This is a genomic window from Mesorhizobium sp. M7D.F.Ca.US.005.01.1.1, from assembly GCF_003952545.1.
GTDB lineage: Bacteria > Pseudomonadota > Alphaproteobacteria > Rhizobiales > Rhizobiaceae > Mesorhizobium > Mesorhizobium loti.
Window position 1 is genome coordinate 2,269,282 of sequence record NZ_CP034453.1, and the last position, 55,573, is coordinate 2,324,854.

The window sequence follows — 55,573 nt, forward strand, 5'->3', positions numbered from 1 at the left end:
ATGTCTATGCGGCGGCCGAGACCGAGTAGCTTGATGCGATCATCGAATAGTCTGCGGGCAGGTCCCTCGCTCGCGTCAACCCAGCGTAACCAGGAGTTCATGAACGCGGGCGTCGTCGATCAACTCGACCCGGAGGGGACGCTGAACGAGCAATATCCCATCTAACTGAGCCGAAGCCACCCCCCGGGAAAAGCCGTTTGGGTTGTCTACCTTTATTCGCATGCGGGCAGAACGGCGACGGAGAGTGACCTCGAACCGCCTTGTAATGTCGGAGTTCGGCCCGCGTGCGGACATGGTTGATCGGGTTGAGTAGCGCGAACAAGGCCGTCGCCTTGCCGCCTTCGCCGAGGAGGGCAAAGGCGATGACCGACCACGCTGCGGCATGGGTATACTGGCCGCCATTCTCACGAATGCCGGGTGGATAGCCCTTGATGTATCCCGGATCGTGCGACATATGGTCGAAGGGCGGCGTGAACAACAGCGCTTGAACAACAGCGCCAGACCGTTGTCTTCGTCGATCAGTTCGCGTTCGACGGCAATCATGGCTTGGGCTGCGCGCTGAGGCTCGGCTGCGCGAAGATTACTGCCCAGGATTGCGCAATAGAGTCGATTGTCGTTCGTCGCCGAGCCAATCACGGCGCCGTCATCGAACCAGGCGCGCCGATACCAGTCGCCGTCCATGTTGGGTGTTCGAGCGACTCCCCCAGCGCCGAGGCATGCGCGCGCCAAGCCTCAACTCGTACCGGATCATGACGTGTATCAGGCACCCCAGCAAGGGCGGTCAGGGTCGTATGCAGGAGCCAAGCCAGCCAGACGCTCTCGCCCTGGCCGCCTTCACCCACGCGTTCATCCCGTCGTTCCAGTCGCCACCGCCCATCAGTGGAATACCGTGGCTGCCTACCGCGAGGCTCGCATCAAGGGCGAGGGCACAATGCTCGTAAAGGCTAGCAGTTTGGAGCGAAATAGCTGGTGAGAAAAAGCTGTCGTGCTCGTCAGCGGCCAGATTTGGCCCCGCCAGGAAAGGGACGAGTTCGTCCAGGAGCGCGGCGTCGCCTGAGACCTCGATGAACGAGTTGAAGAAGGAATGCCTTGGAGAGCGAACCCTGATCGAGGTCAGCTATGACGGACTTCGGAGGCTCGGCCGCATGGCCGCCCACCGCCAGAAGCCTGTCGGCAAGATCGTCCCCTCTGCGGCGCTCCTCGCGGCTATAGACGATGCGCGCTGCGATCCGTCTGAGGTTCTCTATAAGAATAACCCTGAGCGTAATCGCCGATGCCCAGAGTTCGCCGATCATGAGTGGCTGTATGGTCTGATAGGCGTGGACGTAGTCTCACCACGCGTCGACATCGAACCGGCTGTCCGTGTGGGCGACGAACGCCTAGGCCATCTCGAAGACACGCGGGTAATCCGCGAACGGGCCGTTGGCAAGTGTGGGGAGTTGTCGATAGTAGCCAGGCGGTAGATCCTACCTGACTTGTCGGATCTGCCGTTCCACCTGGTGAAAATTATCGATCAACCAATCCGCAGCAGGGGTGATAGCAGCGCCGTCACTGACCGCCTCACAAATGGAGCGATAAGCAGTGATCAGGCTTGCTTCATTGTCGGTGAGCCGGTTCAGCAGTGAATGCCCGTTCGGTTTGTCCTGCTTGATGTGCTGGGCGGCCGCCAAACTGCGGGCATGCTCTTGCAGTCGTTCGACGCTGAACAACATTTCGCGAACAGCGTTCGTATCGTTCCAGGGCGAAGGTGCCGACGCCAAACCGAAGGCCCGACGAAGCAGGGTGGCCATCAACATGTCTCCATCGCACCTCCAGCGCAGATGCGTTCCAAAGCGTCATGGCCGTTGGTCCTCTTACGCTGACCCACGGCGTACCTGACGAGGTCTACATGACCAGACGTCGCCCTCCAGCGGTTACCGGAAGGGGCGCAAACCGTTATTCGCCGTCCGTGGCGATCAACATCCAATTCCGCTTCGTTGACTGGGTTTCACAGGCGAACGTCCACGTATCGATCACCTCAACGATTTGCTCGGGATCGCCGGCGCCGATCGCATCGTTCGCCAAGCGTGTAACGCTGACCACGTCGGAAACGAACCGAACAACAACCTCAGCGGTGCCGTCTTGCTCGAGAGTATCGACGACCTTTGCTTCACTCGTGGCGATGAAGGTGAGATGCAGCGTCTCCTCGCGATCCCGGCGTCCGGCAATGGCTCGCTCAAATGTATCAAGCACTTCCGGCCCGACAAGGCGCTTCAACGTCTGGATTTCACTGTCCGCATAGGCCCGCAGGATAGTTTCGTAGGCTGTCTTGGCGCCAGCCAGAAACGCGGCGATGTCGAAATCCGGGTCGATCTTTCGAATCCCATCCAAGGGGGTGTCGGCGGAGGGCGTACGCTTGTCACTGCCGGTCCGTTGGTCCGTCGGCGCATCGTCCCGCTTGGCCTTGTCGTTGCCTGGGCGCGGCTGAGTTTGGCCCCAACTGCCCAGCAATGCCCAATAAAACGCGATGATTGCCACGAGCAGGATGTGGTTGTTTGGATCTGTGGTTTCGTTCATGACGTTCTCCCGACAAGATGTCGAAGCGACAGCAGGCGCCGATTTGGAACAGGAGGCGAAGCTAGAGGATGCGCGGCAGCTTCTCCCACTGATGGAAGGGCGGCGGCGATGGCAGTTGCCATTCGAGCGTGGTCGCCCCTTCGCCCCATGGATTGGCGCCAGCCCGGCGTCTGCGGCTGAAAGCTTCCGCCACCGTGATGAAGAAGACGACAAGCCCGGCCGTTGAAATGTAGGACCCGATCGACGAGATGAAATTCCAGCCGGCGAAAGCGTCGGGGTAGTCGGCATAGCGCCGCGGCATGCCCGCCATGCCCAGAAAATGCTGTGGGAAGAAGACGAGATTGACGCCGATGAACATCAGCCAGAAATGCAGCTTGCCCAGCGTTTCGCTGTACATGTAGCCGGTCATCTTCGGGAACCAGTAATAGAAGCCGGCGAAGATGGCAAAGACTGCACCCAAAGACAGCACATAGTGGAAGTGGGCGATCACAAAATAGGTGTCGTGCAACGAGCGGTCGATGCCGGGGCTGGCGACCATGATCCCGGTGACGCCGCCGATGGTGAAGAGCAGGACGAAGCCGAGAGCCCACAGCATCGGCGTCTTGAACTCGATCGATCCTCCCCACATGGTCGCCAGCCACGAAAACACCTTCACCCCGGTTGGAACGGCGATGACCATTGAGGCGAAGGCGAAGTAGCGCTGGCTGTCCACGGACAGACCCGTGGTATACATATGATGCGCCCAGACGACGAAACCGATCGCGCCGATCGCCACCATCGCATAGGCCATGCCGATATAGCCGAAGATCGGTTTTTTGGCGAAGGTCGAGATGACGTGGCTGATGATGCCGAAGCCGGGGAGGATCATGATGTAGACTTCGGGATGGCCGAAGAACCAGAATAGGTGCTGGTAGAGGATCGGATCGCCGCCGCCGTCCGGCACGAAGAAGGTCGTGCCAAAGTTGCGGTCCGTGAGCAGCATCGTGATCGCGCCCGCGAGCACCGGCAGCGACATGAGAAGCATGAAGGCGGTGACCAGCATCGACCAGGCAAACAGAGGCATCTTGTGCATCGTCATGCCGGGTGCGCGCATGTTGAAGATGGTGGTGATGAAGTTGATCGCGCCGAGAATCGATGACGCTCCCGCAAGGTGGATCGAAAGGATGACGAGGTCGACCGCAGGGCCCGGTTGGCCGGTAGTCGAAAGTGGCGGATAGAGCGTCCAGCCGCCGCCATGACCGAGCGTGCCGGGCGCTCCAGGAACGAACATCGAGGTGATGAAGAGGATAAACGACATCACCAACAGCCAGAAGGAAATGTTGTTCATGCGTGGAAAGGCCATGTCGGGTGCGCCGATCATGATCGGCACCATCCAGTTGCCGAACCCCCCTATCAGCGCCGGCATGAGGACGAAGAAGATCATGACCAGCCCATGGGCACTGACGACGACATTGTAGACAGCCGGGTCGCCGAATATCTGCAGTCCCGGTTCCTGCAACTCCATGCGAATCAACACGGAAAGTGCCGTACCGAAGACCCCCGTCATGATCGAGAACAGCAGGTAAAGCGTCCCGATATCCTTGTGGTTCGTGGACCACAGCCACCTGACGAGAAAAGGGGGTTTGCGGTCATCCAAGACTATGGCTGGATTGGACATGATGTTCTTCCTGCTTTTCACTGCTGGCAGGCAAGACGGCCTCAACGATGGACGGCATCCGCGATCCGCCGTCACAAAGGGGATCAGGCCTTGCCTGCACTCATTCATTCATCCGTGACGATCACACCCATCGGAATGTCGTGTGGCTGCGGATAGATGGTCTGGATCCTGCTGCCGGCGTAACCGACGCCGACGACGAGCGGCCGTTTCGGCGCGGCGGCCAGGGTTCGGTCGAAGAAGCCGCCACCGTAACCCAAGCGGTAGTTTGCCTGGTCGAAACCGACGACGGGTGCGATGACCACATCCGGTTGGACAGCAGGTCCGTGAGAAGGGACAAGAATATTCCAGACGCCGCGTTCGAGCGGGTCTCCTGGCCCCCAGATACGAAACTCCAGCGGCCAGCCTTTCTTGATGACGACTGGAAGCGCAATCCGTCCGCCGCGCCCGATCACCGTTATCGCCCAGTTGCGGAGATCGGGCTCACCGCGGAATGGCCAATAGCCGCTGACGATCCGCCCGCTCACCCGACCGATAGCTAGGTCGAGAGCGGAAGCGATACGCAAAGACCTTGCATTGCGTTCCTCGGCGTCGATCGCGAGACGCTCATCGATCAGGCGCTTGCGTTCCGCCTTGCGCCATCGACAGACATCGGGCCATGCGTCCTGAACTGCCGGCTCAGTGCCGTACCCGGGGACAAGCTCACGCATGAAGCATCGCGGAGAGGCGTATTCTCTCGTCTCCGGGTAGACATCCTCCTGATCAGACATCGCACGCTCCATATCCGTTGCAACGGAGACCTCGCCTACGTGGACGTTGCGCTGCGTAAAACAGGAAGGCAAACGGAATTAAATGCTGTATTAGTGCAAGATTATTGCACTGAACTGGAAGCTGTGATGGACATCGACCGCGCGCGCACGTTTTTGGAAATCGTCCATTCCGGCAGCTTTCTGAAAGCTGCCGATCGACTCCACGTCACCCAGACAACTGTGAGCGCGCGCATACGCACGCTGGAGGAAGAGCTCGGACGTCAGCTCTTTATCCGCAACCGCAATGGCGCGCAGTTGACGCCGGCGGGTCGGGAGTTCGAACGGTTTGCCCAGTCATTCGTCCAGATATGGGAGCGCGCCCGCCACCAACTCGCCATCCCAACGGGACGAACAAGCGTCGTTGCCTTGGGCGGAGAGCTCAGCCTATGGAACCCGCTGCTGCTCGACTGGCTGGTCTGGATGAAGAAGGCACGGCCGGAGATCGCCATCCAAGCCCAAGTCGGCGTGCCGGACCAGCTCCTCGAGCAACTCAGGACCGGCGTTCTGGACATTGCGGTGCTCTATGCGCCGAAGCTGCTGCCGGGTTTCAGGGTCGAGCTTCTCGTCGAGGAGCAGCTCGTCCTGGTTCGCACCACCGACAGAGATGGGGAACCAGTCGGCTCCAAGGACTATGTCTATGTCGACTGGGGGCCGCTGTTTGCGGCCCAGCATGGTGCCAGTTCCTCTGCCTTCGGCGAGCCGGGATTGATGGTCGGCCTGGGCCCGCTTGGGCTGAGCTACATCCTGCGCGCCGGCGGAATGGGTTATTTCCGCAGGGGCGCAGCAGCTCCCCATATCGAGGCGGGGCAGCTGGAGGTGGTGGAAGGCGCGCCGGAATTCACCTATCCAGCCTATGCCGTCTATCCGGAAGCAAACGAGGCGCGAGCCGACGTGCAGGAGGCGCTACGTGGATTGAAGAAAGTTGTGAAATGATCGTCGCTCCCGGCGCGAAGCCACGGTTCGCGTTAGTGGAAGGATCGCAAAGATTGCAATGACAAGCTGGTCGGCTTCGTCGGTCATCTACATTTCGAGCAAAGCGTAGGCCAGGCCAAAGATTCCGGTCATTAGAACGGCGAAGAATGCCCAGCCTCTCAACGCGGCTCGCACATCTTCAGGCTTGGCACCTTTCTGGTTGTCGTAATCATCCATGATCAGATCCTAGTTTGTTGGCCTCACTTGGTACAGGCAAGGGCTGAGGGAACGCTTGTCTATCCGCCTTCACAGCCTTCGGGATAGTCGAGCTTTCAGGCGGCTGACGGACCCGGGTCGTCGAATCCGGTGTCGAAGGCCGCCATGACTTGCTTCGCCGCTTTGTCTTGCGCCTCATCGGAACGATGGACGACGCGCAGAACCGGTCCGTCCGGTCGCGACGGCCCCGGCGCAGCAACTCCCGCCAGCTTCAGCCTCTCGCGTCTTGCGGCTTCTGGCTGATAGACCACTTCATGCACGGTCAGCGTTTCAAGGCCGCCGTCCGTTGTCGGAATGGATATGGACTGACCTTCGGCCAGACCCAGCAGCGCCAGGCCGCGCGGATTGGTGATCGGCAAAAGCATGCCAACCAGACCGCGCATCTCGTCATGAGCGACGATGCGGGTTTCGGCAGGGCCGTCGTTCACCCGATAAGCCACGCGGGTGCTAAGTGTCACGACGGTGGCCGGGATGTCTTCCCGAAACACGACAACCGCGCTCGAAATCTTCCGTTGAAGGATAGCCGAGAAGGCATCGCCGCGGGCAGGTCGGCGCTCCTGCATCACTTCAAGAATTGTGTAGTCCTTGGTGGTCAGTTGGCAACTATCGATAGTGGACATGGCGCGTCTCCAGCCGGCCTGTGCAAGGGATCCGGCGTCAAGCAATTGATCGGGTGTGGAAAGCTACCCCTGTGCCGGGCCAGGATAGGCCGGCGCAGGGGTCAAACTCCCGCGATGAGGCTGCCCGCGTGATTGAGGAGACGGATGGAAACGCCCATGTCTAGACGCCCGCGGCTATTGTCGCGGCTATTGTCGAAGACGCTGGCGCGCGCCGATCGGCTACATCGCCTTCCGGAGCGGGCTGGCTCACGTCAAGCACCAACAATTCGTGCCGACGTCCGTCCCGGGCGGTCCACATGATCGACTGCCCAGCCGAGAGGCCGATCAGGGCCGTGCCAATCGGCGTGAGGATCGAAACCTTGCCTTCGGAGATGTCCGCATCGCCAGGGAAAACCAGCGTCACCGTTTTCCGATCGCCGGTGTCGGGCTTGAACGTCACCATCGAGCCCATCCGGACGGTGCCGGCGGAGACCCAGCCATCGGCGACGATGCGCGCGCGCTCGAGTTCGGCCAGCAGCTCATCTGCCGCCTCCGGATTTCGGGCGGCAACGGTGTTCGCGAGGGCCGACAGACGCGCGTGGTCCGACTTCGAGATGCGGATGTTCGGCTTGCGCCGGGTTTTCGTGTTGTCTTGCATTTGAATACTCATGTTCTGCCTCGCGTCCGGGACCCGCCGAGGGGTCGTCAACGGTTGTCAGTGCGACGGAAATTTGTTGCTGAATGCACCGTTGCTGCAGGGACTGATGCGACCCCGCGCCAATGTCACATGTCGATTTTACATGTTCACCCCTCGGCTCGGGGCGCGCATGGCAGCCGAGCCGGGGGTTACGATCCCGCTATGGGGCAAACCCGGAAAAGAAAATCGCGACGGATTTTGGCGACGGTGCTCATACATCTATAGTTGGGGAAGCAATTTGCGAAGTCAAGGCGCTCGGCGTCAGGCCCAGCGGCAAGAGAAGCCGATCAAGCATTTCCGGCGGCCCTTGCAGCACAGTGGAGCCGCCGCCTAGGATGCCACTTGGAGTAAGCGATAGCATCGTCAACTAGATCACTAGCCAAAGTCCGCTGAACGATAGGCGGTTATGATCTCAGGGACGAGGAACAAGGAGCTGCCATGAAAATCCTTGCGGCGACAGATTTTTCCACCCGTTCACAACGTGCACTTCGGCGGGCTGGTCTTGTGGCTCGGGACGTCAGCGCCGAACTCACGCTCGTCCATGTCGTCGACGACGACCAGCCCGCAGATATACTCGAGCTCGAAAGACGCGAGGCACAGAGATATCTTGAAGAACAAATGGCCTCGATCCCCGAACTGCAGGGGCTCCCCTGTAAGTCCACGGTTGTCGCCGGCGACCCGTTCGACGGCATTCTGAAGGCGGCCGCAGCGAGCTCGGCGGATCTCATTGTCATGGGCGCACACCGCAAGCAGTTGCTCCGCGATATTTTTGTCGGAACGACAGTCGAGCGCGTGATCCGAACCGGACCATGCCCGGTGCTCATGGTGAATGCAGAGGTAGAACATTCATACAACAAGGTGATGGCCGCCGTGGATATGTCCGAGCCGTCCGCGCGCGCAATCAGGACAGCGAGGGAAACGGGGTTGATAGGCGACGCCACTCTTTCGCTGGTCCATGGTTTCGATGCGTTCGCCAAGGGAAAAATGTCAAATGCTGGAATAGGCAAGGACGAAATAGCGCATTACGTCGCGACAGAGCGTTTGCAGGCGGGTAGGGAACTGGTCGCGTTTCTGGAGGCGAACGACTTTGGCGTCGACAACTGGTCGCTGCGTATCAAGGAAGCAGGTCCCGTCGAAGCGATCATGGAGGCGATCAAGGAGGTGGCGCCCGATCTTCTGGTGATCGGAACGCATGGCCGTTCGGGTCTCATCAAGGTACTTCTGGGAAGCGTGACAGAAAGCATTCTGCGATCGGTCGACGTGGATGTTTTCGCGGTGCCGCCGATCCGAAGTTGATCGAGGCCTACGCGCCAGATGATAGTGGTTGTTCGTCTTGGGATTCCGCGGCCATCTCGAATGGCGGGACGTCATCGTTGCCCTCGCTGCGGTCCCGGTAAAGCGCCGCGCGCGCCAGGAGCATAAGCGAGACTGGTGTGGTGACAGTCACGAACAATGCGATCAGTATCTCGTGCAGGACAGGTTTCGACTGAAGCACTGAATGAAAGATGATCGAGGCGATCAGAACACCGCCCGTGCCCCAGGTGGTCCCTAGCGTCGGCGCATGGATTCGTTCGTAAAAGCTTCTGAACCGCAGGAGCCCAACCGACCCGAGCAGGGTCAGCGCCGATCCCAGGATCAGGAAGAACCCCGTGAGCAGAGCCGCCCAGACCGGCAGGTCGGCGAAAGGGGTCATTCTATTACCTCGCCGCGCATAAGGAATTTCGCCAGCGCCACGGTCGAGACAAAGCCGAGGAGCGCGATCACCAGGGCAGCCTCGAAATAGACCGTGCTGCTGGCACGGATGCCGAAGGTCAGCAGCAGAAGCATGGCGCCGACATAGAGCGCATCGAAGCTCAGGATCCGGTCCTGCGCGCGCGGCCCCCGAACGAGGCGCAGCAGAGCGCATGCCATGGCGGCGACCAGAAGCAATTGAGCTATGGTGACGGACCATACGATTATGACGCCGCTCATTCGAAAATCTCCATCAACCGCCGTTCATAACGCTGCTTGATCAGGTCGATCCACGCCTGCTGGTCAATCAGGTCGAGAACATGGATGCGAAGCCTGCCGCTGCCGGCATGATATTCGACCCAGGCGGTGCCGGGCGTGCTGGTGATGATGCAGGCGAGTACGGCCAACCCAGTCCGGTCGCGCAGTTCGAGAGGGATCATCACGAAGCCGGACGTCCGCGTATGCCGCCCGCCTTGCAGGATGATGCCCGCCACGGCGACGTTGGAGCGAAGAATGTCCGCCAGGACGATCAGAACCAGTTGCGGGATCATGTCCCAGCGTCGTATTTTTGGTTTGGCGGGTTGAAGCGCTGCCATCGCCAAGGACGCTGCAAGAGCGATTACGCCGCCGAGAATCACCTGGCCGACGGACAGCCCATTGAGCAGCATCCACATGACGAGGAGCGAAGCTGTCAGCAGCGGATAAGGCAGAAGGGCGCTCATTTGTCCCTCGGCGCGTTGGGGCCTGGTATCGGCTGGGTGGACAGAACATCTCGCAAATAGTCCGCTGGCAAATGCAGGGACTGGGCGGTCGCCTCCATGTAGCGCATCATTTGTCCACCCTGGACCGTCATCAGCAGGCAGAGCGTCAGCAGGAAGGCTATTGGCGCGATCTCCAGGAGCAGCACGCGGGGTACGGTGCCTTCGATCGGCGCCCAAAAAATCTGGATGCCGGCGCGCATCGTGGCGATCAGGGCGCAGAGGCCGGACAGGATCAGCAACGCGATCAGGACCCATGTCGAGCCCGCGATTACACCGCCGTCCGCCACCGGATCGGGCCGTACCATCGCGGTCAGCAGCGCGAACTTTCCGATAAATCCCGAAAGCGGTGGCAAGCCCGCGAGCAACAGGCCGCATGCCGCGAAACAGATGCCAAGAACGGCCAGCGTGCCGGGAATGGCAACGCCGATTTCCTCCTGCTCTGCCACTTCCTCCTCCATGTCGTCGCCATAGGCTTCCATGGTCACCGATAGAACATTTGCGGCTGGGTCCTGCACCCGCTCGACAAGCTCGATCAGGAGAAAGAACGCGCCGATCGTCAGGGTCGAGCTGACCATGTAGAAGAGGGCTCCGGCAGTGACCCTTGCATCGGCCATGCCGATCGCGGCCAGCAATGTGCCGGATGAGACGAGGATGCTGAAGCCGGCAAGCCGGCCCACCGCCTGCGACGCCAGCACGCCGATAGAGCCGAAGGCGATGGTGGCCATGCCGCCGAACAGCAGCCACGAGTCGCCAAAGCCCGCTGTGGCGCCGGCGTCCACGCCAAACAGCAACAGGGAAAGCCTCAGCAGGATATAGATGCCGACCTTGGTCATGATCACGAAGATCGCGGCGACCGGAGCCGCTGCTGCTGAATAAGCGCCCGGCAGCCAGAAACTCAGCGGCCACATGCCGGCCTTGACCAGGAAGGCGATGCCGAGGACAGCGGCGCCGGCTTCGAGCAGCATTCGATCCTGCGCCGGCACCGCCGGGATTCGCTGCGCAAGATCTGCCATGTTCAGCGTTCCGGTCACGCCGTAGATCAGGCTGACCCCGATCAGAAACAGCGACGAAGCCGCGAGATTGACTGCAATGTAGTGCAGGCCCGCCTTGACTCGGAGCGGTCCCGAGCCATGCAGAACGAGACCATAGGACGCAGCCAGAAGCACCTCGAAGAAGACGAACAGGTTGAACAGGTCGCCAGTGAGGAACGCCCCGTTCAGCCCCATCAGCAGAAGCTGGAAGAGCGTATGGAAATGCGGACCTGCCTTGTGCCAGCGCGCCAGCGAGAAGGCCAGGGAAGCGAGCGCCAGTACGCTGGTCAGAACCAGCATCAGGGCAGACAGCCTGTCGAGCACGAGCACGATGCCGAACGGCGCCGGCCAATTGCCGAGCAGGTAAACGCCGGTGGTTGCTGCGCTGGCCGAGGCAGCGGCATTGTCGGCGGAGCGAAGCAGAGCGATGGCGATGACCATCAACGCAAGCGCCGAGACGAGGCTGATCACTGCCTTGGTGACATGGCGACGCTCGTCCAGCAGCAGCAGAAAGGCCCCTGCCGCGAGCGGCAGGACGATCGGCATGATCATGAGATGACCTGCCGTTTCCATCAGTTGGGCTCCCTGCCGTCGACATGGTCGCTGCCCGTCAGGCCTCGCGATACCAGCAGCACCACGAGGAACAGGGCAGTTGTCGCGAAGCCGATGACGATCGCGGTCAAGACAAGCGCCTGCGGGATGGGGTCGGCGTAGTCCGCAGGGTTGATCGCTGCGCCGGATTGGAGAACGGGCGGCGTATTCACCCTAAGTCTGCCCATTGAGAAGATGAACAGGTTGACGCCATAGCCGATGAGCGACAGGCCGATGATGACCTGAAAGGTCCGCGGCCGCAGCAACAGCCAAACGCCGGACCCCGTCAGCACGCCGATCCCGATGGCGAGGATAAGTTCCACTATGCGATTTCCTCGTTGCTTTGCGCGGCGATCCGGGATGCGCGCAGTCGGCGGATGGACTGGTGGGCTAGAGCGACCAGCATCAGCACTGTCGCGCCGAGAACGAGCGAGAAGACGCCGAGATCGAAAAGGGTCGCGGTAGCCGCCGGCACGGAACCGATCAGTGGCAGTTCGACATAGCGGGAATACGAGGTCAAGAAAGGGTATCCGAACACCCAGGAGCCGGCGCCGACGAGGGCCGCCAGGAGAAGGCCGAAGCCGATCCAGTTCACCGGCAGGACCCGCAGCCTGTCTTCAACCCAGCGTGTGCCCGCCGCCAGATACTGCAAAATGAAGGCGGCGGCCAATGCGATGCCGGCGACAAAGCCGCCGCCGGGGAGGTCGTGGCCGCGCATGAACAGATAGGCGGCGAACACGATGATCACCGGGAACAGCCATTGCATGATCACCGCAGGGATCAGCAAATAGTCGCTCACCGTATCGCCCGCCTCGCGGTCGGGTCGGGCTTCGTCAAATGCCCTCTGGACGCGTTGCTGTTCAGGGGATTCCACATTGTCGGGCGCCGGCCGAAACCGGCGAAGCAGGGCGAACACCGTCAAGGCGACGATGCCGAGAACCGTGATCTCGCCGAACGTGTCGAAACCTCGGAAGTCCACCAGGATGACGTTGACGACGTTCTTGCCGCCTCCCTCCGAATAGGCCTTTTCCAGGAAGAAGTCGGCGATAGTGACGGGCGGGGTCCGTGTCATGACCGCATAGGCGACAATCGTCATGCCGGTTCCGCACGCCACCGCCATGGCCAGATCACGGTAGCGACGTAGTTTTGCCGCCGTTGTGGCCAGGCCGGGGGTGACGTCTGCGGATCGCTTGGGCAACCAGCGCAGTCCCAGAAGGATGAGAACCGTGGTTACCACCTCCACGAGCAGTTGAGTGAGCGCGAGGTCTGGCGCCGCAAACCAGACGAAGGTGATGCAGGTGACAAGTCCGGCTCCGCCGAGCAGGATAAGGGCGAACAGCCGGTGGAACTTGGCTTGCCACGCGGCGCCGAGGGCGCACACGACGCCAACCGCCCAGATGCCGGCGAAGGTGACGTCGACGCCTTGGACTGTCAGCCGACCGGACTCGAAACCTAGCCTGTAAAGTGGCCATGCGGCGGCGATGAAGGCCACAACGACCAGCAAGCGAAGTTGCGGCTGTAGCCGACGCGTTCCAAGACGGCTTTCCAGGAAGCGGGCACCTCTCCACGAGACCGCCACCAACACGCGCTCGAAGACGCGCTGGCCCCTGAGACGGCGAAAGTAGGGTGGCCCGTCCTGGCAGTGCGCCAGATAATCCTTCAGCAGCAGATAAAGGATTGCGCCACCGGCGAGTGCCAACACGCTCATGAACAGCGGAATTGTGAACCCATGCCAGACGGCCAGACTGTACTGTGGCGTCGCGGGTCCCAGGACGGAGTTGACGGCGGTGTGGAGGAACGGGCCGACGGTCAGGCTGGGTACGGTCCCAACCAGGAGGCAGGCGAGGACAAGAAGTTGGATCGGAAACCGCATGAAAAACGGCGGTTCGTGAGGTTCGCGAGGCAGATCGGCCGGCAGCAATCCGAAAAACACGCTGTGGATGAACCGTGCCGAGTAGGCAACTGCGAAAGCGCTGCCCAGGACGGCTGCATAGGGCGCGGCGGTATCGAGAATGGAATCGGCGTGCGTTTCGATCGCCTCGGCGAAGAACATTTCCTTGGAGAGAAATCCGTTGAGGAGGGGGACGCCAGCCATGGCCGCGCTTGCCACCATGGCGAGCGTCGCGGTGTAGGGCATAAAGCGGAAAAGGCCGCCCAGCCGCTGCATGTCGCGCGTTCCGGTCTCATGGTCGATGATGCCGGCGGCCATGAACAACGAGGCTTTGAACGTGGCATGGTTCGTCATGTGGAAGATGGCGGCGACGGCCCCCAGGGGGCTGCCGAGGCTGAGCAGAAGTGTAATCAAACCGAGATGGCTGATGGTCGAGTAGGCGAGCAAACCCTTTATGTCCCGCTGGAAGATCGCAAAATAGGCTCCCAGAACGAAAGACATCATGCCGGAGAAGCCGACGATCCAGAACCATTCGTATGTCCCCGCAAGCACCGGCCACAGGCGCGCCAACAGGAACACGCCGGCCTTCACCATGGTTGCTGAGTGCAGGTAGGCCGAGACCGGGGTCGGTGCGGCCATGGCGTTGGGCAGCCAGAAGTGGAACGGAAACTGCGCGCTCTTCGTGAACGCCCCGAGGAGCACAAGAACCAGGATGGGCACATAGAGATCGTGGGAGCGGATAAGGTCGCCCGACGCCAAAACACGATCGAGGTCGTAGCTTCCAACGATATGGCCGATCAGCAGGAAGCCAGCCAACAGACCGATGCCGCCGATGCCGGTAATCGTCAGCGCCATGCGGGCCCCGTCGCGGGCACTGGCGTTGTGGTGCCAATAGCCAATCAGCAGGAAGGAAAAGATGCTGGTCAGTTCCCAGAATACGACCAGCAGGATCAAGTTTCCGGAAATGACGACCCCGAGCATTGATCCCATGAACGCAAGAAAGAACGAAAAGAACCTGGGAACCGGATCTTCCGGCGACATGTAGTAGCGCGCATAAATGACGACGAGGAAGCCGATGCCGCTTATGAGCATGGCGAACAGCCAGGCAAATCCGTCCATTCGCAAAGTGAAATCAAGCCCGAGCGTCGGAAGCCATTCGATATCGCTACGCACCACACCTCGATCGAGTACGGAGGGATAAAACATGACCGCCAGACCCAGACAGATAAACGCCACTGCGCCGGCGAGAATCGCTGCGGCGTTGCGGGCGTTTGTCGGGAGTATGATGGCGGCAAGGCTGCCTGCGAAAGGCAGGACGATCATCAGAATCAGCGATGTGTCGTCTGTCATCTATTGCTGCCCAAAGTCATCGGAGACAACCATTGCCTGGCTCCGCCCATTATGGTTCTCCGATGACATTGGGCAAGGCATTGATTGGTGGGTTTCCCAGAACACCCACCGCGCCGCGCGATGACCACTCAGTTGGAAGCAGGAGCAGCTTGGCGAGTTCGCTTACAACGATCAAGGATTCGAGTGCCATCGCCACGCACCCTACCGTGCAGGGGAGCCCTCGCTGCGGACTCTCAAGAAAGGTGGCGTTCGGCTGCTTCCGGCATGCCGTCAGCGGCACCTGTCGCCAGATGCTATCCGGTCCGTTTGACGCGGGCCTAGCCGCGGCGGGCGCCAAGCAAGGTGGCTATCACCAGTTCTCGTCCCACCCTGTTTATCCCGGTCCCGCCCGGTCTTTCTTCCGCCAGTCCGAGAAAGACAAGGCGTTCGGCCAAGGCTTTCGATAGAGATGGGTAGGGTCCGCGGTTCATTCGTTTGAGTGCCGTTTGCTCGTCCTCGGTGAGATCGTCCCAGATAACCGTCATGAAGGACTTCCTTGCTTGCGCCTGCGCAGCCAAGCGGGATCTGAACTGCCTAGCAGCGGACTGTGAGCGTCGATCCATCGGGCTCCGAAGACCTATGGAACGGCGTCCGTTCCGACGATGCCGCCTTCATTTTCCAGGACGCCAATCCGTCTGACTTCCGAGCGGTTGAGTTTCAGGCGAACGCCGACACCGCCGCCGTTCTCCGCGATGAAAACGGCGCCGGCGCTTTCAAGCGCGGTTTGCAGCGTGTCGCAGATATCCTGGTCGGGAAGGTTGATCCGGCGCTCGAATTCCTCGATGACCAACGCATCCACGCCTGAACTGCTGGAGAGCTTGTCACGGGTCCATTCGACCAGCGCGCGAGCGGCACGGCATTGAGCACCAGTGATCATCATAAAATCTCCTGCTACCGTTTTCGGGCCGAAATCACCGCTTGCTGAAAGCCGCACTCCGGGGTGCGATGGCTTAATCCAATCAAAAGTGCATATCGAATTCGAAAAGGGAAGGGCTGCGCCACGCGCTGCAATCGAAATTCTGATGCAAAATAATTGTGCTAAAGCGGCAATAAATTTCGTTTGTCTTGCAGATAAGGATGAGTGAAGCTCGTGCGTAGCGAAATTGACACATTGGGTGCCAGCCAGCAGGTCTCAACGTCAGGGGAGCTCTTGGCGTTATCGCGCGAAGGGCACCTTGGGGTCGGCGATGATCATAATGGACAGGCTTGAACACGATTTCGGCAGAATACTTTCCGGCAGGGACATTCAGCGTCATGTGGTCGGGCGAATGGTATCTGCCAGCCGCCTCGACGTAGATGGCCGCATCCCAATCGCTCCCGCGGATGACAATGCTCTCAAAAGACGGCTGCGCGAGGAACTGCTCCTGCAAGCACGGACCCGGCTGCCGATCACCTATGCAAGACTAGCCAAGAGCATGGTTGGTTCAGAGGGAACAGGCGTGATCCGGGATGCACTCGAGCAACTGATGGACGACGATGCGGACGAAGGCCTGCCATTGCTTGCGGCTGTCGTCGTGAGGGCGCTCGAGCCCGGTTTGCCCGCTCCCTGGTTCTTCCGGAAAGCCGAGGATATGGGGCTGTTCGCTGGCGATCCGACCGATCTGGAAGCCTATGCTTTCCATGCGAGGGAGTTTTATCGCGCGATCCACCTCCATGCTGGTCACGGCCAAGGCTCCGGAACGACCTTGCCGCCGGTTCTGCCGCCTGCAGACAGGTGAAGGAGAACGAAATGCTGATCGCCAAGGACGTCATGACATCGCCGGTCATCGCGGTAGGGCCTGACAGTACGGTGGATGAGGTCGCCGATATTCTCCTGTCGCACGGGATCAGCGCCGTGCCGGTGATTGATCGAGGTGCGCTGCTGGGCATCGTCAGTGAAGGAGACCTGATCCGCCGGGCAGAGATCGGTACGGCGCCGCAGGGTCGTTCCTGGTGGGGACATTTTTTTTCCAACAACGCGGTTCAGGCAGAAGGCTATGTCAAGTCTCATTCCGAGCATGTGATCGACGTCATGACACAGCAGGTCGCGACGGTGGTCGAGAGTACGCCAGTCGCCGAGATCGCAACCCTGCTTGAACACAACCGGATCAAGCGTGTCCCCGTGCTGCGCGACGGACAGGTGGTGGGGATCGTCAGTCGCGCCAATCTGGTGCGGGCTTTGGTCGTTGCTAGGAAAGGTTGGCGCGCGCCGGCCTCGCATGACGACAGCAGTATCAGGCTGGAGATTATTGACGCCTTGCGATCCGAATCATGGCCCTCGACCGGAAGTTCGGACGTGACCGTGAGCAACGGCGTGGTCACCTTCTGGGGAGCTTACCTTTCGGAGCAGGAGCGCAAAGCCTCGCTCATCCTGGCTGAAAACACCGCTGGCGTGCGGGCTATCGATGATCACCGCATTCCCCTCGATATGACCTACGGTGTGGTCTGAAGGGCCGGATAAGCGCTGGACCAGAGCATGCCCTTGACACAGACAGCCTCGATTTCCGACGAGCAGATTCGACAACTCGTCGACTCCTTCTACAACAAGATCCGCGCCGACGCGGATCTCGAGCCGATTTTCGAGCGCCTCGTTGCCGGCGATTGGGAAACGCATCTGGCGAAGATCTACGATTTCTGGTCCTCGGTCATGGTGACCACCGGGTACTACAAGGGAAGTCTCGTCGCGGTCCGCAAGCGCATGGGCGGGTTGGAGATCGGTCTGCTCGACCGGTGCCTCGCCTTGTTTGGCGACAGTTGCGACGAATTGCTGGACAGCGAGACTGCGGGACTCTGTTGGCTGAAGGCCGCCCACATAGCTGAAAGTCTGAAGCTGTTCTTGTTCTATTGCCCCGAACGGCCATGGCTGAGCAACGCCGCATGACGTTCGTGGTCACCGACAATTGCATCAGATGCAAATACATGGACTGCGTGGAAGTCTGTCCCGTGGACTGTTTCTATGAAGGCGAGAACATGCTCGTCATCCATCCCGATGAATGCATCGACTGCGGCGTCTGCGAGCCCGAATGCCCGGCGAACGCAATTTTTCCCGATACCGCGCCTGGTCTCGACGATTGGCTCGCGCTGAATGCTGAGTACGCGTCTGTGTGGCCTAATATTGCGATCAAGCGTGATCCACCCGCCGACGCCAAGGCGTTCGACGGCGAAGCAAACAAGCTCGCGAAATATTTCTCGGCGGAACCTGGGCTGGGCGACTGATCAACATGAACGCATGTGCGCACCAGCCGTCGCCTCTGTATCTGGGCATCGACACCGGCGGCACGTATACCGATGCCGTGCTGTGGTCGGAGTCCACAGGCATTGTGGCCAAGGCCAAATCGCTGACCACGCGCCACGATCTTGCCGAGGGCATCGCCGGAGCCGTTGACGCTGTTTTGTCCGGGGCTGCCATCGAACCCAGCGCGATCAAGCTCGTTTCGATGTCGACCACGCTCGCAACCAACGCCCTCGTCGAAGGGCAGGGCGGACGGGTCGCACTGGTGATGATCGGCTTCGCTGAAGCCGACCTTGCCCGGAACGGGTTGTCAAAAGCCCTCGGCTCGGATTCCGTGATCTTCTGTCCGGGCGGGCACGACGTCCACGGCGATCCGTGCCAATTGGTGCTGGACGCTCTCATGGCCGCGCTGCCGTCTCTCGCCGGCACGGTTTCAGGCGTCGCCGTGGCCTCCTATTTTGCGGTTCGCAATCCTGAACATGAGATCGCGGTACGTGACGTCATCCGCGAACGTACCGGACTTCCCGTGACCTGTTCGCACGAACTGTCGTCGAAACTCGGTGGCCCGCGTCGGGCGCTGACGACGCTTCTCAATGCGCGGCTGATCTCGATGATAGATCGCCTTGTCGGCGCCACCGAGGGCTTTCTGGCGGAACGTGGGATTGCCGCTCCGCTCATGGTCGTGCGCGGCGACGGCGCGCTTATCACCGCGGAATTCGCTCGCGCCCGGCCGATCGAGACTATCCTATCAGGACCAGCGGCAAGCCTGGTGGGAGCGCGGTACATGACCGGCATCGATGACGCCGTGGTGTCCGACATCGGCGGCACCACAACCGACATCGCCGTTCTCGACGGCGGCCGCCTGCGGCTCGATCCGGAAGGCGCCACCGTCGGCGGAATGCGAACCATGGTGGAAGCCGTCGCCATGCGCACCTTTGGCCTCGGCGGAGATTCGGAAGTCTCGCTCCATGAGCGGTCGCTGACTTCGACGATCATCCTCGGCCCCCGTCGGCTCGTGCCGCTAGCACTGGCCGCAGTGAAGCACGGCGATGCCATATACAAAGGCCTCAAGCGGCAATTGCTCAGCCCTAACACCAGCCGGCTCGACGGGCGCTTCGCATTGCGCACAGGAGTGCCCGAGCGTCTGGCTGCGGGCCTGACAGTTACCGAGGCGCGGTTGTATGCTGACATTTCGGCAATTCCCGCCCCGCTCGATCGGCTGCTCGTATCGACGTCACAGGTCGCAACGCTCAATCGCCTGGTTGCGCGTGGTCTGGTGCATATCGCGGGATTCACGCCATCTGACGCGGCCCACGTGCTTAACCGGCAAGGGAATTGGGATCCTCTCGCGGCTCGACTGGGCGCCGAATTGTTCTCACGCAAGCGCGATGGCCAGGGGCATCATGTCGCCAAATGCGCAGAAACTTTTTCCGAGATGGTCCTCACCGCCGTCACCCGGCGTTCTGCCGAAGCCATTCTTGAAACAGTCTTTGCCGAGGACGGGCTGGATGGCGCCGCCTCTGTTGCCAATCCGCTGGTTCAGCGGGCGGTTGGCCGACGAGGCGGCATGGCGCAGCTGTCGATCGCTCTCGACCGGCCGGTAATCGGCCTAGGGGCCTCGGCAGCGCTCCATTATGCCGCTCTACCGTTTTTGATCGGCAATGACTGCAGCATCGCCGAACACGCCGATGTCGCAAATGCGTTGGGTGCCGTCGTCGGGCAGGTGCGGATGTCGGCAGAAGCGCGCGTCAGCCAACCCGAGATCGGGCTTTTCCGTCTGAATTCAGGCGAATGGCGGGACGACTATGATACCGAGGACGAAGCAATGGCTGCCGCCGAAGCCCATATTCGCGCCTTGGCGGCAGGTCTTGCAGAGCGCGCCGGGACCGACCAGGCGCGGATCGAAATCTCACGCGACATAAGGGTTGCTACAATCGAGGGCGAGCGCAGTTTTGTCGAAGCCATCGTTGTCGCGACGGCCACAGGACGGCCGCGCATTGCCTCATGACGGGCCGCGACATTCGCGACGTGTGCCGTCGGCAAAAGCTTGAGCCGAGCCTGCACATGACCCGGATTCCGCTAGAAGCAGGGTCTGCTCGGTCGATGACACGGGATTGCGTTCGACGGCGTTCGTCGAGGTATCTGCCGAAGCAAAGGAGAATGCAGACGCATTGGAGCGCATTAGCCGTGAGATACGGATACTGCGACAGTCTTCGTTCTCGATGTGCCAGGCGGACGTGACACCGATCACGCCAGCGCCCATAGCAATACGTCGTTAGCCTGCTAAGCAGACGACGGTCCGGGGTCGTCGAATCCGCTTGAATCCGTCATGAACATCGTCTTGGCCGCTCGTAGGAGAATATTTGCTGAACCACGCACGGCTCCAAGAGCAGGCCGGAGCGGGGCTTGCCCGCTTGACGCCGCTCGACCAAGCTTGGCCTTTTCTCGTAGCGAGGCCTCGGGTTGATAAACCACATTTTCTACCGATACCATCTCTTCACTTCCGTCCGCCCTCACGAACGTCATCCGCGCTCCTTCGGCCAAGCCCAGTAGAGCGAGCCCCCGCGGATTGGTGATCGACAGAACCGACCCGACTAGGCCGCGCATCTCGTCATGGGCAACGATGCGCGTTTCAGCCGAGGCGTCGTTCACCCTGTAAGTGACCCGGCTGCCAAGTGTCACGACGTTTGCCGGGATATCTTCTCGGAACGTCACGAGGGCGGCCGACAGCTTGTGCTGAAGGATCGGGACCATAGGATCGTCACGCCCAAGGTTGCGGTCGAGCATGACTTCGAGGACGGTGTAGTCTTTGGTCGTGAGGCGAAATATCTGATCGTTGGACATGGCATATCTCCAGGTCGGCCGCTGAGACCGACGAAAAGCGTTCTCCGTTCTGTGATTTGTTTACGAACCGCCCCTGATCCGTGAACCACGAACGGTTACGGAAGGGGCCACTCTCCCGCGATGGGACTGCCCGCCTGGTTCAGCCGATTGAAGAGATTCGGAAGGGTTATGTCCACTTTGCAGACTGAACTTCGTCTGCCGTTTTGCGTTGGCCGCTGGGTCCGCCGGGGCTGTTCTGCAACGCCAACATAATCTCCAGCCGAAGGTAGCGTCCCACGACCTGCGACTCGAGCCACCAAGCCAGGAAACCTGAAATGGGAGATAGCGCTAGCAACGAGCCTTGGCTCGCTCCAGGATTCAATTTTTTCGGCCATTTCAAGCTCGCTAAAGTTTTGCCTACGTCCGTCTGGAAGCAGGCTGCCTCATGTCGAACCTGAAGAGCAGGGAACGGCGTCATTCTGTTCGATAGGTTCGACAGAAGAGTGCCCATATGAGGCGATTCTCGAAGAGCGCCTCATATGGATGATCTAAGCGTGACTATTTCTTGCCAGTACGCCGCAAGTCTTTGAGAGATTGCTGGGATATAGCAGATATTTCCGCTGGTTTTTCTTTAACCTGCTTTGGTTTGCGTACTTCTCGATTACCATTTTTCTTCGACATTGGATTCGGATTCCTGCCTTAAAGCCAACGTCACATCAACCTCGTCCCGCCCGGGAACAAGCCGTGTGACATTAGCAATGAGATTCCGCCTGAACGTGTTGCGGTCAGCGAAACCAGTTGAGTTGTTGATATCAAAGTGAAGAGCTCCCTGACCCACTTGTCGCTTCGGCGACAAGTGGGTCAGGGCTAATGGCCTTCGAGAAGGCCCAACCGAAAAGTCGGCAAATAGGGGAGCGAACTTTGCATGTCGTTATCCTTGGCGATAACGCCGTCGAAGTCAAATGCGGGAATGCCGTTTGCAAAGAACACTTTTGTCGCAGGGCAGTTTCCACCCTTGTTTTGATCGGCACAATGTCTAGATTGGAAGGCATGTGCATGAAAACATTCATCTTGATTTCGAGGCTTTCCGGGGAAGCATATGCTTTTCCCCGGGGTGGCTTGATGATGAACTGACAGCCGCACAGTACTCCGCCCCGGGAACACCCACCAAAATTATTGCGGCGCAGCTTTAATTGCGCGTTGCTTTGCAGCGGGCGCTCGGAGTCCATCATGCTCACCCTGTTCCTGGCCGCCACGTGCCAGACCTGTCACCGCACCCTGCCCAGGACCGCACCCCGCTGTCCGTGGTGCACCGGACAGGGCATCCGTCAACATGGCGGCCATGGGCGTTCTCAGAAGGGTTTTCGACGGCGTCGATGCGTCGCTCTCGAAAAGACAGGGTTGTAGACCGTGTCAGCGATTGAAAAAGCTGCCATCCATGGAAAGCTAGAGTCGTTCCAGGGGTCAGGCATTCGCCGTCAATACGGTGCCATCGCATGGCGCCGGTCCAGGAGTCGTGAGCTCAAGATTCTCCTGATCACCTCGCGAGAGAGGGGGCGGTGGATCGTACCCAAAGGCTGGCCCATCAACGGCGAGACCCCGGCAAAGGTCGCCGCACTGGAGGCATTCGAAGAAGGAGGAGTATTCGGAGATGTTCGTTCGGAACCGATCGGGGCCTACGACTACCTGAAAATCCTTCGCGACGGCTCGACAGCCTTATGCCGTGTTGTTCTGTTCGGCATCGAAGTCCGCGGCACCCTCGCCAACTGGCCCGAGCAGTCTCAACGCAAGCGGAGTTGGTTCACGGTTTCCGAGGCGGGACGGACCGTTTCGGACTACCAGCTCGCGCAGGTTCTAAAGTCGTTGGAGGCGAGCTGCACTGTTTGCGTCGGCGATTGCAAATGCGGACGTCTCCCTTGGCCGACGCGATCCGCGAAAAAGAAAACGGTCTCCGTAAATCAAAACCTTGAACCCTTTCCAGTCACGTCTCTTACGTGACGCCAACCCTCATGGACAAACATATGAAAACCGAGATCTGGCCAGTGCACGCACGAATTTCCGGCCCCATCGTAGTGATTGGCTTCGGCTCCATCGGCAAAGGAATGCTGCCGTTGATCGAGCGCCATCTTGAGTTTGACCGCGCACGCCTTGTGGTGATCGATCCCGACGACACCGACCGCCGCCTCCTCGATGAGCGGGGGATCAGGTTTGTCCATGCAGCGGTCACACCAGATGGCTACCGCGAGCTTCTGACGCCTCTACTGACAGCCGGTGGTGGCCAAAGGTTCTGCGTCAACGTTTCGGTCGACATATCATCGCGCGACATCATGGAGCTCTGCAGGAAGATCGGTGCGCTCTATATCGATACCGTCGCGGAACCTTGGGCGGGCTTCTACTTCGACAGCAGCGTCGGGCCTGAGGCTCGCACCAACTACGCGCTGCGCGAAGTCATCCTCGAAGCACAACGCCGGAACCCGGGTGGCACGACTGCCGTGTCGTGCTGCGGGGCCAATCCCGGAATGGTCTCGTGGCTTGTGAAGCAAGCACTGCTTACCCTCGCAAGCGACATCGGAATGGAATTCGAAGAGCCGAAATCGCGACAGCAATGGGCGGTCTTGATGCATCGCGTCGGGGTGAAGGGCATGCATATTGCCGAGCGGGACACGCAGCGCGCCCTATCGCCGAAGCCTGTCGGTGTGTTCGTCAACACCTGGTCCGTCGAAGGCTTCGTGTCCGAGGGACTGCAACCCGCCGAACTTGGGTGGGGTACCCATGAAAGATGGATGCCAGCCAACGGCCGCACCCATGACAAAGGCTCTCAGGCCGCGATCTATTTGCTTCAGCCTGGCGCCAACACGCGCGTCCGCTCGTGGACGCCTACAGCACAGGCGCAGCATGCCTTCCTTGTGACCCACAACGAGTCCATCACGATTGCTGACTACTTTACCGTTCACGATCATGACGGAAAGGTCGCCTATCGGCCGACCTGCCACTACGCCTATCATCCTTGCGACGATGCGGTGCTGTCGTTGCACGAAATGTTCGGCAAGGCCGGCAAGGCTCAGGATAAGTTCCATATCCTCGGCGAGAACGAGATCGTCGACGGGATAGATGAACTTGGCGTGCTTCTTTACGGGCATTCAAGAAACGCGTTTTGGTACGGTTCGCAGCTCTCGATTGAAGAGACACGCCAGCTTGTGCCCCATCACAATGCTACTGGGCTTCAGGTCACGTCGGCTGTGCTCGCAGGCATGGTCTGGGCGCTTGAAAACCCCGAGGCTGGCATCGTGGAAGTTGAAGATCTGGACTTCCGGCGCTGCCTGGAGATCCAGAAGCCCTATCTTGGCTCTCTCGTGGCTGTCTATACGGACTGGACGCCTCTGGATGGCCGGCCTGGGCTCTTCCCGGAGGAGATCGACACATCCGATCCCTGGCAGTTCCGGAATGTGCTGGTCTCCTGACAGGCGCCGGACAGGGCAGCGGCGCACGGCTTCTGCCCCAGCAAAGCCGACGACGTGGTTCTCTGGCAGCGCGGAAGCAATTGGTGTCGACCGACGATTGCGTGCGACGGTCTCATCCAACTCGAAACGCCAGACATGGCGATAAGGAAATTGACCCGATGGATCTCACCACACGGCTTGTAGTCGCGATCGGGCTTGGCGCGCTTCTTATCGGGGCGTTCATTCTCATTTAGCCGAATTGTGACGTTTCAACGCCTTGCACGCGTTGACGTGCGGCAATTGTGGAGGGACTGGACGGCAGCATCGACTTCTCGTCCTGCCGTCGGTTGTCCGTTGGTCGGATCGCCCTGTGCCTACTCCCAAAGAAGCGATTTGATTGAGCGGGCTGCAAGCAGCACCACAGCATGGATCGCCGCAGGCGGTTCCGATCGCCCGGGTGTCGTTGCGCAGCTAGGCAGCACAAGCACGCAAGTTGGCGTGCGTTATCTCCACACAGCAACAAACTGGAATCTGCCAAGCGCATTTTTCGACGTTCAGAGCCAAGCGTTTTGCCGGGTTTCGTTCGGTCGTTCACACAGAATTTCCACAAGGCATGGTTTCAAAATCCGCACTATCGACACTGTGGTCAATTACTATAGCTTTACCGGATTGATCACGGCGTTGGAAAACGAACCCTGACCACTGCCGTGGCCTTGCCAACAGTCGGATAGAGCCTGCATCTTGCTCGTTTGCGCCTGGGGGAGACAAGTTATGGACTTCGATCCTGTATTCCTGTCGCGACTGCAATTCGGCTGGGTCATCGGCTGGCACATCTTGCTGCCGGCCATTACTGTTGGATTGGCCGCCTTTATCGCGATGCTGGAAGGCCTCAATTTTTTCACCGGAAGGGACATCTATCTCCGCATCTCGACGTTCTGGATCAAGATATTCTCGATTGCGTTCGGGATGGGCGTTGTCACCGGTGTTGTCATGCCTTTCCAGTTCGGTACGAACTGGAGCCGCTTTTCCGACGCCACCGCCAACGTGCTCTCCCCGCTTTTTGCCTATGAAGGCCTGACGGCGTTTTTCCTTGAGGCGGCCTTCCTTGGCGTCCTTCTGTTCGGACGGCAACTAGTGCCGCGCTGGGCGCATTTCGTCGCCGCACTGATGGTGGCACTCGGAACTTTGCTTTCTTCCTTCTGGATCCTGTCGGCCAATAGCTGGATGCAGACGCCGGCCGGCTACGAGATCATCGACGGTCGTTTCTTCCCGACGGATTGGTTCAAGGTGGTCTTCAATCCTTCCTTTCCCTACCGGTTGGCGCACACCGTCGTCGCCTTCTTCGTCACGACCGGCTTCGTCGTCATGGGCGTCGGCGCCTATCTGATGCGTCGCGGGCGGTCGGCCGAGGAAGGGCGAACGATGCTGTCGATGACGCTGTGGCTGCTTACGGTGCTGGTCCCGCTACAGATATTCATCGGCGACCAGCACGGTCTGAACACGCTCGACCACCAGCCGGCCAAGCTCGCTGCGATCGAAGCGCGCTGGGAAACCGCGCGCCAGGTGCCGCTGACGCTTTTCGCCATTCCGGACGACAAGGGCGAGCGCAACCTCTTTGCCATCGACCTTCCATGGCTCGGCAGCCTCATCCTCACCCACGAGCTCGACGGCGAGGTCAAGGGCCTCAAGGACTTTCCGGCCGACCAGCGTCCGCCCGTCGCGATCCCCTTCTTCGCCTTCCGCATCATGGTCGGCTGCGGCCTCCTGATGCTGGGTATCGTCTTTTTTGGCGGATGGCTTCGCTGGCGCGGCCGGCTGGACACTTCGCGGGCTTTTCTCACGATCACTCAGATCGCGGCGCCCATCGGCTTCGTGGCGGTTATCGCCGGATGGATCACCACCGAGGTTGGACGTCAGCCCTGGACGGTCTACGGCCTTCTACGTACGGCGGAATCGGTGACACCGTCGCTGACGAGGTCCGATGTTGTGATCTCGCTGCTTGGCTACATCGCCGTCTATCTCATCATCTATCCCGCGGGCCTCTTCCTGATGCTGCGCATCGTGCGCAAAGGCCCGTCCATCGTCGCCGACGAGGGCGCTGAGATCGAAGGGGGAAGGCCCGAGGCGCCGGTTCGGGCCGGAGCGGTCGAACTTCGAGAGGGGGAAGTGCGATGAGTCAGGTCCTCGATTTCGTGCCGATATGGACGCTGATCCTCGGTATGGCGGTATTCTTCTACGTGCTTCTGGACGGCTTCGACCTTGGCGTCGGCATGCTTTACGGCTTCGCGCCCGACACGGCGTCCCGCAACACGATCATGAACTCGATCGCGCCGATCTGGGACGGCAACGAGACCTGGCTGGTGCTGGGCGGCCTGGGACTTCTTGCGGCGTTTCCGCTTGCCTTCGCCATCATCATTCCCGCGGTGTATTTTCCGATCCTCGTCATGCTGCTGGCGCTGGTGTTCCGCGGCGTGGCGTTCGAGTTCCGCTTCCGCGACGTCGAGCACAAGACCTTCTGGGACCATGGTTTCTGCTATGGCTCCGCCGTCGCCACCTTTGCTCAAGGGGTCGTGCTCGGCGCCTTCATCCAGGGTTTCGAGGTCACTGGCAGGCAGTTCTCCGGCGGGTCCTTCGATTTTCTGACGCCGTTCTCGCTTTTGACCGGCTTTGCCCTGTTGTTCGGCTATGGGCTTTTGGGCGCTGGCTGGCTAATCCTAAAGACGGAGGGGGCGGTACAAGACGCAGCGCGTCGCCACGGCCGTGTGTGCCTTGCCGGCGTCCTTATTGGTATTGGTGTGGTCAGCATCTGGACCCCGTTCATGAGTGAGGCCATCGCCTCGCGCTGGTTTGCATGGCCCAACATTCTGCTCTTGGCGCCGGTGCCTGTGGCGACAGCGGCTGTCGCCTTCTTCACCTGGCGGGCGCTGGGAAGCGCAAGCGAAATGAAGCCTTTCATCGGCGCCATCGGCCTTTTTGTGCTTTCTTATATCGGGATCGCGATCAGCCTCTTTCCGATGATCGTTCCCTACCATTTCACGCTTTGGGAATCAGCGTCTTCCGAGAGCACCCAAGCCTTCCTGCTTGTCGGCACGCTCGTGTTGCTGCCGGTGATCTTTATGTACACTGGTTGGTCCTATTGGGTGTTTCGCGGCAAGGTCCGAGCGGATGTCGGATACCATTGAACAGGATTTCGTTCGCGCCAGATTCAGGCAACTGCTCGCATATTTGCATCCCATCTGATGGGCCGGCAAGCTAATGCCAATGAAGCTGACCTAACTGTCCGAGTTATTAGTCACCACGAAGCGACAAGCGCATCGTAGGCGCCACCCTGGCTGGAATTGCTTGTGCCTAGGTCCTCGCTTCATGGCAATCCAGACACGGCTGGCGTGACGCTCCAGCCCTCCGTCCACACCTACCCATTTCGTACGTCTTGAGACCCTGCAGCGCCATGACATTGCCTGCAAGCTCTCGCCGAGGGCTGGCAGCTATGCGACCGAGATGTCTCTGGGGAACTATCGGGAAACGGCTTAAAGAATACCGCAGGCTCTTGAGAGTGCGCCGAAAGTCAGACCATGTCCTGTCGCCGTTCACAATCCCCGGTTGATGGTGCCTGCAAATTCTTCAGTTTGAGATAGCGATGTGGCATCGGTCCGCGTCGGCTCGGTCACCGACGTGCGCGGGCGAACGTCAGATTGGCATGCGATAGCCATAGAACTCATGGTCCTCGTTGTAACCGCCCTGGCCTGCACCAAGGTCGGCGAAATCGCGCACGAACTCGATCGCTGCGATCCATTTGACCATCTTGAAACCGAGTTCGTTTTCGCACCGCAGCCGCAAAGGTGCGCCATGCAGGGTACTGACTGGCGCGCCGTTCATCTCGTAGGCGAGGATTGTCAGGTGATGATGCATGTTTTCGATCTTGTGGACGTCGTAGTAGCGGCCGCCATCGGCTCCATCGGCCAGCGAGTAGAACACGGCGTAGCGGGCCTCCGGTGTCGGTTTCACCAGATCGAGAATATCGCGCATGGGGACGCCGCCCCATTCGGCGACTCCGGACCAACCCTGGATGCAGAAATGCGTCGTGATCTGCTCTTGCTTCGCCATCGCCATTAGGTCGGCCAATGAGAAGTCGCGCGGCGCCTCGACAAGGCCACCAATACGAAGCAGGTAGTTGGCGAAGTTCTCGGCAACGAGGTCGTCGAATTCCTTGGAAACCGGCATCGTACCGTTCGGCCAGAAGTAGGGCGAGATGTCCTTTTTTGTAAGTTGTGATTGCGGATCCCATCTCTCGGCCAACCCCATCAGCCAGCCGATCATGAACTGCGCCCGTGCGCTGCACGAGACGGGCGTACCGGATGGTAAAGGGCGAGGCGACAAGCCACGCGACAACCAGGATGGCCATGGCGAGGAGAAACAAGGGAAAGCCCGTCCATCCCGCGTTGTCGACGCCGGCGAACATGTGGTTGGTGTTCTGCCGAATGCCGGTGACGAACACCATGGCGCCATGCGCCAGGATGAAGCCGACGAACCAGGCGAACGAGATGAAGTGAACCGAGCGCATCGCCTGCCGATTGAACACCCTGCCGAACCACCTGAGTGCATTGGAGATTGCCGGGCTTTGCATTAGCCCGGTGAAAATCGAGATGGGCGCCGCGACGAAGACGGTGATGAAGTAGGTGAGCTGCTGGAGGCCGTTGTAGCGGGTCCAGCCCTCGTCGACGGGAAAGTTCAGCGAGGCATACTGGATCGCTGTCGACAGCGCGGCCGGAAATACCTCCCAGGTCAACGGCACCAACCTGCGCCATTGGTCGGTGGAGAACAGCAGGGCGTAAAAGGCGATGCCGTTGATCAGCCACAAGAGGTTGACCGAGAAATGCCACCAACGCGACAGGCCGAGCGTATGGCGCAATCCGGGAATGCCGAGCCATGTCGGCAGCGTGACGGAATCATCCTTGGCGGTCCAGATACGGCCCGTCGGCACGGGTACCTGGAAGCGAAACCAATCGTTCCCCGGCGTGCAGTCGCGGCCCCAATAGAGCCGTGGATGATCAGCCAGGATCTGCAGGCCTGCCCGCATGATGAACAGCATGAAGAACATGTTCAGAAAATGCTGGACTTGCAGCCACCAAGGGAAACCGGAGTCCACCGCCGGCGCCGATTGCGCGATGCCCGGATGGTTTTGGATGAAGGCGGTCACGCTCGGAAACTCGCGCAAGCTTTGTGCCAAGGCAATCATGCAGAGCAGCGCGGCGGCGCCGATCGGCAGCGCCCATAGCGTATCGATCCAGCGAGTCCCAATGCGGATGCGTGGGAAAATCCCCTGTTGCGGCGGCATCCAATGATTGAGACGGATGCGATCGTCGGCGTCGCTGAGCTTGGCGCGGAGCGGCTCGGGCGAACGAGGCTGCGTGTTGGTGGGCATCGGGCAACCGCTTTCTTTGATCAATCGCGTCTGACGAAAGTCAGTCGCGAAGTCTGGTGAGCGCCGAACCCTTGTGGAAGGCAATATGCTCAGTCTTGCTGCTCTTTATCTCGTATTGCGGCGCTTCAGCGCTTGCATGGTGCGTGTAGCCATGGACATCGAAATTGTGTTTGTGCACACGAACGATCGTGCCGCTGACGCCCCCGGCTTCCGAATTCCAGCTCACGTGATCGCCGACTTCGAATCTATCCGCCATGTGGCTCGACCAAGGGTGACAGGGATTCTCGCGGAACCAAGACGCCATTCCGCACCTGGATGGCGCAATCGAATGGCGATGATCCACCACTCAACCTTTGCGCTCGAATTCGGTTCCAGCGAATCGCTTCCCGATGCAGGCGGCTTTTTTGATCTGGAAGATAAACAGGCTACGATCCGCGCCGAGGTGGCCAGGGTCGCCGTGCGCCGCCAGATTGGAATCGAAACGAACAGCTTCTTCACCATAGGCCATTCCACGCGTACGATCGTCGAGTTCGCCGAACTGCTTCAGGGGGCTCGTGTCGATTTCGTTGTCGATGTGAGGTCGATGCCGCGCTCGCGCACCAATCCGCAGTTCAACGAAGACAGCCTTCCCACAACGTTGGCGCCGTGGCGGATCGGCTATGAGCATATCGCTGCGCTCGGCGGCTTGCGGGGCAAGGCGCGTGGGCCGGTGCCTTCCCCCAATAGCTATTGGCGCGTAAATAGCTTTCGCAACTACGCCGACTATGCGCTGACGAAGCCGTTCGCCAAAGGTTTGGCGCAACTGCGAGAGCTTGGCAGTGAGCATCGCTGCGCAATCATGTGCGCGGAAGCCGTCTGGTGGCGCTGCCACCGCCGCATCATTGCCGACTACCTGCTCGGAGAAGGCGAACGCGTCATGCACATCCTTGGGGCGGGTCATGTCGAGGAGGCCAGCCTGACGCCCGGCGCTGTCGTTCGCGAGGATGGAACGATCGTTTATCCCGGGGAGCATTTCCTCGGGAAGTAGGCATCGATCATCGCCAGCGGTGCGGCCGGTTCAGTTTCCTTTGGGTGTCCCGAGCGCGTGGTCGACGATCGTCTGCGCCTCACTCAGGATTTCGCGCAAATGGTCTTGTCCGCGAAAACTCTCTCCGTAGATCTTGTAGATATCCTCGGTGCCCGAGGGGCGCGCTGCAAACCAGCCGTTTTCCGTGGCCACCTTGACGCCGTCGATTTCGGCATTGTTGCCCGGTGCCCGGCTGAGCACTGATCGGATCGGTTCTCCGGCCAAGGTCTTCGACGTGATCTGCTTCGGTGAAAGCTTCGACAGCTTTTCCTTTTGTGCCGGGGTCGCGATGGCCTGGATACGGTCGGCAACCGGCTCGCCCAGATCGTTCGTCAGGTCGCGATAAACCTCGCCGGGGTCCTTGCCCATGCTCGCCATGATCTCTGCCGACAGCAAGGCTGGAACGATGCCATCCTTGTCGGTCGTCCAGACGGCACCGTTTCGGCGCATGAACGTCGCTCCGGCGCTTTCCTCGCCGCAAAAACCCAGCGAGCCGTCCTGAAGCCCCTTGGCGAACCATTTGAAACCGACCGGCACTTCGTACAGCCTGCGTCGGAGCCTGGCGCTGACGCGATCGATCATCTGGCTGCTTACAACCGTCTTTCCGACGGCTGCGTCCGCCCGCCATTCGGGGCGATGCTGGAACAGATAGTCAATCGCCACCGACAAATAGTGATTGGGCGGCAGCAGCCCGCCGGTGCGCGTGACGATGCCGTGCCGGTCGTGATCGGTGTCGCATGCGAAAGCGATGTCGAATTGGTCCTTCATGTTGATCAGACTTTGCATGGCGTAGGATGAAGACGGGTCCATGCGGATCTGGCCATCCCAGTCGACCGTCATGAAACGAAAGGTGGGATCGACCTGCCGATTGACGATGGTCAGATCGAGCTTGTAGCGGTCGGCAATGGCTGGCCAGTAGTGGACTCCCGCGCCGCCGAGCGGGTCGACACCCATGCGAACATGCGCTTCGCGAATGGCGTCCATATCGATCACGTTGCCCAGATCGTTCACGTAACCATTCAGGAAATCGTACTCATGGCTTGTCGGCGCATGGAGGGCTTTCTCGAACGGCATCCGCCGCACGCCTTTCAGGCCGTTGCCAAGCAACTCATTTGCCTGGTTTTCGATCCAGTCGGTGACGTCGATATCTGCCGGGCCGCCATTGGGCGGATTGTACTTGAAGCCGCCGTCGCCGGGCGGATTGTGTGATGGCGTGATGACGATGCCATCGGCGAGCCCGGTCTTTCGGCCATGATTGTAGGCGAGGATCGCATGAGAGACGGCCGGGGTGGGCGTATACTCGCCACCCGCGGCCATCATCACCTCCGCTCCGTCCGCGGCCAGCACTTCCAGTGCGCTCGCAAACGCCGGTTCCGAAAGCGCATGGGTATCGATGCCGATGAAGATCGGGCCGTCGATGCCCTGACGCTCGCGGTACAGGCAAATGGCTTGGCTGATTGCCAGAACATGTGCTTCGTTGAACGTTCTCTCGAATGCCGACCCGCGATGCCCGGACGTTCCGAATGCCACGCGCTGCAACGGGTTGGAAGGGTCCGGCGCTTGGCTATAGTAGGCCGTGACAAGCTTGGCGACATTGACCAGCATGTCGGGCGGGGCCGGCTTTCCGGCCAATGGGCTGATGTTCATGATCGGGCTGATTGCCTCATTTGGGGAAGGCCGCGTTGACGGGAGCTTGAACCCCGGCGATCTGCGCCTGAGCTGCCGCGACGACGTGTGCTGGTTCGAATCCGAAGTGTTCTGCGACAACTTTCGATGGTGCTGACAAGCCGAAACTATGCAGAGCGAGAATAGCGCCGTCGAAGCCCGTATAGCGCTCCCACCCGAAACCAGATGCTTCCTCGACCGCGACCCGGGCCTTTATCGCGGGCGGCAGGACCATCTCGCGATAGTCCTTCGCTTGGCTTTCGAACAATTCCCATGACGGCATGCTGACGACGCGTGCCTGGATACCCTCGGCTTTCAGCTGTTCATAGGCCGCCACGCAGAGCGAGACTTCGCTGCCGGTCGCCAGCAGCAGGACATCGGGCTTGCCGTCGGGAGCATCGGCCAGCACATAGGCGCCCTGCGCCACGCCGCCTGCGTTCGCATAGATCGAGCGATCGAGCGTCGGCACAGCCTGTCTCGTCAGCACGAGGCAGACAGGCCTGTCCCTGAGATGCATGATGACCTTCCATGCCTCCACGACTTCGTTCGCATCTGCCGGGCGCAGCAATACCATGCCGGGCATGGCGCGGAACGAGGCAAGCTGCTCGATGGGCTGATGGGTTGGCCCGTCCTCGCCGAGACTGATGGAATCATGGGTCCAGATGGAGATGAGCGGGAGTTCCATCATCGAACTCAGCCTCAGCGCCGCGCGGCAATAGTCGGTGAAGATCAGGAAGCTGGAAACGAACGGCCGCAGCTTCGACAGGCTCATGCCGTTGCCGATGGCGCACATGGCATGTTCGCGCAGGCCAAAGTGGAAATTTCGACCGCGGTAGCTGGCGGCCTGTTCACCCTCGGGGGCCTGAAAGTCGCCGGCGAAATCGAATTCGAGGTTCGTCTTGGTTGACGGCGACAGGTCGGCCGCGCCACCCAGCAGCCACGGCATGTGGGCCGCGATGGCGTTCAGCACCTGGCCGGACGATTCACGTGTCGCTATGCCTTTCGCGTCGGCTCCAAACTTGGGTAGCGCGGCGTCCCACCCCGGGGCGGCGTCACGTCGCTGCATCTGATCGATCTGTTTGGCCAGGTCGGGATATTGTTTCCGATACGCCTCGAACAATTTCCGCCAGGCGATATGCGCGGCCTCGCCACGCTTGCCCATATGCGCATGAAAATGCGCCACGACCCCTTCCGGAACCCTGAAATCGGCATCCGGATCCCAGCCGTAGAACTCCTTCGTCAGCCGAACTTCTTCGGCGCCCAGCGGTTCGCCATGCGCTTTGCTGGTGTCGTGTTTGTGCGGCGCGCCATAACCAATATGGCTTTGAACGATGATCAGCGTGGGGCAGTCGTTGGTGTCGATGAATGCCTGGCACGCTTTTTCCAACTGCACCAGATCGTTTGCATCGCTTACCCGCTCGACGTGCCATCCGTATGCGGCGAAGCGGGTTGCCACATCTTCAGTGAACGTAAGGGCGGTCGGACCCTCGATGGTGATGTGATTGTCGTCGTAGATCCAGCAGAGGTTCGACAATTTGAGGTGTCCCGCCAGCGATGCCGCCTCGTTGCTGAGCCCTTCCATCATGTCGCCGTCGCTGCATAGCGCATAGACGTTGTGCGAGAACAGATCATAACCCGGTCGATTATAGGTCGCCGCCAGCCAGCGTTCCGCGATTGCCATACCGACGCTTGTCGCCGCGCCTTGTCCGAGCGGACCGGTCGTGGTTTCCACGCCCGAGGTCCAGCCATATTCGGGGTGTCCCGTGCAGTGGCTGCCAGCTTGGCGAAAACTCTTGAGATCGTCCAACGTCACGGCAAGTCGATCGTCCGATGGATAGCTCGGGCCCTTTGCCTTGACGCCGCACAGGTAAAGCACGCTGTAGAGCAGGGCGCAGGCATGGCCTGCCGACAGAACGAAGCGGTCGCGGTTCGGCCAATCAGGGTCGGCAGGGTCGTAGCGCAGGAAGCGCTGCCACAGGCAATAGGCCGTTGGCGCGGCATCCAGCGGCGTTCCGGGATGGCCAGATTTTGCTTTCTGAACCGCGTCAATGGAAAGCATTCGCAGCGTGTTGATGCAAAGCTGGTCGAGTGGCACCGGTTTCATGGAGGATCCTTTGATCAGGTCATGCAACCCGATTGTCAAAGCGCTGGCTGGGTTGCGCCGTCGTATGGTTGTTCAGGTCGGGGGCTTAGGCCCGACAGGACCTGCTTCATTTCATTTCTTTCGCTTCCGATAACGGCGATAGCGCTCGATCAAAGCGTTGGTCGAGCTGTCATGTTGGAGGTGCGGAGCTTCGGAGGCTTCCAGTTCAGGGATTGTTTTCTCGGCCAGTGCCTTGCCCAGCTCAACGCCCCATTGGTCAAATGAGTCGATGTTCCAGATGACGCCTTGCGTGAAAACGCTGTGCTCGTAGAGCGCCACTAGACTGCCGAGGGTCGTTGGGGTCAGGCGCTCGGCAAGCAAGGTATTCGTGGGGCGGTTACCTTCGAAGGTGTGGTGCGGAACCAGCCAGTCCGGCGTCCCTTCCGCTCGGACTTCTCCTTCCGTCTTGCCGAAAGCCAGCGCCTCGGTTTGGGCGAACAGATTTGCCATCAAGAGGTCGTGGTGGCGTCCCAGCGGATTCAATGCCTGGCAAAACCCGATGAAGTCGCACGGCACCAGCTTGGTGCCTTGATGAATGAGTTGGTAGAATGAGTGCTGCCCGTTGGTGCCAGGTTCGCCCCAATAGATCAGCCCAGTTTGGTAATCGACTTTCGTGCCGCCAAGCGTGACGTGCTTGCCATTGCTTTCCATCGTCAGCTGCTGGAGATAGGCAGGAAACCGCTTCAGATATTGCTCGTAGGGCAGCACCGCGACCGTCTGCGCTTCGAAGAAATTGTTGTACCAAATCGCGAGCAGGCCCATCAGAGCCGGCAGGTTCTGACTGAACGGCGCAGTGCGAAAGTGATGGTCCATATCGCGGAAGCCTGACAGCATCGCCTGGAAGTTTTCCGTCCCGACGGCGAGCATGGTGGATAGGCCGATCGCCGAATCCATCGAATAGCGGCCGCCGTCCCAATCCCACAGACAGAACATCTGTTCGGTGTCGATGCCGAATTTTGCGACCCCTTCGGCATTGGTCGAGACGGCGACGAAATGCCGGGCCACCGCCTGCTCGTCGCCCACCTTGCGTAGTATCCATTCACGTGCCGTATGGGCGTTGGTCAGCGTTTCCAATGTCCTGAACGTCTTCGAGCAGACGATGAACAGCGTTTCTTCAGGATTCAGATCACGCGTCGCTTCAACGAAGTCGGTCCCGTCGATGTTCGAGATGAACCGGAAAATCATGTCGCGGCGGCTGTAGTGCCGCAACGCTTCATAGGCCATGACCGGCCCGAGGTCCGAGCCGCCGATGCCGATATTGATGACGTTTCGGATCGGCAGGCCTGTATGGCCGCGCCATGCGCCGCTGTGAATCCTGTCCGTGAAATCGGCCATCTTGCCGAGCACCGCGTGTACTTCCGGCACGACGTCGATACCGTCGGCTAAAATTCGCTCGCCAGTAGGCGCGCGCAGCGCCGTGTGAAGCACCGCGCGCTGCTCCGTCACATTGATCTTCTGGCCGCTGAACATCGCTTCTATGTGCTCACGCAGCCTGCAAGCCTCGGCAAGGTCAATGAGAAGCTCGACCGTCTCAGCCGTGATGCGGTTTTTCGAATAGTCGAGATAAAGTCCGCAGGCGTCGATGGCGAAACGCTTGCCCCGCTGGGGATCATTGGCGAAGAGCTGTCGCAGATGTAACAGGCGCACGCCCTGGTAGTGCGTTAGCAATGCCTTCCAGGCTGCAAGGTCCGTGAGCGGCAATGTCCTGGCCGCAAGAAGCGCGCTCATCATCCGCCGGCCGAACCGTGGCGGTGTAACTGTTCGCTCTTCGACGCAATCACCGCCATTAGATCAGTCCACGATTTGGTGAAGGATTGCGCGCCTTCCAGCTGGAGCTGCGCGGCAAGCGCCTCAGTGTCGACGCCGGCTTTTGCGAAGTCGCCAAGCACTATTTCGCTATCACCACCGTCCTCCCGCATGACGGCGTTCACCGCACCCTCTTTCGAAAACGCATGAAGCGTCTTCTCCGGAATGGTGTTGATGGTGTCCGGTGCGGCGAGCGCTTCAATGTAATAGGATTGCGGAAGCTGCGGATCCTTGGTCCCGGTGCTCGCCCAAAGCAGACGCTGGGAAAGTGCGCCGGCATCGGCCAGCTCGCGCCATGCGGCAGAGGCAAGCCGCTCCCGGTAGGCTCTATAGACTTGCCCGGATATGGCGATGCCGAGGCGGTTCCGCAGTGCAGTGGAAACCTCGTCCATCATCGCCTTGTCCCAGCGGCTGACGAAGATTGAGGCTACCGATGCGATCTTCGGGCTGAGCCCGGCATTGATCCGGCGCTGAATGCCTCTGCAATACGCGTCGGCGGATGCGATGTAGTGCTCACGCGAAAACAACAGGGTGACATTCACAGGGACGCCGGCGAAGATCGATTCCTCGATGGCCTCGACGCCTGCGGGCGTGCCGGGAATCTTGATAAACAGGTTGGGACACTCCGCCTGCCCATGCAACCGCTTGGCGGCTTCGACAGTGGCGCCGGCATCGTTAGCCAGCAAAGGCGACACTTCCAGCGAAACCCAGCCATCGATGCCGCCCGTCGCTTCGTGGACCGGACCGAACAGTGCTGCGGCTTGCTTCAAATCTTCCAGCGCCAATTCGAAGAATAGCTGCTCGCCCGCTTTGCCTTCTCTGGCTTTTCCACGAAGGGCCTCGTCGTAAGCGGTACTATTACGAATGGCTTCATCGAAAATTGTGGGGTTCGACGTCAACCCAGTCACCGAAAATTCGGTGCAATAGCGCTGAAGGGTGCCACTGCTCAGCAGATCGCGGGTGATGTTGTCCAACCAAAGGCTCTGGCCGAGTTCATGCAAGTGGGTTGTTGCGTTCATGGCGGCCTCGCTAGTGGCGGGAAATGGTCTATCCCGGCCTTGTCTATTGGTTCGCAATTCACTCGAGCAAGATGCGCGCTTCCCGCGCCGCGTCTATGAACGCATCTCTTGCAACGTCAGCCGGAACACTGCCATTCAAGGCCTGCTGACACGCCCGTTTCGCTGATCGGTGCTTGTCGCTTCCTCCGCTGCGCCAATGATCATTGAGTAGGTCAAAAGCTTGCCGAGCGTTGGTAAGGTTTCGGATATCGCCGCTTATGCCGGTGGCAACAGATATTGGGCTGGAAAACCAAGCATCGTACATAGGAAAGCCTCGGGTGGCTGAACTCACTGAACGCACGTCGTCGCAGGAAGTTTCATCAACACGCATCACCCTCGCGTGAAACTGCATGGTCTCGCGCAGGTTCTTGTCGAGCGCCGACAACGGCTCGTCCATCAGCATCACGCGTGGCTCGAAGACGATCGCCCGCGCCAACGCCACCCGTTGGCGTTGGCCGCCGGACAACGCTGCAATGTTGCGCTCCGCCAAACCCTCAAGCTTCCCGCGGGCCAAGGTGTCAAGCGCTCGCTGACGTGCCTCCGCTCTCGGCGTCTTGCGCAGCACCAACGGATAACCGCACCCAACGACAACGGCACCGCAGTGGTCGCTCCGGTCGTCGCCGCGTTTGCGGCGCGCTATCCCACCTGCCGCGTGGAGCAGACGCTGAGCGACCACACCATCGATCTCACATCCGGCAAGATCGACATGGCGGTTCGCGTCGGCTGGCTCGCGGATTCCTCGCTTCAAGCCCGCAGGATCGCTTCCTTCCGGCAATTGTTGGTCGCCGCACCTGAGTTTAAGGACCGGATCGCGGCAGTCCTCGATCCGGACGATGTTGCGAAGCTGCCGTTCGTCGCCAACATGGCGCTGCGCGAACCGCTGCTGTGGCAATTCTCGCGTGGAGACCGGAGAGACGCGCTGTTCGCATGCAGGCAAGAATAGCCATCGACACCACGCCAGGGGTGCTCGAGGCTGTTCGAGCCGGGCGGTCTTGCGGTCCTACCGGATTTCTCGGTGGCTGACGAGCTGGCATCGGGGCGGCTGATCCACGTCCTCAAGGAATGCTCGCAGCCCTCTGGAGGCATCCATACGGTCTATCCGGCGGCGCGCTGACGGCCGCGCAAGGTCACCGCTTTCGTCGAAATGCTTATCGCATCCGAGCAGCAGAAGGGTTCGATAGTGGAGGGACGGGACGCGCTCCGTCTGGAAGGTGCCCAGGCCTACAGATCAGCAGCGTGGTCAAAGGCGTAATGAAGGCGGACACACCCCTGGTCGAGCGGGGTGGCCTCAAGCAAACGCAGACCCTTCCGTACACCCGTAGGGGGAAAGAGTGGCCTTCCGCCGCCAAGGAGCTCCGGCATCACATAGATCTCTATTTCGTCCAGTGCGCATCGCTCGATGAAGGCCATCTGCAATTTCCCTCCACCGAGAACCCAGACATCTCCGTCGCTGAGATCCCGCAGCTCCGTGATAAGCTCGTCGATGTCGCTGCGCCTCTCTAGCGGTCCCTTCGGTGCGGCAATTGGCCTTGAGGTGACAACCAGAACGCGCTGCTCGTCGTAGGCCCATGGAGAGCCGTCTTTTTCGAGAAAGTCATAGGTGTCTCGACCCATGACAACCGTCCTGATGCGCTTGATGAATTTGCGGTAATCGTGCTCCCCAAGCTCGAGATCATCATACGCGAACAGCCAATCAAGACTGTCTTCTTCGGTGGCGATGAATCCGTCGAGGCTAGTTGCGATGTACCCGAGAATCCTGGCCATGACTGCTTCCTCTTGATAATAAGTGAATGATCGTTTATAAATTATGACATGGGTAGAAGCAAGACCATTTCGGACAGCGCCGTCCTCGACAGGCTTTTGGCCGCTTTGAAGACGGTCGCACCGGATGGGCTGAGTTTTTCCAAAGCGTCGCAGGCGGTGGGATTGTCCGGCGCCACGCTCGTACAGCGTTTCGGCACTCGCGAGGGGATGATCGAGGCGGTCCTGCTACACGCTTGGGATCACCTCGACGCGGATACCGCCAGAGCCGACGCGGAGGCTCCCATCAGTCCGGCTGGTGCGATCTCAATGCTGATGCGGCTCATACCCCGCGACGCGGTAGAGTACGCCCTCGCGGACGGGCTCCTTTTATTGCGGGAGGATCTGCGCAATCCGAGCCTGCGGGCACGTGGATGCGCCTGGGGTGCATATCTCGCTCAGGCCTTGGGCGGGAGGCTCACTCAGGAAGCTGTGCTTGCCGAGCGGATGGGATGGCAAATGGCCAGCATATGGCAGGGAGCCCTTATCTGGTCGGCATTCAAGCGCGACAGTGATCCCGCTGCCGAGATTGAGGCTGTACTTGAAGACTGGTGCCGTAGCATTCGTGCCATCTGAGGCGGGGCAGCTTAAGCTGGAGTACAGCACCGATGAACATTTCGCAGGCAATGAGCGGATTGATGGTGGTGGTCTGCGTCATCGTCCCGCTCGCTCTTGCATGGAAACTCTGGCGGCTCGACGAGCCCAGCTTCCCCGGATGGCTGCTGGTTGCGCTCGACACAGTGGCTTTCTTCCTGCTGGTAATTCTCGTTGGTCGATGGGACATTGCGGGGCTTTGGACGCGCCTTGTCCTCGTAGGATTGGTCTTGGTCGCGGCATCGGTCTCCCTTGTCCGACACGCTCGGCGACCGTGGCGTGTTCCGAAAGGTTCGCAGTTCTGGGTGCGGCATATGACGACGGGCGTTTCGCTCACGCTGTTCAGCGCGGCGCTGGCCTACAGTCTGACTGGCTTTGCGAAGCCCGAGCATTCTCGCTCGCTCGCGTTTCCCCTGGAGCGCGGTCATTTCGTGATCGCACAGGGCGGCAGCATTGGCTTGCTTAACCACCATGCTGGTCATCGCGCACAACGCTACGCCTTGGACATCACCGCGACAAACGACGCCGGCTTCCGATCCAAAAGCATCCTGCCGTCGGATCCTGCCAGCTATTCTATCTTCGGAGCGTCCGTAATCAGCCCCTGCGAAGGGACGGTCATCTCGGTTAAAGACGGCTTGCCGGATTTGCCTCCGCCCAAGACCGATCGGGCCAATGCCGCCGGCAACCATGTCGTTTTGTCATGCAATGGAATGCAGGTTGAGCTGGCCCATTTTCGGCAAGGAAGTATCCAAGTTCGGTCGCGCACTCCCGTGTCCGTCGGTCAGCGCCTCGGACAGGTCGGTAACTCTGGAAATTCGACCGAACCGCACCTTCATATCCATGCGGTCGATCCCGCTACCGGAGCCGGCATTCCAGTTCTATTCGACGGCAGAAATCCGACGCGAAACACCGCCTTCAGGAGATAGGATGCCGAACGACCTTCGTCGCTGATTGACCGTCAACGGCCGTGAGCCAGAATTCTCTTTTCGCAGCCGATCCTACAGCTTCTCCAACATTCGCTTCTTGGTAAAGGCTCCCCATGCAGGTAGCTTCCGGCAAGGATGCAGCTTTCATCCGTTGGAACGGGACGGGGCCCGTCCAGCCTGGCAGCCCCGGGAACCGTTCGGACCTCAACGGCAACGCGACGGACGACCGGGTCAGTGACCGCCTGCCAGACTGAAAACGATCGTGCCGTCATCTTTGCGAACTTCCACAGCCACGATACCATCGACCTCTTTGCGAATGGGAAAGGTCGCGATCGCTTGGTCGCGAGCAGCTTTCTCGGCGTCGAAGGGAATCTGTTCAACGATACCTTGCCGCTCGCGCCAAGGGGAACGATAAGGGCAAGGTCGAGGGCATGGTGAAGTATTCCCGCTCGACCTTCATGACGCCGATACCGGGGGCGGCGAGCGTCGATGAGGCGACCGCGACCTTCAGCGACGATCAGATCCGCGACCTGGTGCGTATCGGCACGTCCGCGCCGACATCTTTCCCTCTGCAGGATTGGCGCTTCATCGCTGTACGCTCGCTTGCAGCGAAGGCGCGGCTGCGCCCCATCGCCTGGAATCAGCCCGCGATCACCGACGCGGCCGTGACCTTCATCATCATCGGTAGGCTGGCCGATGCCAGCACCGTCCTCGACCGACTGGCGCCCGTGGTGAAAGCCGGCATCATGCCGGCGCACCTGGTGCCGGAGTGGGAAATCCCCGCTCGCGGTTTGTATGACGATCAGCCGCAGCGCCACCACGATGAAGCCGTGCGGTCCGCGACCTTTGGCACCGCGGCGATCATCTACGCGGCCCGTTCGATGGGCCTGGGTTCGACGCCGATGATCGGTTTCGACTCCGAGGCGGTGCACCGCGACTTCGGCCTGGCCGAAGACGAAGTGCCGGTCATGCTGTTCGCCGTCGGGCCGGAGCGAGCTGGCAACTGGCCGCAGAAGCCGCGCATGCCAGTAGCTGATGTCCTAAAGCGTGTCGCTCACCGAAATGGCGGAAAGCAAGATCAACCTACAGGCCGCCGAATCAACCAGAATGGCAGCTCGATAGACTACTTGCCGCGGCCCACATCGTGGATTGCGGCTTGGATATCCCGGGCAAATTCCCGCCCAAAGCGCGATTGAGGCAAAGTGGTGCTCGTCACCAGCACGATATCGAGCGCCGAGCGGGGCTGGAAGGGCAGCACCTTCAGATGTCCGAATTGTGCCCAGGGAACCAGCCCGTCAACCAATGCGACACCCAGGCCGGCCGATACCAGAGGTGCGGCCGCGATCGACAGGCTTATTTCGATCTGCGGGTCGTAGATCGGCCCCTGTTCCTGGAACACACGCGCCAGCATCTGACCGGCAGGCGTGTTCATGCCGTAACTGATCAAGGTCTGCTGCGCGAGATCGGTTGGCGTAATCGTCTTGAGCACAGCGAGCGGCGATTCCGGCAGGATCAGTGCGATGATGTCGGCCGCGCCGACAACCTCGTTGCGGATATGCGGCTCGGGCAAGGTGGTCATGGTCAGGCCAAGATCGATGTCACCAGTCAGGATGCGCTCGGCGATCTCCTCCGCGGGAAGCGTCTGAAGCACCAGGCGCGCGCCGGGATTGCGCCGGCGAAAGCGTCGGGTGGCGGCCGGCAACAGCGCGAAGGTCGGCGGTGCGCTGGCGGCGATGCGAAGCAAGCTCAGCTGCTTGTCGCGGATTCGGTTCGAATAAATCTCCAGCACTTCGATCTCGCGGAAAATCCGGTCGGCGTCGCGAAACAGCAGATGCGCCTCCGGCGTGGCCACGAGGCGGCCGCCTATGCGTTCGAAGAGCTTGTAGCCGATCAGGCTCTCGAAGTGCCTGAGCATCTTGCTCACCGCAGGCTGGGAAACATGCAGGGCCTCCGCCGCCGCAGTGAGCGAACTGTGGCGCATGATTGCGCGGAAGACTTCGAGATGCCTGGCGTTCATGGCCAATCATAACCAAAAGTTCTGGATGGCAAAACACTTGGTATTGGCGATGGACGCGGCGGACTGAAAAGATCGTGGGGTGGCAGACAGCCGGATCCAAAGGAGGATCATCTATGATCTCAAACGAAAGCGGTCGTTTCACGCGCCTTGGCGAGCAGGACAGGCCGAGGTTTATCTTTTCGATCGACGGCCAGCCGGCTGAAGGCCGCAAGGGCGACACGCTGCTGGTGGCGATGCTCACGCAGATCCGCCGCCTCAGGAGTTCCGAGTTCGGAGATGGCGATCGGGCCGGCTTCTGTTTGATGGGCGCCTGCCAGGATTGCTTTGTTTGGACCGACACAGGCGAGCGCCTGCGGGCCTGTACCACGCCGCTTGCCGCGGGCATGCGCATTGCCACCAAGGTTCCGGAGCAGGCATGGCCGAGCCTCGCATAGTGATTGTCGGCGCCGGTCCCGCGGGCGTGCGTGCCGCCGAGACGCTGGTTGCAGCAGGCGTTCGGCCGATCGTGATCGACGAAGGCATCCGTGACGGTGGCCAGATCTATCGCCGCCAGCCGGAAGGCTTTCGTCGCCCCTACGCCTCGCTCTATGGATCGGAAGCTGGCCGCGCCGAGGATCTGCATCGCAGTTTCGATGCTCTGCGTGATCGCATCGATTATCGACCCGAGACCCTCGCCTGGGCGATATGGGAAAAGCAGCTGCATCTGCTTCAGGGGACCCGAACCAGCGAAGTTGATTTCGATGCGCTGATCATTGCTTCGGGAGCAACCGACCGCCTGATGCCGGTGCGGGGCTGGAACCGGGCTGGCGTCTACAGCCTCGGTGCCGCGCAGATCGCGTTGAAGTCGCAGGCATGCGCGATCGGCAGGCGCGTCGTGTTCATCGGCAGCGGGCCGCTGCTCTATCTGGTGGCGGCGCAATATTCGAAGGCGGGCGCCGAGGTGGCCGCGGTGCTCGATACCTCGCCTTTCCACCTGCGGCTCAAGGCACTACCCAAGCTGATCGCCCGCCCGGATGTCCTGCTGAAGGGCTTGGCCCTCACCTTGAAGCTTCGCCGTGCCGGCATCGAGATCTCGACCGGCATCACGCCGGTCGAGATCGAAGGCCGGCCTGGGATGGGCGTCGAGACGATCCACTTTCGCACCTGCAAAGGGCAAGTCAGGACGATTGCCTGCGACGCTGTCGCGCTTGGCTATCATCTGCGGCCGGAAACGCAGCTGGCGGACCTTGCCCGCTGTGAGTTCCGTTACGATGTGCAGACGCGGCAGTTCTTCCCGGTAAAAGACGCCGACGGTCGCAGCAGCGTTGCCGGTGTCTATCTGTGTGGCGACGGTGCCCTGACGCTCGGCGCCGATGCCGCCGAGGCGGCCGGCCGGCTCGCTGCGCTGGCCGTTCTATCCGATCTCGGCCGCCCGGTGGCGCAAGGTTTGGTTGCGCGTCTTCGTCGCCGCTTGCAAATCTTTGAGCGGTTTCGGCGCGGCATTGCTGCTGCCTTTCCGTGGCCGGCTGGTGCCGCAGCCGCTCTCAGCGAAGATACGGTGGTCTGCCGCTGCGAGAACATCACCGCGGGTGAATTGCGCGCCGCCGTATCGGGCGGTGGCGCCGTCGAGGTCAATCGCGCCAAGGCCTTCAGCCGTGTCGGCATGGGCCGCTGCCAGGGCCGCTATTGCGGGCATGCGGCGGCCGAGGTGATCGCTGCATGCGCCGGCGTTCCGGTTGAAGCGGTGGGCCGCATACGTGGACAGGCGCCGGTCAAGCCGTTCGTCATCGGCGCCGAGGGCGACACGGAGCAGGCAGCATGAAGCCGCTGCAGGCCGACGTGATTGTCATTGGCGGCGGCCTGATGGGAACCGCCGCTGCGTTCTTCCTGCGCCGGCGCGGACGTTCGGTCATCCTGCTTGAACGAGGGTTGCTCGGCCAGCAGGCCAGCGGCGTCAATTTCGGCAATGTGCGCCGGCAGGGCCGCTTTCTGCCGCAGCTCCCTTTGGCCAATCGGTCGCGCGAAATCTGGGGCAGACTGAAGGAATTGCTTGGTGAAGATGCCGAGTTCCTGGCGACTGGCCATATCCGTGTCTGCTACGATCCCAGGCAGATTGGCGTGATCGAAGCCTACGCGCAAAAGGCGCGCGACTACGGCCTCGACTTGGAACTGTTGAACGCCAATTCCCTCAAGGCGCGCTTCGGCTTTTTCGGACCGGAGGCGATCGCCGGTTCCTATTCGCCGAATGATGGCCACGCCAATCCACGGCTTGCGGCACCTGCCTTCGGGCGCGCTGCGACTCGGGCCGGCGTCGCCGTATTCGAGAACACCGTGATCATCTCGATCGCCAAGAACGGGGATGATTTCCAGGCGATCGCAGCCGACGGCAGGGTGTTCAGCGCGCCGATTGCGCTGATCACCGCCGGAGCCTGGGGTGGGGCTCTGTCACAACAGTTCGAAGAGCCGGTTCCCATCGCCGTGCACGGGCCGCAAATGGCGGTGACAGAGCCGCTGCCGTACCGCCTCAGGCCGGTGATCGGCGTATCGACCGCAATTCCGCAGGAGGTCGTCTATCTGCGCCAGGTCGAACGCGGCAATGTCGTCTTCGGCGGCGGTGCGCGCGGCCCGGCCTTTGCCGACATCAGGCGCGCCTATGCGGTGCCGGGTCATCTCGGCAACCAGCTTCGGCAGATCCGTCGCCTGGTGCCGGCGCTCGCCAACATGCGGGTCATCCGCACCTGGAGCGGCATCGAGAGCTATCTGCCTGACGATATTCCCATCATGGGGCCCAGCGCTCGGGTGTCCGGGCTTTATTATGCCTTCGGTTTTTGTGGCCATGGCTTCCAGCTCGGCCCTGGGGTCGGCGACGTGATGGCCGAACTGATCGACCGCGGCTCCACCGCGACGCCGATCGAGCCGTTCCACATCAAGCGGTTTGCGGTCGCGGCTGCCCGCTCGGTTTCAGCCTGAATTAATCAAGGAGAAGATAGAGATGTCAGTCGTATCCGCCGTCCGCCCGGCGACCGGGCCAGCCAGCGAAGAGACGCGGCGCTTCCACGACGAGATGTTCGTCTTCGACGCGCTGTCCATCGCCTATGTGCTCGAGGACAAATATGCCGAACGAACGCTCGCCGGAGGGGTCAATGCGACCAATGTCACCTTCGCCCTGGAGGAGAACTGGGATGTCGTGATGCGCAATGCAGAGCGCTATCTCTCTATGATCGAGAAGAGCGCCTACCTCAAACTTTGCCTGACGGCTGACGATATGCTGGCGGCAAAGCAGGCCGGCAAGCTTGGCGTCGTTTTCGGCACCCAGGGCGCGACGATGCTGGATGACCAGCTTTGGCGGCTGGAATTGCTGACCAGGATGGGGCTTCGCGTGCTCGGCCTTGCCTACACGACGGCCAACATCTTTGGCGACGGGTGCGGTGAACGGCGCGATGGCGGCCTCAGCTATCTCGGCGAGGAACTGGTGGCGTTGGCCAACTCATTGCCATTGATGATCGACCTCTCGCATTGCGGGCATCGCACACGTGCCGAGACGACTGCCTTGGCCCGCGCGCCCGTGTGCACGCACTCCAATGCCGACGGCCTTCGGTCGAATGGCCGCAACACCGAAGACGCGACGGTCAAGGCGATGGCCGAAAAAGGCGGCATGATCGGCGTCTGTGGCCTGCCGCAATCGCTGGCTGACGGCACCCCGACGCTTGACGATTTCCTCGACCACGTCGATCATCTGGTCCGGCTTGTCGGCCCCGAACATGTCGGCATCGGCGTCGACTATGTTGAGAAATACCAAGAGCAGGCTTCGGTGGTAGCACCTCCCAGCGTCGTCACCTGGCGCACTCGCCGCCCCGATATTTTCGGCCCGCTTTCGAGCTTTGGGCGACAGTCTTACCCGGTCGGCATCGAGACGGTCACCAAACTGCCGAACCTGACGCAGGGCCTTCTCGACCGCGGCTATAGCCGCGAGCAGACGGCGGCGATTATGGGCGGCAACTGGCTGGGAACCTTCCGGCGCTTCTGCGGATGATCACTGGGCCAACCAGAGCAGCGACAGCCTGGGGCATCTCGGCTCCCTGCGCTGCTCATTCTCAATGTGCCCATCACAGCATTTCTAGGAGAAGGCTGATGTATTCCGGAGGCCCGTGTGACCGTTACGTGGATCGCGTCTTAGAAATCAGCGACCTTGCCCCAGGCCGAAGTGTCGAAGCGGCGCGGATCGTAGGATGTCGCATCGACGATCGGTTCCGAACCAGTCATCAGATCGGCGACAAGATGCCCGGCGCCGGGCCCGATGCCGAAGCCGTGTCCGGAGAACCCGGCAGCCAGGAAGAACCCCGGAACGGTATCGATCTCGCCGATGGCGGGCACGCCGTCCGGCGTGCTGTCGATGTAGCCGGCCCAAGCCGCGCTGATCCTGGTCTGGCGCAGTGCCGGCAGCAGTTCGAGCGCCCGGGCGTGGGCCAGGTGGATGGTTGCCTGGTCCGGGGCCGGATCGAGGATGCGCATCCGCTCCATGGGTGTCGGCTGGTCGAGCCGCCAGTGTCGGAGCGTTTCGTGGCCCGAGCGCATGCCCTGCAGGCCGCCGGGCGCGAGGCTTCGCCACCGCTTCAGGAACATGGGCAGGAACTGCGAAGAGAAGCGCAACTGCTGCGGCGTCACATCCACGCGGCCGCGTCCACTGATGGCGAGCGTGTAGCCGCCGTCGCCGCGACGCGTGACCGAAATACTTGCCGTGTGCAGCGCATCCGGCAGACCCTTCGCGCCTGGCGATACGGACAGGATGGAGGAGCGGATCGACGCTTGCGGAAAACGGAAACCGAACTGCCGGCAAAAAGAGGATGCCCAGGCGCCGCCGGCCAGCACCGCCACCTTGGCCCGGATCGTTCCGCTTTCCGTGACCACGCCGCTCAGGCGCCCGCCTTCAGTCTCAATGCCGCGCGCGGCGCAATTTTGGTGCACGGTTCCCCCGAGCTTGAGGATGGCGCGGGCGACCGAGGGTGCGGCTCGCGCCGGATCGGCCGTGCCGTCGGTCGGCGAGAAGACGCCGCCCTTCCAGGTCCGGCCCGTGGCGTGGCCCCGCTCGCTAGCCTCGGCGCTGTCGAGCATGTGCGTGGTGACGCCGGCCGTCCTGGCGAAGTCACGCCAGCGCGCCCAGCCGGCCAGTTCCGCCTCGTCATCGCTGAGATAGAGCAGCCCGCAGCGGCGAAAGCCGGTGTTTTCGCCGGTTTCCGTCGCAAAGCGGTCCCACAGATCGAGGCTTCGGGTTGCCATCGGCAGCTCGCGGGCATCGCGATTCTGCTGGCGGCACCACCCCCAGTTCCTCGAGGACTGCTCGGCGCCGATGCGCCCCTTTTCGACAAGTGCGACCCGCATGCCGCGCCTGGCCAGATAATAGGCCGCGAAGACACCCACGATGCCGCCGCCGATCACCACCGCGTCCGCGGATTGCGGCAGTTCGCCAGATGTCTCGATTTTCTGTAGCGGCGCGCGCATGGTCTCTCTGCCTTGAAGCGCCAATCTACCGTGTTGCGAAGGCAGCCGCTGCTGCAGTTACCGCCGAGGCAGAATTTTATTCCGTAAGCTCGGTCGAAATCGGGAGTCGCTGCGTTCCAAAGCACTGTCCGCTTGGATGGACAGGCCAGCGGGCTGTGGTAGTGTCGATGGTTGATAGTACGGCAGCATTTTGTGCTGTGGAATGCGTTCCGTGGAGACGGCCATGAAACTGGATCGGATCGACATCAAAATTCTTCACGAATTGCAGAAGAACGGCCGCATCACCAATGTGGAACTGGCTGATCTGGTGCATCTGTCGCCGAGCCCCTGCCTGATGCGGGTCAAGAAGCTTCAGTCGGAGGGCTACATCGAAGGCTATTCCGCACAGGTCAATATCGGCAAGCTCGGCCAGACGCTGACCGTGTTCACCGAGATCACCTTGAAGAACCATCGCCAGGTGGACTTCGCCCGCTTCCTCGCCGTCGTGGAAAAGGTCGACCAGGTCATCGAATGCCACCTCGTGTCGGGCGGCTACGACTATTTGATGAAATTCGTGACCGCCGGCATAGCCGAGTACCAGACGATCATGGAACGGCTGACCGACATGGATATCGGCATCGACAAGTATTTCAGCTTCGTGGTGCTGAAGTCCCCGATCGTCAAGGCGCACATGCCGCTGCCCAGCCTGTTTCCGAGGTAGTCAGAGGTGGCAGCGCCACGCTGCACTTGTCGCCTGCCGCCCGCTAGAAGATGTCCGGCCGCAAGATCGGGTGCAGTGCTTTCAATTCGGCTTGCATCTCGGCGATCATCCACGCGCGGATATCGGAGACGACAGGCCGTACCGGCCGTGAGCGCGGTGCAATCAGCTGATGGATCCGGCCCGTCTCAATCTGCCTGTCCGAGGCCGGAACTAGGGTTCCCTGAAGCAATGCCCTTGAAACGTTGCTGAGCCAGCCGAGCGCCACGCCTTCCCCGTTCATCGCGGCTTGAAGTACGACCGCGTAGTCCGAGAATTCGAGCCACTTTGCCCTGCTTGTCTTGCGGTCCGCAACACTGCCCCAGGCATCCAGCCACTGCTCCTTGGCGTCGGTCAGGTGAAGCAGGGCATGACCTTCCCCGGTTCCGGCATGGATCAACCGACCGTGGGCCGACAAATAGGATGGGCTGCAAACCGGAACGATGATTTCCGGCGAGAACGCCCAGCGGTGATAGTGCGTATCGTCATCGGTCAGGATTCTGGTGGCGAGGTCGACATTCTCGGCAGGTCCCCGCAGAACGCCCGCGATCAGTTCGAACCTCAGGTCGACGTCAGGAAACCTGGTGTTGAAAGCCCCTAACCTCGGAACGAACCAATATGTTGCCAGAGAACTCGAAAGGGAAAGGGTGACTACCGGCTTTGCAGCGCTGTTCTGCTTGATTCTCCGGATCACCTCCGCGATGCCGTCAAATCCCTCCTGCACGGCCGAATAGAGGGCACGTCCATCCGGGGTCGGGGTCAATCCCGTTGGGCTTCGTGTGAAAAGAGGAACACCAAAATCGGCCTCGAGCTGGGCAATGCTGCGGCTGATCGATGGTTGCGTGACGTTGAACTCGCGCGCCGCGGCCGTGAAGCTACCCGATCGGACAGCAGCTTCGAAGACAAGCAGTCCGCGCGCGGAGGGAACGAGTTTTGCAAAACCAGCCATACGCCCAGCGTATAGCTACCCCAACAATTTACAAGCTTTCTATGATCCCGGAAATGGCGAACTATAACCCTCATGAATGGGGTGGAGCAGGACGTGACGGCAACGGGATCTCAAGCAAGCAGCACATCCAGCGATCCTCTGCTTCAGCCGTTTCGGCTCAAGGGTCTGACGCTGCGCAACCGTGTTGTCAGCACCAGTCATGCTTCGATGCTGGACGATGCCGGCCTGCCGCTCGAGCGCTACCAGCGCTACCATGAGGAGAAAGCGCGCGGCGGCCTGGCGATGACCATGGTGGGCGGCTCGGCCATGACGTCGCCCGACTCGAGTTGGGGCGGCGGTCAGCTGGACCTTTCGACCGACCACATCGTGCCTCATCTCCAGTCGCTGTCGCAGCGGGTGCATCGCCATGGCGCTGCCGTCATGTGCCAGGTCTCACACCTTGGCCGGCGCGCTACTGCCTATGCCGGGAACTGGCTGCCGCCGGTGGCGCCGTCACGCGTTCGCGAGACGCGAAACCGGAATTTCCCGAAGGAAATGGATGCCGCGGACATCGACAGGATCGTCAAGGATTACGCCAGTGCCGCCAAGCGATGCCGTGACGGCGATCTGGACGGCATTGAGACAGTCACGGGCGGTCATCTGATTGGTCAATTCCTGTCGCGCAGAACCAACAGACGCACGGATACCTTCGGTGGCTCGCTCGAAAACCGTGCACGCTTCGGCCTGATGGTCCATGAGGCGATCCGTCGAGCCGTGGGCGACGACTTCGCTGTCGGCATCCGGTTCGTGATCGACGAGGCGGTCGACGACGGGTCGGATTTCGAGGAGTGCCTTGCTTTCGCCAGGCTGTTCGAACGGGAAGGCCATATCGACTTCTTCAATTGCATCTTTGGCCGCATGGACACCGACCTGTCCTTGGCCGAACAGAACATGCCGGGTATGTTCAGCCAGAGCGCGCCGTTTCTGCCGCTGGTCGGGCAGTTCAAGCGGGAAACCAGCCTGCCAATCATCCACGCCGCAGCCATCCGGGATGTAGCCACAGCCCGGCATGCGATCCGCGAAAACCTCGTCGATCTGGTCGGCATGACGCGGGCGCATATTGCCGACCCGCATATCGTCAACAAGGTGATGCGCGGGGAAGAAGAACGCATCCGACCGTGCGTCGGCGCATCCTACTGCCTCTACAAAAAGGTGCAGTGCATTCACAACCCGGCCAGCGGCCACGAAACGATCATCAGCCATACCATCGAGCGGGCCGAAGCGCCGAAACGGGTGGTCGTGGTCGGCGGCGGTCCGGGTGGAATGGAAGCGGCAAGGGTTGCCGCCGAGCGCGGACACAAGGTGAGCCTGCTTGAAGCCGGAGCGCGACTTGGTGGGCAGGTGCTCATCGCGGCCTCCGCCGTCGACCGTAAGGATCTCATCGGCATAGTCGACTGGCGTGCCGACGAGCTCGCCCGCCTTGGCGTGGAGATCCGTCTCAACACTTATGCGGACGCAGAGATCGCTCTTGCCGGGAAACCGGACGTGGTCATCGTGGCCACCGGCGGCATTCCGGACATGGAGCGGCTGGAGGGCGCAGAGCATTGCAACAGCGTCTGGGACGTCCTGACTGGCGTCGTGCCGGCAAAGGACGATGTGCTCATCTACGACGAGACTGGACGCCAGGCCGCAGTTTCCTGCGCCCTGCATCTTGCCCGCTCGGGGCGCCTGGTCAGCCTGGCCATAGCGGACGACACTTTGGCGATCGAGACTCCCTATCCGGACAGGGTGAGTTTCCGCAAACGCGCCTCGGAACTCGGCATTCGGGTCGTCAGCGACGTGCGCCTGGTCAAGGCAGCGCGCCAAGGCAACGGGATCGCCGCCAGGTTCCGGCATGAGCTCACCGGTGCGGAAACGGAAATGACTGCGGCCCAACTCATTGTCGAGCGCGGCACGGCACCCATGGAAGATACCTACCAGGAATTGCGCGTGCGCTCCGCAAACAACGGCGTCACCGACATCGCAATCATGACGGGCGCGAGGACAAAGGGGGCTGATAGTCCTCACGCTGCTGGATCGTTCGCCCTGCATCGCATTGGAGACGCAGTTGCCAGCAGGGACATCTACTCGTCGATCTATGAGGCTTACCGGCTCTGCTCACAATTGTAGACAGGGTGAAGGCCGGCTGCGGCAGGCTGATTTGCCCTGACAGGAAGCACGTTAGCCCATGAAACTCGATCGGATTGACATCAAGATTCTGTACGAGCTGCAGAAGAACGGCCGCATCACAAATGTGGAACTGGCGGAACGGGTCAACCTCTCCCCCAGCCCCTGCCTGATGCGGGTAAAGAAGCTGCATGCCGAAGGCTATATCGTGCGCTATTCGGCGCGGATCGACATCGCAACGCTGGGGCGGACGCTCACAGTCTTCACGGAAATTACGCTCAAGAACCATCGCCAGATCGACTTCGCGCGTTTCCTTGCCGCCATCGATAACGTTGATGCGGCCGTCGAATGCCACCGCGTTTCCGCCCGCTACGACTACTTGATGAAATTCGTGGCGGCCGGCATCGGCGAGTATCAGGAGATCATGGAGCGGCTGAGCGACATGGATATCGGCATCGACAAGTATTTCAGCTTCGTGGTGCTGAAATCTCCCATCGTCAAGGCGCACATGCCGCTTCCCAGCCTGTTTCCGCTGTAGTCAGCGATGGCCGTACTGGCTGACGAGTTCGGGGTCGCGCACCAGCCCGTCGAGCCAGGTCGGGTCGAGCTTCGGCACCGAGGAGAACAGAAGTTTGGAATAGGGGTGGGTGGGCGTCTTCAATTTGTCAGGGGTGATCTGCTCTACCCGCTCCCCATTGTACATCACCATGATCTGATCGCAGATGGCCTCGACGACCGAAAGGTCGTGGCTGATGAAGATATAGGACAGTCCCAGTTCACGCTGCAGGTCCTTGAGCAGTTCGATCACGGCGGACGCCACCACCGTGTCGAGCGCCGAGGTGATTTCATCGCAGATGATGAGCTTGGGATCGGCCGCCAGCGCGCGTGCGAAGTTCACGCGCTGCTTCTGGCCTCCTGAGAGTTCCGATGGGTGGCGGTAGCGCAGCGTCTTCGGCAGGCGCACCATGTCGAGCAGTTCATCGACGCGCCTCGAGCGCGCCTGCCTGTCGAGCCCGTGATAGAAGGCCAGCGGTCGAGAGATGATGTCCTCCACCGCCTTGACCGGGTTGAGCGCGGTATCGGCGTACTGGAACACGATCTGCATCTCGCGCAGCTGTTCCCGGCTGCGTTTCCCCGCGGCGCGTTGCAGGTCCTTGCCGTCGAAGACTATGTCGCCGGCCGTCGCCGGATGGATGCCGGCGATGGCCCGCGCCAGCGTCGATTTTCCGCAGCCGGATTCGCCAATGACGCCAAGATTGCGTCCCTTCTCCACGACCAGGCTGACGGAATCGACCGCGCGGATTACCGGCTGCCCATCAGGTTTCACCGGTCCGTATCCGGCCGTCAGATTGTTGATGCGAAGCAGCGGATTCGCCGCGGGATCGGCAACGGCCTGTATTTGCCGCGGCTTCGGTCCGAAGGCGGCCAGCAATTCGCGCGTATACGGGTGCTGTGCGGCCGAAAGGATATCAGTCGTGGTCCCGGTCTCCTGCACTTCGCCGCCCTTCAGCACCACGATGCGGTCGGCGATCTGGGCGACGACCGCGAGGTCGTGGGAGACATAGACCCCCGCTATCCCGCCCGCCCGCATGACCGACTTGAATGCCTTCAAAACGTCGATCTGCGTCGTCACGTCGAGTGCCGTCGTCGGCTCGTCGAAGATGACCAGCTTGGGATCGCCGATGAGCGCCATGGCCGCAGCGAGCCGCTGCAATTGCCCACCCGAAACCTGGTGCGGGTAACGGGCGCCGATCCCTTCCGGATCCGGCAGCGACAAGGCCCTGAACAGCTCGATCGCGCGTTGGCGCGCCTGCTCGGGAGACATCAGCTTGTGAATCCGCGTGACCTCGATCACCTGCTCCATGATCGTGGACGACGGGTTGAAGGCGGCTGCGGCACTCTGCGGAATATACGCGATATCTGTGCCGCGTGACTTGGCGCGTTGCTTTTCGGAAAGCGCTGCCATGTCCTTGCCGTCTATCTTGATCTCGCCGCTGGTGATCCGGCAGCCGGGCCGCGCATAGCCCATCAGTGAGAGCGCCACCGTCGTCTTCCCTGAGCCGCTCTCGCCGATCAGGGCGACGATCTCGCCGTCGGCGATGTCGAAGCTGATGCTCTTGATGATCTCGACGAGCCGTCCGGCGTCGGTCGTCGCCTCGATCCTCAGGTTCCTGACCTCGACAAGGTTCGTCATGCGTCCCGGTCCCTGATCTTCTGCGGCAGGTTGTCGATCAGCAGATTGACGCTGATGGTGAGGCTGGCGATCGCCAGCGAGGGCATGATGACAGCAGGAGCCGCGAAGGGCAGGCCCCCTATGTTCTCACGCACCAGCGCGCCCCAGTCGGCGAGTGGCGGCTGGAGCCCAAGTCCCAGGAAGGACAGGCCGGATAGCAACAGAACGATGAACACGAAGCGCAGCCCGAAGTCGGCCAGCACCGGGCGGATGATGTTGGGCAGGATCTCTGATCCGATCAGATAGACGAAGCTTTCGCCACGGACGCGGGCGACGGTCATGAAGTCCATGGTGTTGATGTTGACCGCGAGCGCCCGGGCGAAGCGGTAGGCGCCAGGGATGTAGATGACGGCCAGCGTCAGGGTCAGCGCCGGGATCGACGAGCCGACCGCGGCGACGACCACAAGACCGAACAGCTTGCTGGGGATCGAGTTCATGGCGTCCAGGAAGCGGCTAAGGCAGCTGTCGAACCAGCCGCCCGTTACCGCCGCCGTCATCCCCAGCACGACGCCCGAAAAGCAGGCGATCGAGACGGCGGCCAGCGATATGCCGACAGTGTAGCGCGCGCCCATCAGAACTCGCGAAAGCATGTCACGTCCCAGATAGTCCGAGCCGAGCCACAGGCCCTGACGCATTGGGCCGAAATAGTCGTCGTCGACGATGTCGCCGATCGGATGGGGAATAATGTAGGGCGCGAAGATCGCGACGAGTGTCCATGCCAGGATGACCAGCGCGGCCACGACACCTATGAGATTGTAGCTGTGGCCCAGAAAGGACCGTCGGGAGGCAGCCGCGCGCGCCATCGTCATCTGAGCCTCGGGTTGGAGATAATGGCGATGACATCGGCGGCGGTGATGAGGAAGAGATAGCCGAGGCAGAAGATCATCGCGCAGCTCTGGATCAACGGCAGGTCGCGTGTCGCGACCGCATCGACCATCAGCTTGGCAATACCGGGATAGTTGAAGATCGTCTCCACGATGATGACGCCGCCGACCAGATAGGACAGTGAGAGCGCGACCGCGTTGACGATCGGCCCGAGCGCGTTCGGAAGCGCGTGCCGTAGGACCATGCGGCCGCGCGAGGCGCCCTTGAGCAGGGCCATCTCGACATAAGGCGTGGAGAGCGTTTCGATCACCGCGGCGCGGGTCATGCGGATCATCTGGG

56 protein-coding genes and 3 pseudogenes (2 of these 59 running past the window's edge) are annotated in these 55,573 nt (G+C 60.9%); 25 read left to right on the forward strand and 34 right to left on the reverse strand.

Annotated features, from left to right (window positions below; translation table 11 throughout):
- On the forward strand, position 1 holds a 1-nt sliver of the coding sequence (locus tag EJ076_RS10980) for a CBS domain-containing protein (RefSeq protein WP_126071019.1). 440 nt of this gene lie to the left of the window's left edge; a 1-nt sliver of its 441-nt coding sequence is all that appears in the window; its start codon lies off the left edge, out of view; only part of the stop codon is in view: it crosses the left edge, with 1 base visible at position 1.
- Positions 2–97: 96 nt separating this feature from the next.
- On the opposite strand, the gene EJ076_RS35740 is transcribed toward EJ076_RS10980, so the two are convergent.
- The gene (locus EJ076_RS35740) at positions 98–478 is read right to left on the reverse strand and encodes a hypothetical protein (RefSeq protein ID WP_281038330.1); all 381 of its coding nucleotides are present in this window, start codon (positions 476–478) and stop codon (positions 98–100) included.
- A gap of 303 nt (positions 479–781) precedes the next feature.
- Complete coding sequence (locus EJ076_RS36135) at positions 782–1,117, reverse strand: hypothetical protein (RefSeq protein ID WP_348639826.1); 336 nt, start codon at positions 1,115–1,117, stop codon at positions 782–784.
- Here EJ076_RS36135 and EJ076_RS10990 point away from each other — a divergent pair.
- Positions 1,065–1,463 (forward strand): hypothetical protein, encoded by a 399-nt coding sequence (locus EJ076_RS10990; RefSeq protein ID WP_126067812.1) that lies wholly within the window; start codon positions 1,065–1,067, stop codon positions 1,461–1,463. The genes EJ076_RS36135 and EJ076_RS10990 overlap by 53 nt on opposite strands.
- Positions 1,464–1,466: 3 nt before the next feature.
- Here the strand turns inward: EJ076_RS10990 and EJ076_RS10995 are convergent, their stop codons facing one another.
- The 4 genes from EJ076_RS10995 to EJ076_RS11010 form a co-directional block, all read right to left on the reverse strand.
- Entirely contained in the window at positions 1,467–1,790 is a 324-nt protein-coding gene (locus EJ076_RS10995; protein ID WP_126067813.1) for a hypothetical protein, read from the reverse strand.
- A 145-nt stretch (positions 1,791–1,935) separates the two neighbouring features.
- Entirely contained in the window at positions 1,936–2,556 is a 621-nt protein-coding gene (locus tag EJ076_RS11000) for a Tim44/TimA family putative adaptor protein (RefSeq protein ID WP_126067814.1), read from the reverse strand.
- A 61-nt stretch (positions 2,557–2,617) separates the two neighbouring features.
- Entirely contained in the window at positions 2,618–4,213 is a 1,596-nt protein-coding gene (gene ctaD, locus EJ076_RS11005) for a cytochrome c oxidase subunit I (RefSeq protein ID WP_126067815.1), read from the reverse strand.
- A gap of 104 nt (positions 4,214–4,317) precedes the next feature.
- Positions 4,318–4,980: a 5-formyltetrahydrofolate cyclo-ligase gene (locus EJ076_RS11010; RefSeq protein WP_126067816.1), complete on the reverse strand. Its 663-nt coding sequence runs from the start codon at positions 4,978–4,980 to the stop codon at positions 4,318–4,320.
- A 126-nt stretch (positions 4,981–5,106) separates the two neighbouring features.
- Here EJ076_RS11010 and EJ076_RS11015 point away from each other — a divergent pair, with 126 nt between their 5' ends.
- Entirely contained in the window at positions 5,107–5,952 is an 846-nt protein-coding gene (locus tag EJ076_RS11015) for a LysR family transcriptional regulator (protein ID WP_164548606.1), read from the forward strand.
- A gap of 87 nt (positions 5,953–6,039) precedes the next feature.
- On the opposite strand, the gene EJ076_RS36010 is transcribed toward EJ076_RS11015, so the two are convergent.
- From EJ076_RS36010 to rnk, 3 genes are all read right to left on the reverse strand, one after another.
- Positions 6,040–6,168 carry a hypothetical protein gene (locus EJ076_RS36010; RefSeq protein WP_281038336.1) on the reverse strand — a complete coding sequence of 43 codons (129 nt, stop codon included), beginning with the start codon at positions 6,166–6,168 and terminating at the stop codon, positions 6,040–6,042.
- Positions 6,169–6,263: 95 nt separating this feature from the next.
- On the reverse strand, positions 6,264–6,827 hold the full coding sequence (locus EJ076_RS11020) for a nucleoside-diphosphate kinase (protein ID WP_126067817.1): 564 nt from the start codon (positions 6,825–6,827) through the stop codon (positions 6,264–6,266).
- Between the two features lie 160 nt (positions 6,828–6,987).
- The gene (gene rnk / locus EJ076_RS11025) at positions 6,988–7,464 is read right to left on the reverse strand and encodes a nucleoside diphosphate kinase regulator (RefSeq protein ID WP_126067818.1); all 477 of its coding nucleotides are present in this window, start codon (positions 7,462–7,464) and stop codon (positions 6,988–6,990) included.
- A gap of 477 nt (positions 7,465–7,941) precedes the next feature.
- Here rnk and EJ076_RS11030 point away from each other — a divergent pair, with 477 nt between their 5' ends.
- Positions 7,942–8,799 carry a universal stress protein gene (locus EJ076_RS11030; RefSeq protein WP_126067819.1) on the forward strand — a complete coding sequence of 286 codons (858 nt, stop codon included), beginning with the start codon at positions 7,942–7,944 and terminating at the stop codon, positions 8,797–8,799.
- Between the two features lie 7 nt (positions 8,800–8,806).
- Here EJ076_RS11030 and mnhG read toward each other — a convergent pair whose 3' ends face one another.
- From mnhG to EJ076_RS11070, 8 genes are all read right to left on the reverse strand, one after another.
- Positions 8,807–9,196, reverse strand: coding sequence for a monovalent cation/H(+) antiporter subunit G (mnhG, locus tag EJ076_RS11035; RefSeq protein WP_126067820.1), 390 nt, complete (start codon positions 9,194–9,196; stop codon positions 8,807–8,809).
- Positions 9,193–9,474 carry a K+/H+ antiporter subunit F gene (locus EJ076_RS11040; RefSeq protein ID WP_126067821.1) on the reverse strand — a complete coding sequence of 94 codons (282 nt, stop codon included), beginning with the start codon at positions 9,472–9,474 and terminating at the stop codon, positions 9,193–9,195. Before EJ076_RS11040 ends, mnhG begins: the two co-directional genes overlap by 4 nt.
- Positions 9,471–9,956, reverse strand: coding sequence for a Na+/H+ antiporter subunit E (locus tag EJ076_RS11045; RefSeq protein WP_126067822.1), 486 nt, complete (start codon positions 9,954–9,956; stop codon positions 9,471–9,473). Before EJ076_RS11045 ends, EJ076_RS11040 begins: the two co-directional genes overlap by 4 nt.
- Complete coding sequence (locus tag EJ076_RS11050) at positions 9,953–11,599, reverse strand: monovalent cation/H+ antiporter subunit D (RefSeq protein WP_126067823.1); 1,647 nt, start codon at positions 11,597–11,599, stop codon at positions 9,953–9,955. Before EJ076_RS11050 ends, EJ076_RS11045 begins: the two co-directional genes overlap by 4 nt.
- Positions 11,599–11,940, reverse strand: a complete 342-nt coding sequence (locus EJ076_RS11055; RefSeq protein WP_126067824.1) for a Na+/H+ antiporter subunit C — start codon at positions 11,938–11,940, stop codon at positions 11,599–11,601. The genes EJ076_RS11050 and EJ076_RS11055 overlap by 1 nt, the downstream gene beginning before the upstream one ends.
- Positions 11,940–14,858, reverse strand: coding sequence for a monovalent cation/H+ antiporter subunit A (locus EJ076_RS11060; RefSeq protein ID WP_126067825.1), 2,919 nt, complete (start codon positions 14,856–14,858; stop codon positions 11,940–11,942). The genes EJ076_RS11055 and EJ076_RS11060 overlap by 1 nt, the downstream gene beginning before the upstream one ends.
- Positions 14,859–15,175: 317 nt before the next feature.
- A complete protein-coding gene (locus tag EJ076_RS11065; RefSeq protein WP_126067826.1) occupies positions 15,176–15,382 on the reverse strand; it encodes a hypothetical protein in 207 nt (68 codons plus the stop codon).
- 92 nt (positions 15,383–15,474) lie between these two features.
- Positions 15,475–15,774: an XRE family transcriptional regulator gene (locus tag EJ076_RS11070; RefSeq protein WP_206438788.1), complete on the reverse strand. Its 300-nt coding sequence runs from the start codon at positions 15,772–15,774 to the stop codon at positions 15,475–15,477.
- A 310-nt stretch (positions 15,775–16,084) separates the two neighbouring features.
- On the opposite strand from EJ076_RS11070, the gene EJ076_RS11075 reads away from it, so the two are divergent.
- From EJ076_RS11075 to EJ076_RS11095, 5 genes are read left to right on the forward strand one after another with little or no spacing between them, the layout of a single operon-like run.
- Complete coding sequence (locus EJ076_RS11075) at positions 16,085–16,615, forward strand: hypothetical protein (protein WP_126067828.1); 531 nt, start codon at positions 16,085–16,087, stop codon at positions 16,613–16,615.
- Between the two features lie 11 nt (positions 16,616–16,626).
- The gene (locus EJ076_RS11080) at positions 16,627–17,325 is read left to right on the forward strand and encodes a CBS domain-containing protein (protein ID WP_126067829.1); all 699 of its coding nucleotides are present in this window, start codon (positions 16,627–16,629) and stop codon (positions 17,323–17,325) included.
- 27 nt (positions 17,326–17,352) lie between these two features.
- Positions 17,353–17,757: a group III truncated hemoglobin gene (locus EJ076_RS11085; protein WP_164548607.1), complete on the forward strand. Its 405-nt coding sequence runs from the start codon at positions 17,353–17,355 to the stop codon at positions 17,755–17,757.
- Entirely contained in the window at positions 17,754–18,092 is a 339-nt protein-coding gene (gene fdxA / locus EJ076_RS11090; RefSeq protein ID WP_126071021.1) for a ferredoxin FdxA, read from the forward strand. Before EJ076_RS11085 ends, fdxA begins: the two co-directional genes overlap by 4 nt.
- A 5-nt stretch (positions 18,093–18,097) precedes the next feature.
- Positions 18,098–20,116, forward strand: a complete 2,019-nt coding sequence (locus tag EJ076_RS11095) for a hydantoinase/oxoprolinase family protein (protein WP_126067831.1) — start codon at positions 18,098–18,100, stop codon at positions 20,114–20,116.
- A 275-nt stretch (positions 20,117–20,391) separates the two neighbouring features.
- Here the strand turns inward: EJ076_RS11095 and EJ076_RS11100 are convergent, their stop codons facing one another.
- On the reverse strand, positions 20,392–20,952 hold the full coding sequence (locus tag EJ076_RS11100) for a GreA/GreB family elongation factor (protein WP_126067832.1): 561 nt from the start codon (positions 20,950–20,952) through the stop codon (positions 20,392–20,394).
- Positions 20,953–22,341: 1,389 nt separating this feature from the next.
- On the opposite strand from EJ076_RS11100, the gene EJ076_RS11105 reads away from it, so the two are divergent.
- From EJ076_RS11105 to cydB, 4 genes are all read left to right on the forward strand, one after another.
- A complete protein-coding gene (locus EJ076_RS11105; protein WP_126067833.1) occupies positions 22,342–22,929 on the forward strand; it encodes an NUDIX hydrolase in 588 nt (195 codons plus the stop codon).
- A 23-nt stretch (positions 22,930–22,952) separates the two neighbouring features.
- Positions 22,953–24,392, forward strand: coding sequence for a homospermidine synthase (locus EJ076_RS11110; protein WP_164548608.1), 1,440 nt, complete (start codon positions 22,953–22,955; stop codon positions 24,390–24,392).
- 750 nt (positions 24,393–25,142) lie between these two features.
- Positions 25,143–26,546 carry a cytochrome ubiquinol oxidase subunit I gene (locus tag EJ076_RS11115; protein WP_126067835.1) on the forward strand — a complete coding sequence of 468 codons (1,404 nt, stop codon included), beginning with the start codon at positions 25,143–25,145 and terminating at the stop codon, positions 26,544–26,546.
- Positions 26,543–27,553: a cytochrome d ubiquinol oxidase subunit II gene (cydB, locus tag EJ076_RS11120; RefSeq protein ID WP_126067836.1), complete on the forward strand. Its 1,011-nt coding sequence runs from the start codon at positions 26,543–26,545 to the stop codon at positions 27,551–27,553. The genes EJ076_RS11115 and cydB overlap by 4 nt, the downstream gene beginning before the upstream one ends.
- A gap of 505 nt (positions 27,554–28,058) precedes the next feature.
- Here the strand turns inward: cydB and EJ076_RS36140 are convergent.
- The 3 genes and pseudogenes from EJ076_RS36140 to EJ076_RS11130 form a co-directional block, all read right to left on the reverse strand.
- Positions 28,059–28,973, reverse strand: a complete 915-nt coding sequence (locus EJ076_RS36140; RefSeq protein ID WP_348639827.1) for a molybdopterin-dependent oxidoreductase — start codon at positions 28,971–28,973, stop codon at positions 28,059–28,061.
- Positions 28,885–29,793 (reverse strand): annotated as a pseudogene (locus EJ076_RS36145) (oxidoreductase); the annotation flags it as partial. The gene EJ076_RS36140 and the pseudogene EJ076_RS36145, both read right to left, overlap by 89 nt.
- Before the next feature lie 40 nt (positions 29,794–29,833).
- The gene (locus EJ076_RS11130) at positions 29,834–30,049 is read right to left on the reverse strand and encodes a DUF2945 domain-containing protein (protein WP_126067837.1); all 216 of its coding nucleotides are present in this window, start codon (positions 30,047–30,049) and stop codon (positions 29,834–29,836) included.
- A 201-nt stretch (positions 30,050–30,250) separates the two neighbouring features.
- Here EJ076_RS11130 and EJ076_RS11135 point away from each other — a divergent pair, with 201 nt between their 5' ends.
- Complete coding sequence (locus EJ076_RS11135) at positions 30,251–30,820, forward strand: DUF488 domain-containing protein (RefSeq protein WP_245463082.1); 570 nt, start codon at positions 30,251–30,253, stop codon at positions 30,818–30,820.
- Between the two features lie 30 nt (positions 30,821–30,850).
- Here EJ076_RS11135 and pgm read toward each other — a convergent pair whose 3' ends face one another.
- The 6 genes and pseudogenes from pgm to EJ076_RS36015 form a co-directional block, all read right to left on the reverse strand.
- Positions 30,851–32,506, reverse strand: coding sequence for a phosphoglucomutase (alpha-D-glucose-1,6-bisphosphate-dependent) (pgm, locus tag EJ076_RS11140; protein ID WP_126067838.1), 1,656 nt, complete (start codon positions 32,504–32,506; stop codon positions 30,851–30,853).
- A 16-nt stretch (positions 32,507–32,522) separates the two neighbouring features.
- Entirely contained in the window at positions 32,523–34,628 is a 2,106-nt protein-coding gene (tkt, locus tag EJ076_RS11145; RefSeq protein WP_126067839.1) for a transketolase, read from the reverse strand.
- A 111-nt stretch (positions 34,629–34,739) separates the two neighbouring features.
- Positions 34,740–36,395: a glucose-6-phosphate isomerase gene (gene pgi / locus EJ076_RS11150; protein WP_126067840.1), complete on the reverse strand. Its 1,656-nt coding sequence runs from the start codon at positions 36,393–36,395 to the stop codon at positions 34,740–34,742.
- Positions 36,395–37,492, reverse strand: a complete 1,098-nt coding sequence (tal, locus tag EJ076_RS11155) for a transaldolase (protein ID WP_126067841.1) — start codon at positions 37,490–37,492, stop codon at positions 36,395–36,397. Before tal ends, pgi begins: the two co-directional genes overlap by 1 nt.
- Before the next feature lie 58 nt (positions 37,493–37,550).
- Complete coding sequence (locus EJ076_RS11160) at positions 37,551–37,883, reverse strand: DUF982 domain-containing protein (protein ID WP_348639828.1); 333 nt, start codon at positions 37,881–37,883, stop codon at positions 37,551–37,553.
- Positions 37,875–38,105 (reverse strand): annotated as a pseudogene (locus EJ076_RS36015) (ATP-binding cassette domain-containing protein); the annotation flags it as partial. The pseudogene EJ076_RS36015 and the gene EJ076_RS11160, both read right to left, overlap by 9 nt.
- A 27-nt stretch (positions 38,106–38,132) precedes the next feature.
- Here EJ076_RS36015 and EJ076_RS35765 point away from each other — a divergent pair.
- On the forward strand, positions 38,133–38,474 hold the full coding sequence (locus tag EJ076_RS35765) for a LysR substrate-binding domain-containing protein (RefSeq protein WP_245463018.1): 342 nt from the start codon (positions 38,133–38,135) through the stop codon (positions 38,472–38,474).
- A gap of 278 nt (positions 38,475–38,752) precedes the next feature.
- On the opposite strand, the gene EJ076_RS11175 is transcribed toward EJ076_RS35765, so the two are convergent.
- Positions 38,753–39,295, reverse strand: a complete 543-nt coding sequence (locus EJ076_RS11175; RefSeq protein WP_126067842.1) for a dihydrofolate reductase family protein — start codon at positions 39,293–39,295, stop codon at positions 38,753–38,755.
- Positions 39,296–39,343: 48 nt separating this feature from the next.
- Here EJ076_RS11175 and EJ076_RS11180 point away from each other — a divergent pair, with 48 nt between their 5' ends.
- From EJ076_RS11180 to EJ076_RS11190, 3 genes and pseudogenes are all read left to right on the forward strand, one after another.
- Positions 39,344–39,907, forward strand: a complete 564-nt coding sequence (locus tag EJ076_RS11180) for a TetR/AcrR family transcriptional regulator (RefSeq protein ID WP_206438790.1) — start codon at positions 39,344–39,346, stop codon at positions 39,905–39,907.
- A gap of 32 nt (positions 39,908–39,939) precedes the next feature.
- Positions 39,940–40,851 carry a M23 family metallopeptidase gene (locus EJ076_RS11185; protein ID WP_126067843.1) on the forward strand — a complete coding sequence of 304 codons (912 nt, stop codon included), beginning with the start codon at positions 39,940–39,942 and terminating at the stop codon, positions 40,849–40,851.
- Between the two features lie 467 nt (positions 40,852–41,318).
- Positions 41,319–41,894 (forward strand): annotated as a pseudogene (locus tag EJ076_RS11190) (nitroreductase family protein); the annotation flags it as partial.
- 80 nt (positions 41,895–41,974) lie between these two features.
- Here EJ076_RS11190 and EJ076_RS11195 read toward each other — a convergent pair.
- A complete protein-coding gene (locus EJ076_RS11195) occupies positions 41,975–42,868 on the reverse strand; it encodes a LysR family transcriptional regulator (protein WP_126067844.1) in 894 nt (297 codons plus the stop codon).
- Between the two features lie 113 nt (positions 42,869–42,981).
- Here EJ076_RS11195 and EJ076_RS11200 point away from each other — a divergent pair, with 113 nt between their 5' ends.
- From EJ076_RS11200 to EJ076_RS11215, 4 genes are read left to right on the forward strand one after another with little or no spacing between them, the layout of a single operon-like run.
- Positions 42,982–43,302 carry a (2Fe-2S)-binding protein gene (locus EJ076_RS11200; RefSeq protein ID WP_126067845.1) on the forward strand — a complete coding sequence of 107 codons (321 nt, stop codon included), beginning with the start codon at positions 42,982–42,984 and terminating at the stop codon, positions 43,300–43,302.
- Positions 43,284–44,669: an FAD/NAD(P)-binding oxidoreductase gene (locus EJ076_RS11205; RefSeq protein WP_126067846.1), complete on the forward strand. Its 1,386-nt coding sequence runs from the start codon at positions 43,284–43,286 to the stop codon at positions 44,667–44,669. Before EJ076_RS11200 ends, EJ076_RS11205 begins: the two co-directional genes overlap by 19 nt.
- Positions 44,666–45,817 (forward strand): FAD-dependent oxidoreductase, encoded by a 1,152-nt coding sequence (locus EJ076_RS11210; RefSeq protein ID WP_126067847.1) that lies wholly within the window; start codon positions 44,666–44,668, stop codon positions 45,815–45,817. The genes EJ076_RS11205 and EJ076_RS11210 overlap by 4 nt, the downstream gene beginning before the upstream one ends.
- A gap of 22 nt (positions 45,818–45,839) precedes the next feature.
- Entirely contained in the window at positions 45,840–46,880 is a 1,041-nt protein-coding gene (locus tag EJ076_RS11215; RefSeq protein WP_126067848.1) for a membrane dipeptidase, read from the forward strand.
- 140 nt (positions 46,881–47,020) lie between these two features.
- On the opposite strand, the gene EJ076_RS11220 is transcribed toward EJ076_RS11215, so the two are convergent.
- A complete protein-coding gene (locus tag EJ076_RS11220) occupies positions 47,021–48,346 on the reverse strand; it encodes an FAD-binding oxidoreductase (protein ID WP_126067849.1) in 1,326 nt (441 codons plus the stop codon).
- Positions 48,347–48,569: 223 nt separating this feature from the next.
- Here EJ076_RS11220 and EJ076_RS11225 point away from each other — a divergent pair, with 223 nt between their 5' ends.
- Positions 48,570–49,046, forward strand: coding sequence for an Lrp/AsnC family transcriptional regulator (locus EJ076_RS11225; protein ID WP_126067850.1), 477 nt, complete (start codon positions 48,570–48,572; stop codon positions 49,044–49,046).
- A 43-nt stretch (positions 49,047–49,089) separates the two neighbouring features.
- On the opposite strand, the gene EJ076_RS11230 is transcribed toward EJ076_RS11225, so the two are convergent.
- Positions 49,090–50,031, reverse strand: a complete 942-nt coding sequence (locus tag EJ076_RS11230; protein WP_126067851.1) for a LysR substrate-binding domain-containing protein — start codon at positions 50,029–50,031, stop codon at positions 49,090–49,092.
- 72 nt (positions 50,032–50,103) lie between these two features.
- On the opposite strand from EJ076_RS11230, the gene EJ076_RS11235 reads away from it, so the two are divergent.
- Both EJ076_RS11235 and EJ076_RS11240 read left to right on the forward strand, forming a co-directional pair.
- On the forward strand, positions 50,104–52,179 hold the full coding sequence (locus EJ076_RS11235; protein WP_126067852.1) for an NADH:flavin oxidoreductase: 2,076 nt from the start codon (positions 50,104–50,106) through the stop codon (positions 52,177–52,179).
- A 58-nt stretch (positions 52,180–52,237) separates the two neighbouring features.
- Positions 52,238–52,714: an Lrp/AsnC family transcriptional regulator gene (locus EJ076_RS11240; protein WP_126067853.1), complete on the forward strand. Its 477-nt coding sequence runs from the start codon at positions 52,238–52,240 to the stop codon at positions 52,712–52,714.
- Here the strand turns inward: EJ076_RS11240 and EJ076_RS11245 are convergent, their stop codons facing one another.
- The 3 genes in view from EJ076_RS11245 to EJ076_RS11255 are tightly spaced (each overlapping or abutting the next) and all read right to left on the reverse strand, a layout consistent with a single transcriptional unit that may run on beyond the window.
- On the reverse strand, positions 52,715–54,370 hold the full coding sequence (locus tag EJ076_RS11245; protein WP_126067854.1) for an ABC transporter ATP-binding protein: 1,656 nt from the start codon (positions 54,368–54,370) through the stop codon (positions 52,715–52,717).
- Complete coding sequence (locus tag EJ076_RS11250; RefSeq protein ID WP_126067855.1) at positions 54,367–55,218, reverse strand: ABC transporter permease; 852 nt, start codon at positions 55,216–55,218, stop codon at positions 54,367–54,369. The genes EJ076_RS11245 and EJ076_RS11250 overlap by 4 nt, the downstream gene beginning before the upstream one ends.
- On the reverse strand, positions 55,215–55,573 hold the final stretch of the coding sequence (locus EJ076_RS11255) for an ABC transporter permease (RefSeq protein WP_126067856.1). The gene runs 592 nt beyond the window's last position; only the last 359 of its 951 coding nucleotides appear in the window; its start codon lies off the right edge, out of view; it ends in the stop codon at positions 55,215–55,217. The genes EJ076_RS11250 and EJ076_RS11255 overlap by 4 nt, the downstream gene beginning before the upstream one ends.

Bases quoted from the DNA above. Each gene is read 5' to 3' on its own strand.
- EJ076_RS10990 (WP_126067812.1), top strand. From the start codon at position 1,065: ATGAACGAGTTGAAGAAGGAATGCCTTGGAGAGCGAACCCTGATCGAG.
- EJ076_RS10995 (WP_126067813.1), bottom strand. From the start codon at position 1,790: ATGGCCACCCTGCTTCGTCGGGCCTTCGGTTTGGCGTCGGCACCTTCG.
- EJ076_RS11000 (WP_126067814.1), bottom strand. From the start codon at position 2,556: ATGAACGAAACCACAGATCCAAACAACCACATCCTGCTCGTGGCAATC.
- ctaD (WP_126067815.1), bottom strand. From the start codon at position 4,213: ATGTCCAATCCAGCCATAGTCTTGGATGACCGCAAACCCCCTTTTCTC.
- EJ076_RS11010 (WP_126067816.1), bottom strand. From the start codon at position 4,980: ATGTCTGATCAGGAGGATGTCTACCCGGAGACGAGAGAATACGCCTCT.
- EJ076_RS11015 (WP_164548606.1), top strand. From the start codon at position 5,107: ATGGACATCGACCGCGCGCGCACGTTTTTGGAAATCGTCCATTCCGGC.
- EJ076_RS36010 (WP_281038336.1), bottom strand. From the start codon at position 6,168: ATGGATGATTACGACAACCAGAAAGGTGCCAAGCCTGAAGATGTGCGA.
- EJ076_RS11020 (WP_126067817.1), bottom strand. From the start codon at position 6,827: ATGTCCACTATCGATAGTTGCCAACTGACCACCAAGGACTACACAATT.
- rnk (WP_126067818.1), bottom strand. From the start codon at position 7,464: ATGCAAGACAACACGAAAACCCGGCGCAAGCCGAACATCCGCATCTCG.
- EJ076_RS11030 (WP_126067819.1), top strand. From the start codon at position 7,942: ATGAAAATCCTTGCGGCGACAGATTTTTCCACCCGTTCACAACGTGCA.
- mnhG (WP_126067820.1), bottom strand. From the start codon at position 9,196: ATGACCCCTTTCGCCGACCTGCCGGTCTGGGCGGCTCTGCTCACGGGG.
- EJ076_RS11040 (WP_126067821.1), bottom strand. From the start codon at position 9,474: ATGAGCGGCGTCATAATCGTATGGTCCGTCACCATAGCTCAATTGCTT.
- EJ076_RS11045 (WP_126067822.1), bottom strand. From the start codon at position 9,956: ATGAGCGCCCTTCTGCCTTATCCGCTGCTGACAGCTTCGCTCCTCGTC.
- EJ076_RS11050 (WP_126067823.1), bottom strand. From the start codon at position 11,599: ATGGAAACGGCAGGTCATCTCATGATCATGCCGATCGTCCTGCCGCTC.
- EJ076_RS11060 (WP_126067825.1), bottom strand. From the start codon at position 14,858: ATGACAGACGACACATCGCTGATTCTGATGATCGTCCTGCCTTTCGCA.
- EJ076_RS11065 (WP_126067826.1), bottom strand. From the start codon at position 15,382: ATGACGGTTATCTGGGACGATCTCACCGAGGACGAGCAAACGGCACTC.
- EJ076_RS11070 (WP_206438788.1), bottom strand. From the start codon at position 15,774: ATGATCACTGGTGCTCAATGCCGTGCCGCTCGCGCGCTGGTCGAATGG.
- EJ076_RS11075 (WP_126067828.1), top strand. From the start codon at position 16,085: ATGATCATAATGGACAGGCTTGAACACGATTTCGGCAGAATACTTTCC.
- EJ076_RS11080 (WP_126067829.1), top strand. From the start codon at position 16,627: ATGCTGATCGCCAAGGACGTCATGACATCGCCGGTCATCGCGGTAGGG.
- EJ076_RS11085 (WP_164548607.1), top strand. From the start codon at position 17,353: ATGCCCTTGACACAGACAGCCTCGATTTCCGACGAGCAGATTCGACAA.
- fdxA (WP_126071021.1), top strand. From the start codon at position 17,754: ATGACGTTCGTGGTCACCGACAATTGCATCAGATGCAAATACATGGAC.
- EJ076_RS11095 (WP_126067831.1), top strand. From the start codon at position 18,098: ATGAACGCATGTGCGCACCAGCCGTCGCCTCTGTATCTGGGCATCGAC.
- EJ076_RS11100 (WP_126067832.1), bottom strand. From the start codon at position 20,952: ATGTCCAACGATCAGATATTTCGCCTCACGACCAAAGACTACACCGTC.
- EJ076_RS11110 (WP_164548608.1), top strand. From the start codon at position 22,953: ATGAAAACCGAGATCTGGCCAGTGCACGCACGAATTTCCGGCCCCATC.
- EJ076_RS11115 (WP_126067835.1), top strand. From the start codon at position 25,143: ATGGACTTCGATCCTGTATTCCTGTCGCGACTGCAATTCGGCTGGGTC.
- cydB (WP_126067836.1), top strand. From the start codon at position 26,543: ATGAGTCAGGTCCTCGATTTCGTGCCGATATGGACGCTGATCCTCGGT.
- EJ076_RS36140 (WP_348639827.1), bottom strand. From the start codon at position 28,973: ATGCACTCAGGTGGTTCGGCAGGGTGTTCAATCGGCAGGCGATGCGCT.
- EJ076_RS11130 (WP_126067837.1), bottom strand. From the start codon at position 30,049: ATGGCGGATAGATTCGAAGTCGGCGATCACGTGAGCTGGAATTCGGAA.
- pgm (WP_126067838.1), bottom strand. From the start codon at position 32,506: ATGAACATCAGCCCATTGGCCGGAAAGCCGGCCCCGCCCGACATGCTG.
- tkt (WP_126067839.1), bottom strand. From the start codon at position 34,628: ATGAAACCGGTGCCACTCGACCAGCTTTGCATCAACACGCTGCGAATG.
- pgi (WP_126067840.1), bottom strand. From the start codon at position 36,395: ATGAGCGCGCTTCTTGCGGCCAGGACATTGCCGCTCACGGACCTTGCA.
- tal (WP_126067841.1), bottom strand. From the start codon at position 37,492: ATGAACGCAACAACCCACTTGCATGAACTCGGCCAGAGCCTTTGGTTG.
- EJ076_RS11160 (WP_348639828.1), bottom strand. From the start codon at position 37,883: ATGCAGTTTCACGCGAGGGTGATGCGTGTTGATGAAACTTCCTGCGAC.
- EJ076_RS11175 (WP_126067842.1), bottom strand. From the start codon at position 39,295: ATGGCCAGGATTCTCGGGTACATCGCAACTAGCCTCGACGGATTCATC.
- EJ076_RS11180 (WP_206438790.1), top strand. From the start codon at position 39,344: ATGGGTAGAAGCAAGACCATTTCGGACAGCGCCGTCCTCGACAGGCTT.
- EJ076_RS11185 (WP_126067843.1), top strand. From the start codon at position 39,940: ATGAACATTTCGCAGGCAATGAGCGGATTGATGGTGGTGGTCTGCGTC.
- EJ076_RS11195 (WP_126067844.1), bottom strand. From the start codon at position 42,868: ATGAACGCCAGGCATCTCGAAGTCTTCCGCGCAATCATGCGCCACAGT.
- EJ076_RS11200 (WP_126067845.1), top strand. From the start codon at position 42,982: ATGATCTCAAACGAAAGCGGTCGTTTCACGCGCCTTGGCGAGCAGGAC.
- EJ076_RS11205 (WP_126067846.1), top strand. From the start codon at position 43,284: ATGGCCGAGCCTCGCATAGTGATTGTCGGCGCCGGTCCCGCGGGCGTG.
- EJ076_RS11210 (WP_126067847.1), top strand. From the start codon at position 44,666: ATGAAGCCGCTGCAGGCCGACGTGATTGTCATTGGCGGCGGCCTGATG.
- EJ076_RS11215 (WP_126067848.1), top strand. From the start codon at position 45,840: ATGTCAGTCGTATCCGCCGTCCGCCCGGCGACCGGGCCAGCCAGCGAA.
- EJ076_RS11220 (WP_126067849.1), bottom strand. From the start codon at position 48,346: ATGCGCGCGCCGCTACAGAAAATCGAGACATCTGGCGAACTGCCGCAA.
- EJ076_RS11225 (WP_126067850.1), top strand. From the start codon at position 48,570: ATGAAACTGGATCGGATCGACATCAAAATTCTTCACGAATTGCAGAAG.
- EJ076_RS11230 (WP_126067851.1), bottom strand. From the start codon at position 50,031: ATGGCTGGTTTTGCAAAACTCGTTCCCTCCGCGCGCGGACTGCTTGTC.
- EJ076_RS11235 (WP_126067852.1), top strand. From the start codon at position 50,104: ATGAATGGGGTGGAGCAGGACGTGACGGCAACGGGATCTCAAGCAAGC.
- EJ076_RS11240 (WP_126067853.1), top strand. From the start codon at position 52,238: ATGAAACTCGATCGGATTGACATCAAGATTCTGTACGAGCTGCAGAAG.
- EJ076_RS11245 (WP_126067854.1), bottom strand. From the start codon at position 54,370: ATGACGAACCTTGTCGAGGTCAGGAACCTGAGGATCGAGGCGACGACC.
- EJ076_RS11250 (WP_126067855.1), bottom strand. From the start codon at position 55,218: ATGACGATGGCGCGCGCGGCTGCCTCCCGACGGTCCTTTCTGGGCCAC.